The organism is Bradyrhizobium sp. TM233, from assembly GCF_036247965.1.
Lineage (GTDB): Bacteria > Pseudomonadota > Alphaproteobacteria > Rhizobiales > Xanthobacteraceae > Bradyrhizobium > Bradyrhizobium ottawaense.
The window spans coordinates 57,672-114,708 of sequence record NZ_BTIG01000009.1 but is presented as its reverse complement, the minus strand read 5'-3'; the positions used below and the strand labels follow the sequence as shown (position 1 = coordinate 114,708).

Here is a 57,037-nt window from a genome sequence, read left to right as displayed (position 1 = left end):
AGACCCTGGTGACCAGCCCGGGCATCGGCGCGATCTTCTCGGCCTCCGACGCCTACGATCTCGAATGCTCGAACCAATTCCGGTCGCTGTATCTGGAGATTCCGCGCAAGGAATTTTCATCGCGCTTCGCCGAAGGAAAGATGCCGTCGGCGGCGACGATTGCGACGGGGCGGGGTCTGGGCCGGATCGCCGCCGAATTCTGCGCGCTGCTCGCATCGGAGGCCTCGAGCCTGGAGGAGACGGCGCGAGGCCGGCTGGGGCATGAGCTGATGGATGTTCTGGCGCTCGCGCTGGACATGGGCGACAAGGACGAGTTCTCGGAGGACGCGACGGCGCGGAATGCGCGCCTGCGCTCGGTCAAGGGCTGGATCGAGGAGCATCTGACCGATCCGGATCTGTCGCTGGAGAAGATTGCCAGGAACAACGGCGTCTCGCTCCGGCATCTGCACTATCTGTTTCGATCGACCGAGATGTCGGTGTCCGAATGGATCCTGAACCGCCGCCTGCAGCGTTGCTACGACGCGCTGATGCGCCCGGAGCTGCGCGCGCTGTCGGTGACCGAGATCGCCTATCGCCTCGGCTTCAGCAGCTCGTCGCACTTCAGCACGGTGTTTCGCAGGAAGTTCGGCCACAGCCCGTCCGAGCTGCGCCGGCGGCAGACGATGGCGATCGACTAGAGCGGGGATCGCGCGCCGAGCCGACGGCGATGGCGTTCGGCGGCAACTCGCGCGTCCTATTTCTCGACCGCGCCCGTCCAGTCCTTGAAGCCGCCGAGATTGTAGACCTTCTCGTAGCCCAAATCCTTCAGCAACTTGCCGGCCAGCGCCGACCGGCCGCCGGACGCGCAGTAGAGAATGACGCTCTTGCTCTTGTCGAACGCCTTGTCGTGGGAGGGCAATTCCGGATCCGCGCGAAACTCCAGCATCCCGCGCGAGACGTTCACCGCCCCCGCGATCTTGCCACTGGCGGCAACCTCCGGCGCATCGCGAACGTCGACGACCAGCGTGTTGCCGCTTCTGATCATCTCGGCGGCCTCGTCCGACGTGATCTTGGGGACTGCGGAATTGGCGGCTTCGAGCATCTGCTTGACGCTGGTTGGCATTGGGTTTGCTCCGTTGTTGGCCCCGCGCGGAGGATAACATATTGTTTGCGGTTCGCCTCCTTCTGACGAATGAGGGCCGGATGCGAGATCGAAACGACGGCTTCGATCGGCTGCTGCGAAGAAATCCCGCGGCAAGATGCCCGGGAAGAAGAATGTGGTTAGGAGGAAGACAGTCCGCTCCGGAGGGGCTGGCATGGCAGATCGAGCAGGCGACGAGCTGGAGGCCTCGTCGTCGCTTTTTGGGTCGCCGGCGATTAGGATAGCTCTGGCACGGTGGTAGTATTGCGTGGACCGGGAACGATTGCCATCATCTGCCGGTTCTTGGCGGTTCATACCCAGTGACGAAGCGAGGGAGTACATCGTGGCATTGCAGCACGCTCAACCAGGAGAGATCGTCGATTTGCGGCCGCTTGGAAGCAAATTGACGGACGCCAAAACGGCGGCAATCATCAAAACTGAGCATTTCGAAGCAATTCGGCTGATCGTCTTGGCCGGAACGGAAATCCCGCCACACAAGGTGCCCGGCAACATCATGCTCCATTGCCTGGAAGGGCGCATAACGCTTGGCTTGGCGGATTCGTCGACCACGTTGAGTGCCGGCGAGTGGATCTACCTCACGGGCGGCGAGATGCACTCGCTGAAGGGCATCGAAAACTCCTCCCTCCTTTTGACGATTCTCTTCGGGAGCGGATGATCTGGGGCAGTCTCGGAACTCACTGCGCGATCGTAGAGATGTTGTGTCGTTTGCCTGCCAGCGCATAGCTTGTGCTTCTCCCGCCGCCTTTCTCCTTTTCGAGAATGTCCATTTCAATCAGTTCGTTGATATCGCGCAGGGCAGTATCTGGCGACGTCTTCTCGATCTTGGCGTATTTCGATGAAGTCAACTTGTCCTCGAAGCCATCGAGCAGGCGGTTCAGCATGTCACGCTGGCGATCATTGAGTGGCGCAGCTGCGTGCTTCTTCCAGAATTCAGCCTTGCGAAAGACAGCAGCAAGTATCTGTTCAGCGCCCTCGAAGGCGCGGTCGAGACACGCCAGGAACCATTCCAGCCAGGCGGTAACATCGAGGCTGCCCTTGCTCCGTTACTGTTTCCGGGCGGAGGATAGCGTTGGAGGAGCATGCTCTGTTTGATCATGCGCTCATTCTGTCCCCAATATCGTGCGAGCCAGCTCCGACGGATTCTCGACAGCCGAGAAGTGGCCGGTATTCCTGAGCGTCACCACCTGCGAGTTGGGAATGAGAGACCGTGTGCGCTCGCGCTCGTCGGGCCGAGACCAATCGCTGTCGCCATAGATGAGCGTCACCGGAGCCGAGATCTGCCGATAGTAGTCGCGGGCCGTGCTCCAGGATCGCCAGCCCGCCAACACCTTGCGTGCGGCCCGCTTGTATCCCGGGCGGTGGGCCACCTTGTCGAACTCGGCGAGCAGATCGGCCGGCAGCTTGCGCGGGTCGTGGTATCCACCACCCATGATCTTGCCGAGAACGATCTTGTTTTCGAGCGACGCGTTGATCGCCCCGAGCACCGGGATCTGCAGACTTCCGATAATGAAGTTCGCGAGCCAATTGCCCCGTCGAATTCCGTCCCCATAGCGAGTTTCGTAGTCGTAGGGGTTGATTGCATAGACCCACTTTACGCGGTGTGGGAGGGAGGCCGCCACCGTGAGAGCCAATGCGCCCCCGATCGACTCGCCGACGAGCGTTATATCCGAGAGGTCTAGCGCCTCGATGAAGCGGATGACTGCCTGCCTGAAATAGGGCTCGTTGAAGCTCGCACTCGGATCGATCGGTGAGTGTCCGTGGCCGGGCAGATCGATGGCGTACACCGTGTGCGACCGGGCGAGGAGAGGCGCAAGGCGGCGGAAATACTCGAGCTGCGTCCGGATCGTATGGATGAGGAGCAACGGGGGCCCGCTGCCGGTCTTGTGAAAACGCACACTGAGCCTCTCCGATAATTTGAGCAAACTCGGCGCGGCTTCGCTCACGTCAAGCATCCGATCTCTCCATGTTTCGAGGGGGCGGTCATTCAAGTGGCGGCAGCTTCACGGACCAGCGCGGCTGCCGAATCCAGAAGGGCTCGTGCGAGGTCGGTGTCGTTGACCGCGCGCGCCAGCGTCACGGCGCCGACCATCGTCGCGAGAATGGCCATGGCCTTGTCTCTGGACCCCTGGTCGCCGTCCTTGGCGATGAAGCGGCCGAGCACGTCGAGATGGGCCTTGATGCCCGCTTCGAACTCGGCCTTGACGTCGGGACCCTGCCGGGCGGCGTCCGCGCCGAGGGCCACGATCGGACAGCCGTCCATTCTCTCTTCGCGATGATCGGCACTGAGATAGAATCCGATCACTGCGCTGAGCGGATCGTCAGGATTGCGCGCGGCCGCGTCCGACCATCGGCCGGAAGCGCTCTCCAACGCTCGCTTGGACGCCTCGACCGCCAAGTCCTCCTTGGACGCGAACTGCTTGTAGAAGGCGCCCTGGGTGAGCCCGGCCCCCTCCATCAGATCCTTGAGGCCAATGCCGTCAAAGCCGCGATCCCTGAAGAGGCGACTTGCCACATTGATCACGGTTTGGCGGTTCTCCGCGGCTTGAACGCGACTGACGCGCATCGTGCTCCTCCATTTGGATTTCAGTCGAAATCTATGTTGAATATAGATGTCGAATGACATCTATCAAGTGGGCGGCTGCAGCTGGACCGGTGATTTCCCGAGATCACGTTCCCGTCAGGTTACAAATTTAGATTGCGGTCGACCTCTATCTCAATATAGAGTTCGAGCGAAATCTAAATCGCGCAGGAGACCGTCATGAAAAGGGGAATTGCCGTTTTGGCCGGTATTATGATCCCGGCGGGGGTGGCCACATTCGTCAGTCTCGGCATTTTCACCCCAAAAGCCTCTGCCGTGAGCGACCCGAGGCAGGAGCCGCCGATGGTCAACCTGGTGAAGGCCGCGCGGGTGAACGGCTCCGAGCGCGGGTTCACAGGCACCATCGGCGCGCGGGTGGAGAGCAATCTCGGCTTTCGCGTCGCCGGCAAGATCGTCGAGCGGTTGGTGAATGTCGGCGAGCAGGTCAAAGCGGGGCAGCCTCTCATGCGGATCGACGAGACCGACCTCCGCCTTGCGCTTGCGGCGAAGCGTAACGCCGTAGCCGCGGCTCGCGCGGTAGTCGTGCAGACGGATGCCGATGAGCGGCGATATGCCAACCTTGTCAACGACGGATGGACGTCCAAGCAGCGCTACGAACAGGCGAAGGCCGCCTCGGATACAGCCAAGGCGCAGCTCGCCGCGGCCGAAGCCGAGGCAGGCGTCGCCGAGAACCAGGCGACCTATTCCATCCTGGTGGCAGACGCGGACGGCACGGTCACCCAAACGCTTGGCGAGCCCGGCCAAGTGGTCTCGGCCGGCCAGGCGGTCGTTCGGCTTGCGCAGTCCGGGCCTCGTGAAGCCGTGGTGGCGCTTCCCGAAACGATCCGGCCGGCGATCGGCTCGCTCGCCGAGGCCAGCCTGTATGGAAGCGATGGACGCCGCTACGCGGCGCATCTGCGCCAATTGTCGAACTCTGCCGACGCGCAGACCCGGACTTACGAGGCCCGCTACGTGCTCGGCGGCGAGGCGGCGGCAGCACCGCTTGGCGCGACAGTCACGCTTCGGCTTTTAAGCCGGGACAGTCAGCCGGAAGTCCAGGTGCCGCTGGGCGCCGTGCTCGATGACGGCAGGACAACGGGCGTCTGGGTGTTCGACAGCGGCAGCTCGACCGTACACTTTCGCCCCATCAAGCTTCTGCGCGTGAGCAGCGAAGCGGCCATTATCTCTGGATCAAGCTCAGCTGATCCCATTGTTTCGCTCGGCGCTCACCTCCTGCACGAGGGCGCTCGCGTCAGGACCGCCTCCGACGGCGGGAGCAAATGATGAGCTTCAATCTCTCCGCGGTCGCCGTTCGCGAGCGGGCCGTCACCCTGTTCTTTATCATTCTGCTGGCGGCAGCAGGCGCCTACGCCTTCTTTATGCTCGGGCGGGCCGAGGACCCATCCTTCACCATCAAGACCCTGACGGTCACGACGGTGTGGCCGGGGGCGACGGCACGCGAGATGCAGGACCAGGTCGCCGAACCCCTGGAGAAGCGGATTCAGGAGCTGACCTGGTACGACCGGGTGGAGACGACGACGCGGCCGGGTTATGCTTACATGACGGTGACGCTGAAGGACAGCACGCCGCCATCGAGCGTCCAGGAAGAGTTTTATCAGGCTCGCAAGAAGCTCGGAGATGAAGCCCGCAAGCTGCCGGCCGGCGTGCTCGGGCCCTTCGTCAACGATGAATATTCGGACGTGAGCTTCGCGCTCTACGCCCTCAAGGCGAAGGGCATGCCGATGCGTGAGCTCGCCAGGAAGGCGGAGGTGATCCGCCAGGACCTGCTGCATGTGCCCGGCGTCAAGAAGATCAATATCTTCGGCGAACGTCCCGAGCAGATCTTCGTGGAGTTTTCCTATCCCAAGCTGGCAACGCTCGGCGTGTCGGCACAGGATATCGTTGCCGCCTTGCAGCGGCAGAATACGGTGACCCCGGCAGGTTCGATCGACACGAGCGGGCCCCAGGTCTTCATCCGGGTCGACGGTGGTTACGACAGCGTGCAGGCGATCGCCGACACGCCGATCGTCGCTGCGGGACGAACCTTGAAGCTGTCCGACATCGCCGAGGTTCGTCGTGGCTACGAGGATCCTCCCACCTACATCATCCGGCACCAGGGCGAGCCCACGATCATGCTCGCTGCAGTGATGCAGGAGGGCTGGAACGGTCTGGCGCTCGGCAAGGCGTTGGAAGAGAGGTCCGCAGCCCTGGCGCGGACACTGCCGCTCGGGATGACGCTCGACAAGGTGACCGATCAGGCCGTGAACATCACCTCCGCGGTCGACGAGTTCATGATCAAATTCGCAATGGCGCTCGCTGTGGTGCTGCTGGTCAGCCTGCTCAGCCTCGGCTGGCGCGTGGGAATCGTCGTGGCCGCCGCAGTCCCTCTGACGCTGGCCGTCGTGTTTCTCATCATGCTGGAAACGGGCCGATTCTTCGATCGCATCACGCTCGGTGCTCTCATCCTCGCGCTTGGCCTGCTCGTGGACGATGCCATCATCGCCATCGAGGTGATGGTGGTGAAAATGGAAGAGGGGATGGACCGCCTCAGTGCGGCGGCCTACGCATGGAGCCACACTGCGGCGCCGATGCTCTCGGGCACACTCGTGACGATCGCGGGATTCCTGCCGGTGGGGTTCGCGCGCTCGACCGCCGGCGAATATGCCGGCAACATCTTCTGGGTCGTCGGGTTCGCTCTCATCGTCTCCTGGATCGTCGCGGTGATCTTCACGCCTTACCTTGGTGTCAAGATGCTGCCCGCGATCAAGCCTATCGAGGGCGGCCACCACGCGATCTACGACACGCCGAACTACCGGCGCTTGCGGCGGGGCATCACCATGGCCGTACGCCACAAGTTCCTGACCTGCAGCCTCGTCGTGATCGCTTTCGTGCTGTCCGGCCTCGGCATGGGCGCGGTCAAGCAGCAGTTTTTCCCGACGTCGGATCGCCCCGAGGTTCTCGTGGAGGTTCGCCTGCCGGAAGGCACCAGCATCGAGACGACGACCGCCGCCGTCGAGAAGCTCGAACGCTGGCTGCATGATCAACCCGAGGCGAAGATCGTGACCAGCTATGTCGGTCAGGGCGCGCCCCGCTTCTTCTTCGCGATGGCGCCGGAGCTCCCCGATCCGGCCTTTGCCAAGATCGTCGTGCTGACACCAGACGCCGAGGCACGCGAGGCTTTGAAGCAGCGGCTCCGGGAGGCGGTATCACACGGCCTTGCCCGGGAAGCGCGTGTGCGCGTCACCCAGCTCGTCTTCGGACCCTACACGCCGTTCCCGGTGGAGTTTCGGGTGATGGGCCCCGATCCCGCGAAATTGTACGCGCTCTCTGAAAAAGCCGTCGAGGTCATGCGGGGCGTTCCCGACGTGCGACAAGCCAATCGGGATTGGGGCAATCGCACACCCGTGCTCCGCTTCATTCCAGATCAGGATCGGCTGAACCTCATCGGCCTCTCGCCGGCGGAAGTCGGGCGGCAGCTCCAGTTCCTCCTCACTGGCATCGCCGTCACGCAGGTCCGCGAGGACATTCGCAATGTCCCGATCGTAGCGCGCAGCGCCGGCGGCGAGCGGCTGGATCCGACACGGTTGGCCGACTTCTCACTGACGAGCCGAGACGGCCGTCTGATTCCGCTCGACCAGATCGGCCATTCGGAAGTCCAGCTCGAAGAGCCGATCCTGAAGCGCCGCGATCGCACGCCGGTCATCACGATTCGTTCGGACATCAATGAGGCGACGCAGCCTCCCGAGGTCTCCAAGGACATCGTGAAAGCCCTCCAGCCGCTGATCGCATCGCTTCCGGCCGGCTATCGCATCGAGACCGGCGGCTCGATCGAGGAGGCCACGAAGGCCAATGACGCGCTCGCGACCGTCTTTCCCGCCATGATCGCCGCAACGCTGATCGTCATCATGCTTCAGGTCAGATCATTCTCGATGATGGCCCTCGTCATGCTGACCGCACCGCTTGGTCTCGTCGGCGTCGTGCCTGCGTTGCTGATCTTCAACCAGCCCTTCGGCTTCAACGCGATTCTGGGACTGATCGGACTGGCCGGGATACTGATGCGCAATACCCTGATCCTGACCGAACAGATCAAGGAGAACCGCGCGGCGGGCCTCGACGACTACCACGCCGTCATCGAAGCCACGGTGCAACGCACGAGGCCGGTGATCCTGACCGCACTTGCGGCCGTACTCGCGTTCATCCCCCTCACACACTCCGTCTTCTGGGGATCGATGGCCTATACCTTGATCGGCGGCACGGCAGTCGGCACGGTGTTGATCCTGCTCTTCCTTCCTGCGCTGTATGCCGCGTGGTTCCGCATCAAGCCGACTGCGGATGAGATCCCTGTGAGCGCGACGGACAAACCGGAGTTGCGAACAGCAATGGCTGCCGAGTAGGGCTATCTCTGATCAGCTGGCCGCGCGGCAGACTTCACTCGCTTCGCTCTTGATGTGTGGCGCTGGCTTGCCGGGCCGAAGCTCGCGGCCGAAGTCCGTCTTCGCGTCTGCTTTGCTCCAGCTACGCCGGACACGCTTCGCTCCTCGGCCTTGCATGGCTGCGCCACGCGTAGCCCGAAGGGCGAAGCGTGGTGGGCCCGGCAGGACTCGAACCTGCAACCAGACCGTTATGAGCGGCCGGCTCTAACCATTGAGCTACAGGCCCCGCCGCGAGGTGGCTCGCGGGACGCGCGGCCGGCAACGGTGCGCGGTTCGTTTACAGGGATGGGGGCGGGGGTGCAATGCTGGCCCGGCGGATGGGAACGCCGGAGCAGCATCGCCGGCGATTTTCAAATAACCGAAATTGGCGATGATGCCTGTATGCCCCTGTTTTGCCCGACGGAGCAAAACCACCTCGTCAGGCTCGTCTTTCGTTGCCCGTAACCCATTGAAATTACTGGCCTCGTCTACTGTGCATGGGGTTGTTTTGCGATATTTGTGGAGGGGGCCTCCGGGTCCCCTCCGATGTCCTGCCGGCGAGCCGCTAGGCCCGGCGCTAATCCACCGACACCCCGGCGAACTCCACCACCTTGCGCCACTTCTCGGTCTCGTCGGTGACCAGCTTGCCGAACTCGGCCGGCGTCATCGGCTTGGGGATGCCGCCGACTTCAGTGAGGCGCGCGATCAGCTTCGGGTCCTTCAGCGCTTCGCCGACGGCCTTGTTGAGGGTCTCGATCACGTCGCTCGGCGAGCCTTTCGGCGCGGAGATGCCGTAGAAGCCGACCGATTCGAAGCCCGGCACGGTCTCGGCGATCGCGGGCACGTCGGGCACGCTCGGCCAGCGCTGCGGCGAGGTCACGCCCAGCGCGCGGACGTTGCCGCCTTTGGCCTGCTCCAGCGCGGAGGGCAGGTTGTCGAAGATCAGCTGCACCTTGTTGGAGATGATGTCGGGGAAGGCGATGGCTGAGCCGCGATAGGGCACGTGCACCATGTCGCACTTGGTCATCACCTTGAACAGCTCGGCCGACATGTGCACCGAGGTGCCGTTGCCGGACGACGCAAACGAGATCTTGCCGGGATTGGCCTTGCAGTAGTCGACGAACTCCTGAACCGTCTTGGCCGGAAACGCGTTGGAGACGACCAGCATGTTGGTGAGCTGCATGATGCTCGCCACCGGCACGGTGTCGCGCAAGAAGTCGAACGGCAGCTTCTTGTAGAGCGAGGTCGAGATCGCGTTGTTGGGCGCGACGAACAGCAACGTGTAGCCGTCGGCCGGCGAGTTGATCGCGGCGGCGGCAGCGATGTTGCCGCCGGAGCCCGTGCGGTTCTCGACGATGAATTGCTGGCCGAGACGGTCCGACAGCCACTGCGCCATGATCCGCGCCACGATGTCGACCGGGCCGCCGGCGGCAAATCCAATCAGCCAGTGCACGGGGCGGTCGGGATAGGCGGCGGAGGCGGGAGGCGTGGCGCTGAAAAGACCTAAAAGGACTGTGAGCCCAAAAAAACCGCACCGCAAAATTCGCAACATGACGCCTCCCATTGTTCTATTGTCGTTGGGCGACATGCTTTCACAAATTCGGGCCGCTGCCTACATCGCCGCAAGTCGGTGTTGACGCAGGCCCGCCGGGAATGACCATGAGATTCGCGATGATCGCTCTTGCTGCAGTGCTGCTCGCAAGCCCCGCTGCCGCTCAAACCGGAGGCACGGCCATTTCGACCACGGCGATCAGTTTGGGCACAGCGACGCCCGGCGGCGGTTTCCCGCTCTATGGCAACGCCTTTGCCGAAGTGATGAACGCGGCCGATCCGCACATCTCCATTGCGCCCCGCAACACCAAGGGCAGCAACGAGAACATTCCGCTGCTGGAGAAGGGCGAGCTCGATCTCGCGCTGGTCGCGGGCGAGCCGGCCTATGAGGCCTTTGCCGGCATCGGGCGTGCGCCGGTTCGGCTGAAGATTCTCACGGCGATCTATTCAAACCCCGGCATGTTCGTGGTGCGCGCGGACAGTCCCTACAAGACGATCCGCGATCTCGTCGGTCAGCCCGTGGCGTTCGGCGCCAAGGGCTCGGGCCTGCCGATCCTGGCGCGCTATGTGCTGGATGGGCTCGGGTTGAGGCAGGATGAGGACTTCAAGGCCATCTATCTCGATCGCGCCGGCGACGGCCCCGCGATGGTCGAGGACGGCCGTGTCGCCGCGCTGTGGGGCGCCGGCATCGGCTGGCCCGGCTTTGCCGCGGTCGCATCGAGCGCGTCAGGCGCGCGCTTCATCGCGCCGAGCGTTGAAGAGATGACGCGCATCCGCGCCAAGCATGCGTTCCTGAAGCCGCTGCTGGTGCCGGCCAATAGCTATCCGAAGCAGGACGCGCCGATCGCCTCGCTCGGCTCCTGGAGTTTTGTCCTCACGCGCGAGGACCTGTCCGATGACGTCGCCTATCGCTTGGCGAAGACACTGCACGGCGTCGAGGCGGATTTCTGCAAGAAGCTCGCCCAGGCCTGCGAGACCACCGCGTCGAACACGGTGGCGGCGGCGCCGAGGCCGGAGCTGATCCATCCGGGCGTGATGAAGTATTTTCGCGAGATAGGTGTGGTGAAATAGCGAGTGGCGAGTTGCGAATAGCGAATGGAAGCATCCCCATTCGCTACTCCCTATTCGCCACTCGCCAATCTCACTTCTTCACCATCGCACACGCCTGGTCCGGCGGACCGAACGCCTTGTCGCCGGAGATCGTGGTGAGGATCTTGTAATAGTCCCACGGATATTTGCTCTCCTCCGGCGTCTTCACCTGCACCAGCCAGAGATCGTGCACCATCAGATTGTCCTCCCGGAGCTTGCCGTTGCGGGCGAAGAAATCCTCGATCGGCTTCTCGCGCATCTTGGCGGCGACCTTGAGCGGATCGTCGGTGCCGGCTTCCTTGATGGCGTTGAGATAGTGCATCACGGACGAGTAGACGCCGGCCTGCCACATCGACGGCATCTTGTTCATCTTGGCGAAGTAGCGCTTCGACCATTCGCGGGTCTTGTCGTCCATGTCCCAGTAGAACGAGGTGGTCAGCAGCAGGCCTTGCGCCGCCTGCAGGCCGAGGCCGTGGATGTCGGTGATCAGCGCCAGCAGCGCCGCCATCTGCTGGCCGCCCTTGAACACGCCGAACTCCGAGCCGGTCTTGATCTCGTTCATGTTGTTGGGGGGGCCTGCGGCAATGCCGATGATCTTGGCCTTGGAAGCCTGCGCCTGCAGCACGAAGGAGGACAGGTCCGGCGTTGCCAGCGGCGGCCGCACCGAGCCCAGCACCTTGCCGCCATTGGCGGTGACGACCGCCGACGCATCGCGCTCCAGCGAATGGCCGAAGGCGTAATCGTCGGTGATGAAGAACCAGCTGTCGCCGCCGCGCTTGACCACCGCGTCCGCGGTGCCGACCGCGAGCGCGCGGGTGTCGAACACCCATTGGATCGCGTAAGGCGAGCAGAACTTGCCGTGGAAATCGGCGGTGCCGGTGGAGTGGGTGATGAACAGCCGCTTCTTCTCGTTGGCGATGTTCTGCACCGCGAGCCCGACCGCCGAGACCGGCACGTCGACGATCAGATCGACCTGCTCGACGTCGAACCAGCGCCGCGCGAGCGAGGCGCCGATGTCGGCCTTGAGCTGATGGTCGCCGACCACAACGCTGATCGGCTTGCCGAGCACGGTGCCGCCGAAATCGTCGATCGCCATCTGCGCCGCTGTCACCGAGCCCTGACCGGTCGGCGCGGAGGCCGGGCCGTTCATGTCGGTGAGCACGCCGATCTTGACGAGGTCGTCGGAAACCTGCGCCGATGCCGCGCCCGACATCAGCGTCGCCGCCAGGAACGTCGCTGCAAAGCCGGCCGCGACCGGTAGTCCAAATCTCGTTGGGTTCACGCTTGTCCTCCCCTGATCCGGCGCGTTGGCCGGTGTTGCCCCGGGTATGCCCGGCTGAATTGGTTTCTTTTGCAACTATTTTGGGGCGGGCGTCAATGTCAGGCTGCGAAGCGGATCTGTCCTGCGGGTGAGGGATCGTAGCCGGTCAGCTCCTCGGCGCGCTGGCGCAGCCGCCGCTCGTTCAGGAATCCGATCAAGGCCTGCATGGCAGGGCGGAAATAGCTGCGCTGCCGCATTGCGAGGTCAAAATTCTCCCAGACCAGGGGCACGAAATCGAGGCCGGCCGAACGCGCCGCGGCGCGCGTGGCGATGCCGCAATCGGCCTGGCCGGCGCGGACCAGTTCGGCGAGATCCGGCCCCGTCAGGGCCGGCGTCTCGACCCGCCGCAAATCCCGCGTCGTGGCGCCCGCGCGCTTCAGGAGCACATCGAGCAGCATCTGCGCGCCCGTGCCCTGTTGCCGCATCGCCATCCGGGCGCCGAGCGCGAGCACGTCGGTCAGGCCGTGCAGGTGCTTGGGGTTGCCTTGCGGCAGCACGAGCCCCTGCTCGCGGCGCACGAACGCGACCAGCACCGCATCATGCAAATCCGGAGCGGCCCGCAGCGCTTCGACACTGGCATCCCCCGTGAGATCGTCGGAAGCATCCAGGCCGTGGAAGTGTATCGCCGCCGCCATCACCTCGTTGCGCTGCAAGCGCTCGAGCCCGCGCACGCTGCCCTCGCTCATCGATCCCAGGCCCGAGCCGGATTCGCGCAGGCTCCAATCCAGCAGCTCGTCCTGGCTGCCGCCCACGACCGGCGGCGGCTCCGCGATCAGCATGCCGGCCGGACGCGCGAGGCCCGAGAGCACCCAGAGATCGAGCTCGTGTCGCGGGAAGAGCCACTTCCCGGTCACCTTGGTGCAGGGGATCGCGCCGGTGGTGACGAGTTCGTAGAGCTTGCGTTCGCCGAGCCGAAGATAGTCGGCGGCTTCGCTGGTCGTCAGGAATTCCATCCTGCATTCCTATGCAAATTCTTGCTTCTTTTTGACGTTCGACGCAGGTGGAATTCTGCATTTCAAGTTCTCGTCCGCCGGGACCATGCCTGATCATCTCGCTGCTTTGCAACACATCCTCACGCGCGTCGTTTGCTTTGGTGAATGATCCTGCAGCATGCGCTTGGTGCGCTCGTCGCCGGCGATCGCAATCGGATGGCGATCTGCGTTGCCGAAATTTCCCGAGCCGCGCGATTGCCGCCTCGCGGGCGAATCCCGCCGCCGGTAGTGGCTGGATTTGCATTCAATCTGTTGTTGTCCGCATCGCGGACGCCGCAGCGCGCAAACGCGTCACGAGTGCGGCGCAATCGATCATCATCATGATCGCGTCATAGCCAATGGGAACCTGATCATGGGCCGCCTGTCCGTTGCATTCGCGCTGTTCTGCGGCCTCACCGCGGGCGTCGCGGCCTCATCCGCGGAAGACCGCGCCATCGTGCTGGCCTCGACCACATCGACGCAGGATTCCGGCCTGCTCGACTATCTGCTGCCGATCTTCCGCGACAAGACCGGCATCGACGTGACGGTGATCGCGCGGCGCGCCGACGAGGTGCTCGACGGGCCGCGAAGGGGCGAGGCCGACGTCGTGCTGATGCATGCGCGGCCGCAGGAGGAGAAATTCGTCGCCGACGGGTTTGGCGTGAAGCGGTTCGACGTGATGTACAACGACTATGTGCTGATCGGACCGAAGAGCGATCCCGCCGGCGTCAAGGGCAAGGACATCGCGACGGCGCTGAAGGCGATCGAAGCCAAGGGCGCGCCGTTCGTGACGCGTGGCGATCGGTCGGGCACCCACGCTGCGGAACTCGCGCTCTGGATCGTCGCCGGCATCGACATCGCGGCTGCCAAGGGCGCCTGGTACCGAGAGGCCGGCCAGGGCATGGCCTCGGCCCTCGACGCCGCGCGCGCCGCCAATGCCTATGTGCTGTCGGATCGCGGCAGCTGGATCTCTTTCAAGGATCGCGGCGATCTCGACACCGTCGTCGAAGGCGACAAGCGGCTGCTCAATCAGTACGGCGTGATGCTGGTGAACCCCGAGAAGTTTCCGAACGTGAAGAAGGAGCTGGGGCAGACCTTCATCGACTGGCTGATCTCGCCCGAGGGGCAGGCGGCGATCGCCGGCTACAAGGTCGACGGGCAGCAGCTGTTCTTTCCCAATGCGGATCGGTCGGGCGGTTGACGTCGGCATCGCCGGCGGTTGCCAAACCGGGCGATGCATGGTCCACCATGGCGCATGACCCAGCGCCTGCCGCCATCGCTGACGCCGCTCGACACTGCGCTCGCCGCGTTGCTGAGCGGGCTTGAACCGCTTGCACCGGTGGAGTTGCCGCTGAGCGAAGCGGCCGGCTGCATCGCGGCGGGCACGCCGCTGCTTGCGGCCCATCCGCATCACGACATCGCCGCCGCGGACGGCTGGGCGCTCTGCGCCAACGATCTCGTTGGCGCGTCCTCTTACTCGCCGCTGCCTTTGACACAAGCGCCCGTGTGGGTCGAAGCCGGTGACGCGATGCCCGACGGCTGCGACTGTGTACTCGATGCCGACGCGGTCGATGCATCGGGGCCGCTCGTGCAGGTGCTGGCGGAGGGCGTGCCGGGGCAGGGCGTCAGGCGTGGCGGCAGCGACATCGCCGAGCGCACGCCGGCCGGCGCCGAGGGCCATCCGGTCGCCGCAGCCGATCTGCTGCTCGCGCGCGTTGCCGGTTTGGACAAGCTCGGCGTACGGCGGCCCCGGCTGAGCATCGTCAACGTGCCGGGTGCAACGGCAACGATGCATATGATCGCCGGGATCGCGGGCGCTGCGGGACTGGATGTGAAGACGCATGAGGCCGGCGCGCGCGATGCGGCGTCGATTGCCGATGCGCTCGATATATCCTGTTGCGATCTGATCCTGACGGTCGGCGGCAGCGGCGTTGGTCGCGCCGATGCGGCCGTCACGGCGCTGGCTCAGCGCGGTGATGTGATCGCCCACGGTTTTGCGCTTCAGCCCGGGCGGACTGCCGCGGTCGCCAAGCTCGGAAAGGTTCCCGTCGTCGCCTTGCCGGGCTCGCCGGATCATGCACTCGCGGCGTGGCTCGCGCTCGTGCTTCCGCTCATCGACCGATTATCGGGGCGCCGGCCGCGCCGGTGGGTGAGCCTGCCGCTTGCGCGAAAAATCGCATCCAGCGTCGGCATCGCCGAGATCGCTTTGCTGGCCAGGGAACATCACGGCTGGACGCCGCTCGCCGTGGGCGAATGGCCGCTCCAGGCCATTGCCGGTGCGGATGCATGGCTGCTCATTCCTGACAGCCACGAGGGATTTGCGGCAGGCGTGCCGGTCGATGCCTATCTGATGTGGGAATGATATGGGTTTTGGCATGTCGACGAACCCGCAATCGCAAATCCGCAGCGCGCTCGAACAGGAGCAGTTCCTCAAGATCCTCTCGCGCGAGGAGGCCCTGGCGCGCTTCGAGGCTGCGTTGTTCCCGCGCGCCGTTCCGAGCGAAATGCGTAAGCTCGGCGATGCGCTCGGCATGGCGCTCGTTGTAGACATCACCGCGCCGATCGACGTTCCCCCGTTCGATCGCTCCAATGTCGACGGCTTTGCCGTGCGCTCGGCCGACCTTGCGGCGGCTGGCGAAGGCACTCCTCGGCGCCTCACGCTGAACGGCGAGACCATCCACTGCGGCACCGCGCCGACGCTGCAGGTGGCGGCGGGAACCGCAACGCCGATCGCCACCGGCGGTCCGTTGCCGCGTGGTGCCGACGCGGTCGTCATGGTCGAGCACACCCAGCCGGCCGGCCTTGATGCGATCGACGTGCGTCGGGCGGTCTCGCCCGGGCAATTCGTGTCGTACGCCGGATCCGATATTGCACGCGGCGAGGCGCTGCTGCGCGCCGGCACCATCATCGGCTCGCGCGAGATCGGCATGCTGGCCGCGTGCGGCATCGCCGAGGTGATCGTCGCGCGCAGGCCGCGTGTCGCCGTGATCTCCACCGGTGACGAGCTGGTCCAACCCGGCGGGGCTCTTCCGCCCGCCGCGATCTACGACACAAACGGCGCGATCGTCGCGGCTGCGATCGACGAGAACGGTGGCGAGGCAGTCTTCCTCGGCGCCATTCCAGATGATGAGGCGAAACTCGAATCCGCAATGCGCAGCGCGCTCGCCGAGTCCGATATGCTGGTACTGTCGGGCGGTACCTCGAAAGGCGCCGGCGATCTGTCCCATCGCATCATCGGCCGGCTCGGTGAGCCCGGCATCATCGCGCATGGCGTTGCGCTCAAGCCCGGCAAGCCGCTGTGCCTTGCGGTGTGTGACGGCAAGCCGGTGGTGATCCTGCCGGGCTTTCCAACCTCGGCGATGTTCACCTTCCACGACATGATCGTGCCGGTGCTGCGCAAGCTGGCCGGCCTGCCGCCGCGCTCGGATGCCAAGGTGAGCGCGACCGTGCCGGTGCGCATTGCTTCCGAGCTCGGCCGCACCGAATTCATCATGGTCTCGCTGGTCGAAAGCAGGGATGGCCTGATCGCCTATCCCTCCGGCAAGGGGTCTGGCGCGATCACGTCCTTCGCGCAGGCCGATGGCTTTTTGCGGATCGATGCGCTCGCCGACCAGATGCCGGCCGGGACCGAAGCCGAGGTGACGCTGTTCACGCCGCACGTGCGCGTGCCCGATCTCGCCATCGTCGGCAGCCACTGCACCGGCCTCGATCTCGTCACCGCACAGCTCGCACATGCCGGTCTGACGGTGCGCTCGATCGCCGTCGGCAGCCTCGGCGGACTCGCGGCCGCAAAGCGCGGCGAATGTGATTTCGCGCCGATCCATCTGTTCGATGACAAGAGCGAGACCTACAACTCGCCCTATCTCGTCGAGGGCCTCGAGCTCGTGCCGGGCTGGCGGCGGATGCAGGGCATTGTCTTCCGCGAGGGCGACAGGCGTTTCGAGGGCCTCGGTGCGAACGAGGCGGTCGCCGCTGCTCTCGTTGATCCCGCCTGCATCATGGTCAACCGCAACCAGGGCGCCGGCACGCGCATCCTGATCGACCGGCTGCTCGGCGGTGCGCGGCCGGAAGGCTACTGGAACCAGCCGCGGTCGCACAATGCTGTTGCGGCGGCCGTCGCGCAGCACCGCGCTGACTGGGGCATGACCATCGCGCCGGTCGCGCATGCGGCCGGCCTCGGTTTCATCCCGCTCGCGGAAGAGCACTATGACTTTGCGCTGGTAAGCGCGCGCAAAGACCGGCCGGCGGTGCGGGCTTTTCTCGACGCACTTGGCTCGAATGAGGCGCGCGCCGCGCTGGAGCGGGCGGGATTCCGGCCGGCGTAAACGAGCTCGTGAGCGGGCCTTGGCTAAAGCGCGATGAGATCGGGAAGAATCGTCCTAGCGCTTTAGGTTGTCGTTTGAGGATGATCTTTCGGAAAGCCGCTGCGTACTTTTCCGAATCATCCCTTTAGGATGCGTCGTCCAGTGCCGCCAGCCGTTCCGCCTCGGCGATATCCTCGACCGTATTGGCGTTGAAGAACGGATCGAGCGGCTTGGTCGGCCACGTCACCGTCGCGAGCGGATAGCGCGCCGTCCAGCGGTCGATCTTGCGGAGGTCCTCGACGACCAGCGCGTGCCGGAGCTCGTCGCGCAAGGCGACGCGCCACAGGCCGATCACGGGATGCGACTGCTCGCCTGATGCGGCGACCGCGAGCTGCGCGTTCTCTTGGCTCCGCGCCTCATGCAGCCGCGCGACCAGATCGCGCGGCAGGAACGGGCAGTCGCCGGCGGCGCTGAGCACCCATTCGACACCCGGCCGGTTCGCCGCGGTCCAGTCAAGCGCGGCGAGGATGCCGGCGAGCGGACCGGGAAAGCCGGGCACGTCGTCGGCGACGACCTGCAGGCCGAACGCGGCGAAACGCGCGGGATCGCCGTTCGCGTTGAGGATCAGCCCGCTGCACTGGGGCGAGAGGCGCGCGATCACGCGCTCAAGGATGGTGCGGCCGCCGATGGTGCGCATCGGCTTGTCGCCGCCGCCCATGCGGCGGGCGAGGCCACCGGCGAGCAGCACGCCTTGCGTCGGCGGAAATTCAGTCGTCACCAGCTTCACCCTTGCGCTTGTGCTTCGCCGACTCTTCCTCGACGTAAGCGAGGTCCTGGTCGTAGACGATGCGCTCTTCGCCGGCGAGCGCGATGAAGCGCTTGCCGCGGGTGCGTCCGACCAGCGTCAGCCCGACCTGCCTTGCAAGATCGACCCCCCAGGCGGTGAAGCCGGAGCGCGACACCAGGATCGGAATTCCCATGCGGACCGTCTTGATCACCATCTCCGAGGTGAGCCGCCCCGTGGTGTAGAGGATCTTGTCGGAGGCGTCGACGCCGTGGCGGTACATCCAGCCGGCGATCTTGTCGACGGCGTTGTGGCGGCCGACATCCTCGGTATAGCAGAGCGGCGTGCCTTCCTTGCACAGCACGCAGCCGTGGATCGCCCCGGCCTCCAGATAGAGCGAGGGCATGGTGTTGATGGTCTGCGTCATCTGGTACAGCCAGGACGTGCGCAGCTCGGCCTTCGGCAGTGCGACGCTCTCGACGGCTTCGAGCAGATCGCCGAAGGCGGTGCCCTGCGCACAGCCCGAGGTCTGCGTGCGCTTCTTCAGCTTGGCCTCGAAATTGGTGTGATGCTCGGTGCGAACGACGACGACCTGGAGGTCGTCGTCGTATTCGACCTCGGTGACCTCGTCATTATATTTCAGCATGTTCTGGTTCAGCAGGTAGCCGAGCGCCAGATATTCGGGGTAATCGCCGATCGTCATCATGGTGACGATCTCCTGCGAATTCAGGTAGAGCGTCAGCGGCCGCTCCATCGGCACCTTGATCTCGACCTTGGCGCCGGTCTGGTCGGTCCCGGTCACGCTCTGGGTCAGGCGCGGGTCGCCCGGGTTGGGGAGGATCAGGGGCACCGGGGCTTTGTCGATCTTCATCATGGCGGCGAGGTTAGCATGACATTCGGGTCAAGCCGATATAAGCATGCTCACGACGAGGGAGAAGGCGGTTCCGGCCGCATGACACGGCTGGCGGAGATCGAGTTGCGATGAAAGTCATCGGCCTTGCAGGCTGGAGCGGTGCGGGCAAGACCACGCTGTTGACGCGGTTGATCCCGCATTTCAACGCGCAGGGGCTGCGCGTCTCCGTCATCAAGCATGCGCATCACCAGTTCGACGTCGACGTGCCCGGCAAGGATTCCTGGCGCCATCGCGAGGCCGGTGCGGCCGAGGTGCTGGTGGCGTCGTCGAACCGCTGGGCCCTGATGCACGAATTGCGCGGGGCCGCGGAGCCGCGGCTGCCGGAACTCCTGGGCAAGCTGTCCGCGGTCGATCTCGTCGTGGTCGAAGGTTTCAAGCGCGAGCCGCATCGCAAGATCGAGGTGCATCGCGCGGCCAACGGCAAGCCGTTGCTGTTTCCCGACGATCCCGGGATTGCCGGGATCGCGGCGGACACCGCCATTGACACTGGGCTGCCAACTGTCCATCTCGACGATATCGCGGCAGCCGCAGCATTGCTGCTGCGCGCGGCGATGCCGGTCGAGGAAGTGGTCGCTAAAAGCGCTGCGATGCGCTGACGAGGCACCATGGCGCAACTGTCGGACGATTGCTTTGCCTTCGGCGGCCCGATGATGTCGGTCGACGAGGCCGTTGGCCTGATCACGACGCGCGTCAATGCGATCGCCGATCTGGAGACCGTGGCGCTGGTCGAGGCGGACGGGCGCGTGCTGGCGCGCGATGTCGCAGCGCCCCTGCCGCTGCCGCCCTTCACCAACTCGGCCGTCGACGGCTACGCCGTGCGCAACGCCGACATTCCTGAAGGCGCGGAGCGGGCATTCCCGCTCGATGGCCGTATCCAGGCCGGCGGCCTTGCACAGGCGCCGATCAAGCCCGGGCACACTGCGCGCATCTTCACGGGCGCGCCGATGCCGCCGGATGCCGAAACCGTCTTCATGCAGGAGGACGTCCGCATCGACGATTCCGGCAAGATCGTGCTGCCGCCGGGTCTGAAGCCCGGCGCCAATGTCCGCCCCGCGGGCGAAGACATCCCTGAGGGGCACGTCGCGCTGCGCGCCGGCCAGCGCTTGCGGCCGCAGCACGTCGCGCTTGCCGCGGCGTTCGGGCTGACGCGCCTCGATGTCGTCAGGCGAATCCGTGTCGCGGTGTTCTCGACCGGCGATGAGCTGGCTTCGCCCGGCGAGCCGCGCGCGGCCTCGCAGCTGTTCGATTCCAACCGCTTCATGCTGATGGCGATGCTGCGCCGGCTTGGCTGCGAGGTCAGCGATCTCGGCATCTTGCGCGACGAACGGACTTCACTCGCGAATGGCTTGAAGCAGGTGGCCGGTCGTCATGACCTGATCCTCACCACCGGCGGCGTCTCGACCGGCGAGGAGGACCACGTCAAGGCGGCGGTCGAGAGTATCGGCTCGCTGGTGCTGTGGCGGATGGCTATCAAGCCGGGCCGTCCCGTGGCGATGGGCATCATCGACGGCACGCCCCTGATCGGATTGCCCGGCAATCCCGTCGCGAGCTTCGTGACCTTCGTCCATGTGGTGCGGCCGACGGTGCTGGCGCTCGCCGGCGGCGTGCCGGAGCCGCCTCTGCCGATCCCGGTGCGGGCGGCATTCACCTACAAGAAGAAGCCAGGCCGGCGCGAATATGTTCGCGTCTCCGTGCGGCGGGCGCAGGACGGGGCCTTGGAAGTCGTCAAGTTTCCGCGCGAGGGAGCCGGGTTATTGTCCTCGCTGGTCGAGACCGACGGCCTCGTCGAACTCGGCGAGGACATCACGAATGTCGAGCCGGGGCAGGACGTGGGCTTCTTGTCCTATGCCGATCTGCTCTAAAGGCCTCGCGTTGACGTCATCGATCGGTCCCGCCATGTTGTGCCCATGACCAGAACGACGCTCGATCTCACCGGGTTGAAATGCCCTTTGCCCGCCCTGAAGACGCGCAAGGCGCTGAAGCCATTGCGGCCGGGCGATCAGCTCGAAGTGCACTGTACGGATCCCTTGTCGGTGATTGACATTCCGAACCTGATCCGCGAGACCGGCGACAAGGTCGAGATCACCGAGCGCAACGAGGCGCGCATCGTGTTCCTGGTCGAAAAGAGCGACGCCCCGTAGAAAGGCGAATATTCACGGCGGCGACGTTTGACTATGTTGCCTGCACGGGACACGGCCGGAACTTCGCTGCAATGCGAAAGGCGCCGATGGATGATCTCAAACCTAAGACGTCGGGCATGACTTTCTCAACATCGAGGGCAAGCGCTGCCGCAGGTCCTGCGGTGAGCCGCGAGCCTGCCGCCAAGCCCGGCAAGACGGCCGCAGGGCCGGAGTTCGGCGCGCTGGCGCAGGCCTCCATCCTGGTCGTCGACGACGAGCCGGGCATGCGCAATTTCCTGGTGCGCACGCTTGGACCGCGCTGCAAGCTGGTGGACGAGGCGGCCGATACCGATCAGGCTTCGCGCAAGCTCGATTCCAATCGCTACGACGTCGTCATTCTCGACAACATCATGCCAGGCAAGAATGGCGTCGATTGGCTCGCCGAGCAGCGCGCCGTCGGCTTCTTCGCCGACGCCATCCTGATCACCGCCTATGCCGACCTCGACACCGCGATCCAGGCCCTGCGCGCCGGTGCGGCCGATTTCGTGCTCAAGCCGTTCCGCTCCAACCAGATCCTCAACGCGGTGGCACGATGCCTCGACCGTGTCCGCCTCCAGCGCGAGAACTATGTCCTGCGCTACGCCCTGCGTGCCTCGTCCGACCGCACCTTTCTGCGCGACAACCTGATCGGCCAGTCGGCCGCGACGCTGCGCGTGCGTGAGACCATCGCGCGCGTTGCACGCCTGCCGACCTCGGTTCTCCTCACCGGCGCATCCGGCACCGGCAAGGAAGTGGCGGCACGATCGATCCACTCGCTGTCCGACCGCGCCGACAAGCCCTTCGTGCCCGTGAATTGCGCGGCGATCCCGCCCGAGATGATCGAGGCCGAGCTGTTCGGACACATCAAGGGCGCCTTCACCGGCGCCGATTCGGGGCGTGAGGGCTTGTTCCTGTACGCGCACGGCGGCACGCTGTTCCTCGACGAGATCGGGGAGCTTCCGCTGCCGATGCAGAGCAAGCTGCTTCGCGTGCTCGAAGACCGCCGCGTCCGTCCGGTTGGCTCCGAGCGTGAAGTTCCGGTCGACCTGCGTTTCATCTTCGCAACCAATGCCGAGCTTCAGAAAGAGGTCGAGAAGGGCCGTTTCCGAGCCGATCTGTTCTACCGGCTCAACGTGATGCAGATCCACCTGCCGCTCCTGAAGGATCGCGGCGATGACGTCCAGGAGCTTGCCGCCATCTTCATGAGCAAGCTGTCGGCTCAGCTCGGCATGCCGCCGGTGCCGATCGACGCCTCGGTGCGGGCGGCGCTCGCAAGCTATGACTGGCCGGGCAATGTGCGCGAGCTGCGCAATTTGATCGAGCGCACGCTGATCCTCGGCGCCTTCCCCGACGATTTCGCCGGTCCGCGCAACGACGGCCAGTCGGCACCTGCCGACAGTCTCGCGGAGCTCGAGCGCCGTCACATTCTCGGCGTGCTGAAGGAGGTCCATGGCAATCGCGAGGAGGCGGCGCGGCGTCTCGGTATCTCGCGCAAGACCATCGACCGCAAATGCGCGTTATGGGATGTCTGATAGCGCCCGCCGCAGCGGCGAGCTCGTGCGGGGTCGCTCCGTCCGCTTCCGGCTGCTCGCGATCGCTCTGCTGCCGATGCTGGTCATCCTGCCGCTCCTGCTCGGCGTTGCAATCTATCGCTGGAACGCGAAATTCGACGCGGCCCTGATCTCCAAGGTGAACGGCGATCTCACCATCGCCCATCAATATCTCGCCCGCATCCTGGAAAAGACCGGCGTCCAGATCCGGGCGCTCAGCCTGTCGGCCCGCTTCCAGGAGGTGCTGGCGCCTGATGCGCACGGCTCGCTCCGGGACCTGCTCGACGAGACCCGCAAGGAGATCGGTCTCGATTTCCTGTATCTGACCAACGATCGCGGCGACGTCCTCGCCTCATCGCCCCCGCTGCAGCGTCAACCGAGAGGTGACTGGCCGATCATCATGTCGGCGCTGTCGGGCCAGGTCCCCGCGACGGGTGTCGATATTTTCGGCAATGACGAGCTCGCCGCAATTTCGCCGGCCCTGGCCGAGCGTGCGCGATTGGACCTCGTGCCGACCCCGAACGCAGTGCCGACCGACCGCAGCACGGAGACGCGCGGCATGGTCGTGCACGCGGCGAGCCGGGCGATGCTGCCTGACGGGGGCGCCGCTGCGCTGGTCGGCGGCACATTGCTCAACCAGAACCTCGAATTCATCGACACGATCAACGATCTCGTCTACCGCGCGGCGAGCCTGCCGGAGGGCAGCCAGGGCACCGCGACGCTGTTCCTGGACGACGTGCGGATATCGACCAACGTGCGTCTGTTCGAGGGACGGCGCGCGCTCGGCACGCGCGTGTCGGCGGCGGTGCGCTCGGCCGTGCTGGGTGAGGGGCACACCTGGCTCGACAGCGCTTTCGTGGTCAATGACTGGTACATCTCCGCTTACGAGCCGCTGGTCGACAGTTATGGCAAGCGGGTCGGCATGCTCTATGTCGGCTTTCTGGAGAAGCCGTTCAGCGAAGCCAAATACCAGACATTGGTGATCATCATCGCAGCGTTCATCGCGATCACCGCTGCGACCGTACCGATCTTCCTGCGCTGGGCGACCTCCATCTTCATGCCGCTGGAGCGCGTCACGGCGACGATCGGCGAGGTGGAGCGCGGGAACCTCTCCGCCCGCACCAAGATGCCGGTGTTGGGTGACGAGATCGGCCGCGTCGCGGTTCATCTCGACAACCTGCTCGACCAGATCCAGGAACGCGACCGACAGCTCCGGGAATGGAACGAGGAGCTGAACGTCCGCGTGCTGGAGCGCACCCGGGACCTCGAGCACGCCAATCTCAAGCTCGAGGCAACCACCAAGCAGCTCATCATGTCCGAGAAACTGGCTGCGATCGGCGAGATCACCGCCGGCGTTGCGCACGAAATCAACAATCCGATCGCGGTGATGCAGGGCAATCTCGACGTCATCCGCAGCGTGTTCGGGGCCGATGCCGACAAGGCGAAGGTCGAGTTTCGCCTGCTCGACGAGCAGATTCACCGCATCAGCCAGATCGTGACCAAGCTGTTGCAGTTTGCAAGGCCGGAGGAATATGCCGGCTATGTCGAGCGCCATGCGCCGGCGAGCGTCATCTCCGACTCTCTGCCGCTGGTGCAGCATCTTCTGAACAAGACCGAGATCGCCGTGGTCAGGGACGACCGCGCCAGCCGGCTCGTGCTGATGAACCGGAACGAGCTGCAGCAAGTCCTGGTCAATCTCATCGTCAACGCGATCCACGCCATGCCGGAGGGCGGAACCCTGACGCTCCGCTCCTTCGATGCCGAGCGCGACGGCCATCAAGGCGTCGCCATCGAGGTCGCCGACACCGGCATCGGCATGAGCACTGAGGTGATCGAAAAGATATTCGACCCCTTCTACACCACGAAACAGCGGCAAGGCACCGGACTGGGCCTTTCCATCAGCCAGACGCTGATCAAGCGCCAGGGTGGACAGATCACGGCCGAAAGCCACCTCGGTTCCGGGAGCGCCTTCACGATGTGGCTGCCGGAAGCGACCTGATTGGACATTTTGTCCCGGGATTCAGGACATTCTGTCCGGCACGGCACATTGCGCTGCGGGAAGTCGTTGAATCATCACGATGCGACTTCTGGCACGCGCGTTGCTCATCTCAAGACAGGGTGTTGAGGGGGATGAGGGCGCGATAGCGGTCACGGCAACGCTGCTTGCGAGGCGAAGGGACATCGCTCGCGATCAGTTGCTTGCCCGGCGCACAAGACGCGATGCGCACCAGACGATTCCACTTCGGCATGAATGAAGTCCGACCTGTCATGCGCGGCTGCCAAGCACGCACACGACCGGTCGCAAACCGATATGCCGGCAAGGCCGCGCTTGGGAGGGAATGCTTATGACGACTGCCGATACCGTTCTTGCACCGGTTGGTGCTTCCGGCTTCCTCGATCGTGAACGCACGATCGCGAAGGCCGGGTTCAATCGCTGGCTGGTGCCGCCGGCTGCGCTGTGCATCCATCTCTGCATCGGCATGGCCTACGGCTTCTCGGTGTTCTGGCTGCCGCTGTCGCGCGCGATCGGCATCACGCAGAGCAAGGCTTGCCCCGACATCTCGCTGTGGCAGGAGCTGTTCACCACGACGTGCGACTGGAAGGTCGCAAGCCTCGGCTGGATGTACACGCTGTTCTTCGTCCTGCTCGGCGTCTCTGCCGCGATCTGGGGCGGCTGGCTCGAGCGTGCCGGCCCGCGCAAGGCAGGTTTCGTTGCCGCGCTTTGCTGGGGCGGCGGCCTCTTGATCGGCGCTTTCGGCGTCTACGTCCATCAACTCTGGATCATGTGGCTTGGGGCCGGCGTCATCGGCGGTGTCGGGCTCGGCCTCGGCTATATCTCGCCGGTGTCGACGCTGATCAAATGGTTCCCCGATCGCCGCGGCATGGCGACGGGCATGGCCATCATGGGGTTTGGCGGTGGTGCGATGATCGGTGCGCCGCTCGCCAATCTGCTGATCAACTACTTCAAGACCGCAACGGACGTCGGCGTCTGGCAGACCTTCGTCGTGATGGGAGTGATCTATTTCATCTTCATGACGATCGGTGCCTTTTCGTATCGGGTGACACCGCCCGGCTGGCAGCCCGATGGCTGGACGCCGCCGAGCGAGAAGAAGTCGATGATCACCGAGCACCATGTGCACCTCAACAACGCGCACAAGACGCCGCAATTCTGGCTGATCTGGTGGGTGCTCTGCTTGAATGTCTCGGCGGGTATCGGTGTGATCGGCATGGCCTCGCCCATGCTGCAGGAAATTTTCGCCGGCAAGTTGATCGGGCATCCGGAGCTGACGTTCAGCCAGCTTTCGGTCGAGCAGAAGGCATCGATCGCGGCGATCGCCGCCGGCTTCGCCGGCCTGCTGTCGCTGTTCAACATCGGCGGCCGGTTCTTCTGGGCGTCGATGTCGGACCTCATGGGGCGCAAGAACACCTACTACACCTTCTTCATCCTCGGCATCGTGCTCTACGCACTGGCGCCGACCTTTGCCGCGATGGGCTCGAAGCTGCTGTTCGTGCTTGGCTTCGGCATCATCCTGTCGATGTACGGCGGCGGATTCGCGACAGTGCCGGCCTATCTGGCCGACATGTTCGGAACGCAGTTCGTCGGCGCCATCCACGGTCGGCTGCTGACGGCGTGGTCCACTGCCGGCATCATCGGCCCCGTCGTGGTCAACTACATCCGCGAGTTCCAGCTCGCGGCAGGTGTGCCGCGTGACCAGCTCTACAACACGACGATGTACATCCTGTGCGCCATGCTGATCGCCGGTTTGATCTGCAACTATATGATCAAGCCGGTCGATCCGAAGTGGAACATGAGCCACGAGGAGGTGGCCCGCCTGCAGGCGGCCAGTGCGAAGAGCGAGGCGTCGGTCCAGCACGGCTCGTTCGGCATCGGCAAGGGCGGTCTGGACGCCAATGCGGCGCTGTTCTGGGCCTTCGTCGGCGTGCCGCTCGCTTGGGGCGTCTGGAAGACGCTGGAGAGCGCGGTCAAGATTTTCTGATCGCACGTTCATCGCGGCGGGAGCGCACCATGCGCGCTCCCGCCGCTCATTTCGATTGTTTCAAAACTACCCTGGGGGAATTCGATGGTTCGTAAGCTCGTTTGTGCCGCCGCCGTGCTGCTCGTCGCCGGCGCCCTGCAATCCGCATCCGCACAGACCGCCGCGGCACCGGCTGTAACGCCGCCCGCCGCGACCGAGGCCAAGCCTGGCAAGATCAAGCTGACCGCGCAGAAGCTCAAGGACATGAAGGCCAAGTGGAGCGCCAACAAGTCGAAGCTCAAGGACTGCCGCAAGGACGTGAAGGCCAAGGGCCTCGCGGGCGACGATCGCTGGTTCTATATCGAGGAGTGCATGGGCAAAAGCTGACCCGCCAGCACCAGTCATGGCGAGGTCACCTGTCGCCTCGGGGCGGGAACTCGATGCGATTTCGCTATCGCAGCATAAGAAGCCTTTATTGATCTTCAGGCCAATTCAGGCTTCGTTTGATCAGCTGGATGTTGGACGAACGGTAAAGCCGGGTCCGGGCAGCGGTCCAGGGTTGTCCTTGGGCTGCGCTTAACTGCTTCCGCAAGCATGATAATTTGCTTGGCATCTGGCATGCCAGAAGTTAGAAGTAGAGCCGTTCTACAGTCGAGATCGAGACGAATCGATGAGCCACGACGTGCACAAGGTCCGCCCGTTCGAGCATCCCGGTGAGGGACGCAAGCGAGCCAAGGCCACGCCCAAGGGACGGCAGGTCGATCCCACCGCCGCGCACGAGATCGAGCAGCTGCTCGGCGACAGGCCGCGGCGGCGTGATCTCCTGATCGAATATCTGCACCTGATCCAGGACAGATATCATCAGATCTCGGCCGCGCATCTCGCCGCGCTCGCCGACGAGATGAAGCTCGCCTTCGCCGAGGTGTTCGAGACCGCGACCTTCTACGCGCATTTCGATGTGGTGAAAGAGGGCGAGCCTGACATTGCGCCGCTGACGATCCGCGTCTGCGATTCGCTGACCTGCGCGATGCTCGGCGGTGAGAAGCTGCTCGAGGATTTGCAGAGTGCATCGGGTCCCGGCATCCGCGTCGTCCGCGCGCCCTGCGTCGGCCGCTGCGACACCGCGCCGGCCGCGGAAGTCGGCCACAACTTCGTCGATCATGCGACCGTCGCCAATGTGATGGCGGCCGCGAAGGCCGGTGACACCCACGCGCATCTGCCCAAATATGTCGACTACGACGCCTATGTCGCTGATGGCGGCTACAAGCTGCTCAACCGTTTGCGCTCGGGCGAGTTGTCCAAGGACGATCTGCTGAAGGCGCTCGACGACGCTTCGCTGCGTGGCCTCGGCGGCGCTGGCTTCCCGACGGGACGCAAATGGCGCGCGGTGCTCGGTGAACCCGGCCCGCGGCTGATGGCGATCAACGGCGACGAGGGCGAGCCCGGCACGTTCAAGGACCGCGTCTATCTCGAAAGCGATCCGCATCGCTTCATCGAGGGCATGCTGATCGGCGCGCATGTGGTGCAGGCCTCCGATGTCTATATCTACCTGCGCGACGAATATCCGGCCTCACGCGAGATCCTGGAGCGCGAGATCGCAAAGCTTCCTCCGGGCGGCCCGACGCTGCACATGCGCCGCGGCGCCGGCGCCTACATCTGCGGCGAGGAATCCTCGCTGCTGGAGAGCATCGAGGGCAAGCGCGGCCTGCCGCGGCACAAGCCGCCCTATCCGTTCCAGGTCGGCCTGTTCGGCCTGCCGACGCTGATCAACAACATCGAGACGCTGTGGTGGGTGCGCGACATCGTCGAGAAGGGCGCCGACTGGTGGAAGGGCCATGGTCGCCACGAGCGTCACGGCCTGCGCAGCTTCTCGGTCTCGGGCCGCGTGAAAAATCCCGGCATGAAGCTCGCACCCGCGGGCATCACCGTGCGCGAGCTGATCGACGAATATTGCGGCGGCATGGCCGATGGCCATCAATTCTATGCGTACCTGCCGGGCGGCGCGTCCGGCGGCATCCTGCCGGCGTCGATGGACGACATCCCGCTCGATTTCGGCACGCTGGAAAAATACGGCTGCTTCATCGGCTCGGCCGCGATCGTGATCCTGTCGCAGAAGGACAGCGTGCGTGCGGCGGCGCTGAACCTGATGAAGTTCTTCGAGGACGAGAGCTGCGGCCAGTGCACGCCGTGCCGCGTCGGAACCCAGAAGGCGGCGCTGCTGATGCAGAAGCCGGTGTGGAACCGCGCACTTCTGGAAGAATTGAGCCAGGCGATGCGCGATGCCTCGATTTGCGGGCTTGGACAGGCGGCATCGAATCCGCTGGCCACCGTGATCAAATATTTCCCTGACGAGTTCAAGGAAGCGGCCGAATGACCAAGATTACGTTTGAGCTCGACGGCAAGCAGGTCGAAGCCAATCCCGGCGAGACGATCTGGCAAGTCGCAAAACGCCAGGGCCGCGAGATCCCGCATCTGTGCTATTCGCCCGCGCCCGATTATCGGCCTGACGGCAATTGCCGTGCCTGCATGGTCGAGATCGAGGGCGAGCGCGTGCTGGCCGCGTCCTGCAAGCGTACGCCGTCGGTCGGCATGAAGGTGAAGTCCGAATCCGCGCGCGCGGTGTCGGCGCAGAAGATGGTGATGGAGCTGCTGGTCGCCGACCAGCCGGCGCGCGAGACTTCGCACGATCCGGATTCGAAGTTCTGGCACTGGGCCGAGACGACAGGCGTCACCGAGAGCCGCTTCCCGGCCGCCGAGCGCTGGGCAACCGACGCCAGCCATCCGGCGATGCGCGTCAACCTCGACGCCTGCATCCAGTGCGGCCTGTGCGTGCGCGCCTGCCGCGAGGTCCAGGTCAACGACGTCATCGGCATGGCTTATCGCAACCATGGCTCGAAGATCGTGTTCGACTTCGACGATCCCATGGGCGAGTCCACCTGCGTCGCCTGCGGCGAATGCGTTCAGGCCTGCCCGACCGGCGCATTGATGCCGGCCGTGATGCTCGACGAGAAGCAGACCCGCGTGACTTACGCGGACAAGAAGGTGGATTCGCTCTGCCCGTTCTGCGGCGTCGGCTGCCAGGTGACCTACGAGGTCAAGGACGAGAAGGTGATCTATGCCGAGGGCCGCGATGGCCCTGCCAATCGCAACCGCCTCTGTGTGAAGGGCCGCTTCGGCTTCGACTACATCCACCATCCGCACCGCCTGACCAAGCCGCTGGTGCGGCTGCCCAATGCGAAGAAGGATGCCAACGACCAGGTCGATCCCGCCAATCCGTTCACGCATTTCCGCGAAGCGAGCTGGGAAGAGGCGCTCGACATCGCGGCCAAGGGTCTCGTCAAGATCCGCGACACGAACGGCGTGAAGGCGCTCGCCGGCTTCGGCTCGGCCAAGGGCTCGAACGAAGAGGCCTATCTGTTCCAGAAGCTGGTGCGCACCGGTTTCGGCTCCAACAATGTCGACCACTGCACCCGGCTGTGCCACGCCTCGTCGGTGGCGGCGCTGTTCGAAGGTCTCAGCTCGGGCGCCGTGTCGGCGCCGTTCTCCGCGGCGATGGACGCCGAGGTCATCATCGTGATCGGCGCCAACCCGACCGTAAACCATCCGGTCGCCGCGACCTTCATCAAGAACGCGGTCAAGCAGAACGGCGCCAAGCTGTTCGTGATGGACCCGCGCCGGCAGACGCTGTCGCGCCATGCGACCAAGCATCTGCAGTTCAAGCCCGGCTCCGACGTCGCCATGCTGAACGCGATGATCAACACGATCATCACTGAAGGCCTGACCGACGACCAGTACATCGCCGGCTACACCGAGGGTTTTGAGGACCTCAAGGAGAAGATCAAGGAATTCACGCCGGAGAAGATGGAGGCGATCTGCGGCGTCCCGGCGCAAACGCTGCGCGAGGTTGCGCGCGCCTATGCGCGGGCAAAATCGTCGATCATCTTCTGGGGCATGGGCATCAGCCAGCACGTCCACGGCACCGACAATGCGCGCTGCCTGATCGCGCTCGCGCTGATCACCGGCCAGGTTGGCCGCCCCGGCACCGGCCTGCATCCGCTGCGCGGCCAGAACAACGTGCAGGGCGCCTCCGATGCCGGCCTGATCCCGATGTTCCTGCCGGATTACCAGCCGGTCGGCCGCGACGACTTGCGCGGGGCCTTCGAGAAGCTGTGGCAGCAGGATCTCGATCCCGTGCGCGGCCTCACGGTGGTCGAGATCATGAACGCGATCCATGCCGGCGAGATCAAGGGCATGTATATCGAGGGCGAAAACCCCGCGATGTCGGACCCCGATCTCCAGCACGCGCGCCACGCGCTCGCCATGCTCGACCATCTCGTGGTGCAGGACCTCTTCGTGACCGAGACCGCGTTCCACGCCGACGTGATCCTGCCGGCCTCGGCCTTCGCCGAGAAGGAGGGCTCCTTCACCAACACCGATCGCCGCGTGCAACTCGCGCGCCAGGTGATCAAGCCGCCGGGCGATGCGCGACAGGATCTCTGGATCATCCAGGAGATCGGCAAGCGCATGGGCCTGCCGTGGAATTATGCCGGTCCCGGCGACGTCTTCACCGAGATGGCAGAGCTGATGCCGTCGCTGAAGAACATCACCTGGGAGCGGCTGGTGCGCGAAGGCGCGGTGACCTATCCGGTCGACGGTCCGGACCAGCCCGGCAACGAGATCATCTTCACCACGGGCTTCCCGACCGCGAGCGGCCGCGGCAAGATCGTGCCGGCCAAGGTCATCCCGCCCGACGAGATCCCCGACGCCGAATATCCGATGGTGCTGTCGACCGGCCGCGTGCTGGAGCACTGGCACACCGGCTCGATGACCCGCCGCGCGCAGGTGCTGGACCAGATCGAGCCCGAGGCGGTCGCGTTCATGTCGCCGAAGGACATGCACAAGAAGAAGCTGGTGCCGGGCGATTTCATTCGCCTGGAGACTCGCCGCGGCGCCGTCGAGGTCAAGGTCCGCTCCGACCGCGACGTGCCGGAGAACATGGTGTTCATGCCGTTCTGCTACGCAGAGGCGGCGGCGAACCTGTTGACCAACCCGGCGCTCGATCCGTTCGGCAAGATCCCGGAATTCAAGTTCTGCGCGGCCAGAGCCGAACGCGCGGAGATGCGGGACGCGGCGGAGTAGGGAAGACCTCCTCCCAGCGGGGTTTGGCGGCATAGCGCCTCCAAATTCCGCTGTCGTCCTCGCGAATGCGAGGACCCATACCGCGTGATTTCTCGATTGCGGACGGTCTTAGTACCAAACGTCGAGCCTTCGCCAAACTCCTCCCTGGGGTTATGGGTCCCCGCGTGCGCGGGGACGACAGCGGATGTGTGGCGGCAATTACACCCCCCACCGCTTCGCTCCTCGCAATGACGGTGGTAGATGTGACCCATGTCCAAAGCCACCCCAGCCACACGCGCGCTCACGGCCGCCGGTATTGCCTTCACCGTCCATGCCTACGACTACGATCCTGACGCCGAGAGCATCGGGCTGCAGGCGGCCGCTGCGCTGGCTGAGGACCCCGCGCGCGTCCTGAAGACGCTGATGGCGCTGGTCGATGGCAAGCCGGTCTGCGTGATCGTGCCGTCCGACCAGGAGGTCTCGATGAAGAAGCTGGCCGCTGCCGCGGGCGGCAAGTCGGCGCAGATGATGAAGCCGCCCGAGGCTGAGCGCGTCACCGGCTACAAGGTTGGCGGCATCAGCCCGTTCGGCCAGCGCAAGCCCGTGCGCACCGTGATCGAACAGAGCGCGCTCGGGCATGATCAGGTTTATCTCAATGGCGGCCAGCGCGGCTTGCAGGTGCGGCTGAGGCCGGCCGATGTGCGGGACGCGTTGAGGGCGGTCGTTGTCGACGTCGTGGCCTGAGCGTCACGCGCTTACTGCTTCTGCAGCAGCTTCAGCCGGCAGCGCAGCGCCTCGCGGATATGTGCCCTCGCAAGCTGCTCGGCCTTGTCGCCGTCGCGCGCGGCGATCGCCTCGATGATGACCTGGTGCTCGCCGTGACTGGTCGAAGGGCGTCCCGTCACCGTGAAGGTGGTCGGGCCGAGCAGCGCGATCCAGTCCTGCAATTCGCGCGAGGCGTTGTCGAGATAGCGGTTGCGCGCGGCGCGGCAGATGGCCTCGTGGAAGGCGCGGTTGAGCCTTGCCATTTCTCCTGCCATCTCGGCGACGTTGGTCGCGGAGGTCTCGACAAAAGCCTGCTCGATATCCCAGAGTGCATCGACCTCGGGCGCCGAAGCGTGTTCGGCGGCGAGGCGCGCCGCGGCACCTTCCATGATTTCGCGCATGGCGTAGAGCTCGAGCACTTCCGAGATGTCGAGATTGCGCACGATCAGCCCGCGTCCGCCGGCGGGCTCGACGAAACCGCGTGCGGCGAGCCGGCCGAGCGCTTCGCGCACCGGGGTGCGGCTGACCTTGAGCCGCTGCGCGACCTCTTCCTCGCGCAGGCGGTCGCCGGCGCGGTAGCTGCCGGCCTGGAGCGCCTCGCACAGCGAGCGGAATACAGCTTCGCCAAGGGCAACGCCGCCGCCGCGCGCGATCGATCCGCCTGTCTTTGCCGGACGCCTCGCCATGTTCCCTCGTAGCAAGGCGCATCCTGCCCATGCAGAGATGACGCTTGCAGGCTCTCTGTATATCTTTGTATACAAAAGTACGCAATGGTGGTGCCGGTTGACCGGGGCCGCCGGCGGATAGAATGTCTCAACTTCGTCGCATCGGGCGGACGGCATGAGCAGCAAGTACGACGTGCTGGTGATCGGCGGCGGCAACGCGGCGCTGTGCGCGGCGATCGCGGCGCGGCGCCTCGGTGCCTCGGTGCTGGTGCTCGAAGGCGCGCCGAAATTCTATCGCGGCGGCAATACCCGCCACACCCGCAACATGCGTTGCGCTCACGATGCGGCCACCGAAATACTGACCGGCCCTTATACCGAAGAGGAGTTCTGGGAAGACCTGCTGCGCGTCACCGGCGGGCAGACCGACGAGGTGCTCGCGCGCCACATGATCCGCGAGTCCAAGGACATCCTGAACTGGATCGTGGAGCAGGGCGTGCGCTGGCAGCCCTCGCTCGGCGGCACGCTGAGCCTCGGCCGCACCAATTCCTTCTTCCTCGGCGGCGGCCGCGCGATGCTGAATGCGCTCTATCTCACTGCCGAGCGCCTCGGCGTCGACGTCGAATACGACGCCGAAGTCACCGACCTCGTGATGGAGGACGCCATGTTCCTCGCCGCGCGCCTGAAGCGGCCGATCAGGGGCGAGACCGAGATCCGCGCGACCTCGCTGGTCGCCGCCGCCGGAGGGTTCGAGGCCAACATCGACTGGCTCAAGCAATATTGGGGTGAGGCGGCCGACAATTTCCTGATCCGCGGCACGCCCTATAATCGCGGCTCGATCCTGAAGATGCTGCTCGACAAGGGCGTGCAGGAGGTCGGCGACCCCACGCAGTGCCACGCGGTCGCGATCGACGCCCGTGCGCCGAAATTCGACGGCGGCATCATCACCCGCCACGACTCCGTGGTGTTCGGCATCGTCGTGAACAAGCACGCGCAACGTTTCTACGACGAGGGCGAGGATATCTGGCCGAAGCGCTACGCCATTTGGGGCCGGCTGGTCGCGGCGCAGCCCGACCAGATCGCCTACATCATCTTCGACTCGACCGTCGTCACGAGCTTCATGCCGACGCTGTTTCCGCCGATCGCTGGACAGACGGTGGCCGAGCTCGCCGGCAAGCTGGAGCTCGACCCGGCCGCGCTGGAAAAGACCGTCACCGAATTCAACGCCGCGGTGCGGCCCGGCACCTTTGATCACACCATTCTGGACGACTGCCGCACTGAGGGTATCACGCCGCAGAAGACCCACTGGGCGCGCAAGATCGAGACGCCGCCTTATCTCGCTTACCCAGTGCGGCCCGGCATCACCTTCACCTATCTCGGCACGCGCGTGACCAAGGAGGCGCGGATGTTGATGGCTGACGGCAAGCCGTCGGCTAACATGTTCGCGGCGGGCGAGATCATGGCCGGTAACGTGCTCGGCAAGGGCTATGCCGCCGGCATGGGCATGACCATCGGTAGCGTGTTCGGGCGGATCGCGGGACGGGAAGCGGCACGGCATGCGAAGAACTAAAGAAAAGGCTCTGGGAGGAACCATGTCGCGCATTGCCATTGCTTCGATCACGGCGCTGTTGACCGTCGGCCACGCCCACGCCGCCGAGCCGATCACCCTGCGCGACATGGGCTCGTTCCACGTCGGCGGGCGGCTGGTCGAGATCTCCGGCAAGCCGGTGAAGGAGGTCGTGTTCACGCCCGGCGGCGTGCCGGCCAAGGTCGATCCCAACGGCACCTATCAGGTCGAGCAGATGTACGTGCAATATTTCCTGCCGGCCAACGAGAAGGGAGCTTATCCGCTGCTGATGTGGCACGGCGGCGGACTGACCGGCGTCACCTACGAGACCACGCCCGACGGCCGCGAAGGCTGGCTGAACTATTTTCTGCGCAAGGGATGGGCAGTCTACAATTCCGACGCGGTGGAGCGCGGACGCGCCGGCTGGGCGCAATACCCAGACATCTTCAAGAGCGAGCCGGTCTTCCTGACCACGGCCAATCCGTTCGAGCGTTTTCGCATTGGCGATGGACCAAACTCATACGATCCCGATCCCGCCAAGCGGAAGCTGCTGCCGGGCAGCCAGTTTCCGGTCGAAGGCTATGGGAATTTCGTCAAGCAGAACGTGCCGCGCTGGACCACGACGGATGACGCGATCATCGCCGCCTATATCGCCGAAATCGATCGCGTCGGCCCCTCGGTGGTCCTGTTCCACAGCCAGGCCGGCAGCTTCGGCTTCAAGGTCGCGCAGGCCCGGCCTGACAAGGTCAAGGCGTTGATTGCGATCGAGCCGGCCGGTATCGGCGATGCCGCCAAAGCGGATGTGCTGAAGAACATCCCGACCCTCATCATCTATGGCGACTATATCGAGCGCGATTCGCGCTGGCCCAAGATCCGCGCCAACGGCGTTGCCTTTGCGGACGCGATCAAGGCGGCCGGGGGCAGCGTTGACGTCGTCGACCTTCCCCAGGCCGGCATCAAAGGCAATTCGCATATGGTGATGATGGACAAGAACAACCTCGAGGTCGCCGGCCTGATCCAGAAATGGCTCGAGGGAAAAGGTCTGACGAAGTAAAGCCATGCACGGAACCAGAATTTTGGACGAAGCCGACCGTCTGATGACGGTCTGCAATTCCTGCCGCTATTGTGAGGGTCTTTGCGCGGTATTTCCGGCGATGGAAATGCGCCGCGCCTTCTCGGACGGCGACTTGAATTATCTCGCCAATCTCTGCCATTCATGCGGCGCCTGTTACGTCGACTGCCAGTTCTCGCCGCCGCACGAGTTCAACGTCAACGTTCCCAGAACGCTTGCGGTCGCGCGGGCGGAGTCCTATGCCGCCTATGCCTGGCCGGGCGCGCTGTCCGGCGCTTTCGCCCGCAACGGTCTCGTCATCAGCATCGTCGCGGCGCTCAGCATGGCGGCCTTCATCCTCGGCTTTGCCGCCTTGAACGACCGCAGCGTGCTGTTTGGCGTGCACAGCGGTCCCGGCGCGTTCTACAGGCTGATGCCGCATAGCGCGATGGCAGCGCTGTTCAGTGCTGCGTTCCTGCTTGCGATCCTGGCGCTCGTCATGAGCGTACGCGCGTTCTGGCGCGACATCGGCACGCCGATGGACGGCCGGGCCGATGGCGGCTCGATCTTTCAGGCGATCCGTGATGCCGGCGAATTGCGCTATCTCCATGGCGGCGGCGTCGGTTGCTACAACGAGGACGACAAGCCGACCGACCGGCGCAAGCTGTATCACCACCTGACCTTCTACGGCTTCCTGCTGTGCTTCGCCGCCACCTCGGTTGCCACGCTGTATCACTATCTGCTCGGCCGCGAGGCGCCGTATCCGTGGTGGGACCTGCCCGTGGTGCTGGGCACGCTCGGCGGCATCGGTCTGATCATCGGCCCGGTCGGTCTGTTCATGGCCAGGATGCGACGCGATCCGGCGCTGCTCGACGAGAGCCGCTACGGCATGGATGTCGGCTTCATCGCCATGCTGTTCCTGACCGGCCTCACCGGCATGCTGCTTCTGGTCCTGCGGGAGACCGCCGCGATGGGGCCGCTGCTGGCGCTGCATCTCGGCGCGGTATTCGCGCTGTTCGTCACCATGCCCTACGGCAAGTTCGTGCACGGCATCTATCGTTTCGCGGCGCTGGTGCGCTATGCGCAGGAGCGGCGGACGGCAGCGTGACCCGTTACCTCGGCTGAAAGCGGCCCTCGCGCAGGAAGGCGATGGTCTGCGCGATCGCGGCGGCGTGGCGCGGAAGCCCGGTATGCGACGTCTTCACAACGATATGGTCGGCCATACCGGCCAGCAACGCGCTCTGCACCGACACCCGCCCGTCGTTCGGCTTCGGTAGAACGAAGAGACCGGCGACAGGATCGACGAAGCGGCTACCCGCGATTACGCCGACAGGATAGTCCAGACTGGGCAAGGCGTCCGGCCGAAGCTCAGTCGTGAGCTCGAGCCCGGCGGGGCCGTAGAGTGCGCGATAGAGGCGAGATCCGCTCAGGAGATCGGCGACTTCGCTGCCGCCGTTCGGCGTGCCCAGCATCACGACGCTGCCAAGCCGGGCCGGCCGGTGTTTTGCAACATAGGCGCGCGCCACAAGGCCGCCCATCGAATGCGCAACGAAATGCAGCGGCGCGTCACGCTCGGCGAAGCGGCTGATCGCCGGATGGAGATCGTCCGCAAGCGCTACGATCGGCTTCTTGCGGCTGGGATAGTCGATGTTGAGCGTTGCGAAGCCGGCCGCACGGAGCGCCCGCTCGAGCTTTGTCAGGGATGCCGAGGTTCGCGCGATGCCGTGAAGCAGAACCACTCCCGGGCATCGCGCGTCGCCTGATCGAGGCGCCTCGTGCATTTGTGTTACGCCACCTCGCGCTCCGGCGCAGACGCCTGCTCGCGGGCCATCGTCGTTGCGGTGACGTAGTCGGTCTTGCCGGTGCCGAGCAGCGGCACCTTGTCGACCACCATGATCGCCGCGGGAACGGTCAGCTCGGATGCGCCGATCGCCTTGGCCTGGCCCTGCATTGCGCTGCGCTCGGCGGTCTTCTCCGTCGTCAGCAGCACGATGCGCTCGCCCTTGCGCGGATCGGGGATCGAGACGGCGACCGATGCGGCTTGCGGCCACAACGTCGCGGCGATGCTCTCGACTGCCGACAGCGACACCATTTCGCCGGCAATCTTGGCAAAGCGCTTGGCGCGTCCCTTGATGGTGATGAAGCCGGCCGCGTCGATCGCGACGATGTCGCCGGTGTCGTGCCAGCCTTCGGGAAGCCTTTCGAGCACGCCGGGATTTTCGGCCCGCAAGTAACCGAGCATCACGTTCGGGCCGCGCACCGAGAGCCGTCCACCTTCCTCGATGCCGGGGACCGGGTCGAGACGGCTTTCCATCAGCGGCGAGAGACGGCCGACGGTGCCGGGACGGTTGGCCATCGGCGTGTTCATCGCCAGCACCGGCGCAGTCTCGGTGACGCCATAACCTTCGAGGATGCGAATGCCGTAGCGCTCCATGAACACCTGCCGCGTGCGGTCCTTGACTGCCTCGGCGCCGGCGATCACGAGCCGCAGGGTGCGGAAGTCGTAGGCGTGTGCCGAACGCGCATAGCCGGTGAGGAACGTATCGGTGCCGAACAGGATCGTCGCGCCGGTCTGGTAGATCAGCTCCGGCACGATCCGGTAGTGCAGCGGCGAGGGATACATGTAGATCGGAATGCCCGCGAGCATCGGCATCATCATCCCACCTGTGAGTCCAAAGGAGTGGAACACCGGCAGCACGTTGAACACCTTGTCATTGGCGTTGGCATCGACCCGCGCCAGCGCCTGCGCCGCGTTGGCGAGGATGTTGCGGTGGGACAGCACCACGCCCTTGGGCGTGCCTTCCGAGCCCGACGTGAACAGCACCACGGCGGGGTCGCCGGCCTGGCGGACGACGCGCGGCGTGGTGCCGGCGAGCAGGCCCTTGATCTTGTCGGCCGTGCCGATCGAGGCGCGGACGTCTTCGAGATAAACGACCCGGGCCTCCGCGGAGATCGCAGCCATCAGCTTGTCGAGCTTGCCCTTCTCAATGAAGGCCTTCGAGGTCAGCACGGTCTTGACCTCTGCGGCCTTCATGGCGGCGAGGACGTTGACGGGGCCGGCCGAGAAGTTGAGCATCGCCGGCACCCGGCCGATGTTCTGCAGCGCCATGAAGACCACGGCGACGCCCGCGGAATTCGGCAGCAGCACGCCGACATTCTCGCCGACGGCCGTGCCGGCCTCCAGCTTCCGGCTCAGGACCTGTGCGCCGAGGATCAGCTTGCGATAGGTCAGCTTGGTACCGAGCGCGTCCTCGATGATGACCTTGCCGGTGTCGCGATCGCGATAGGCGTGTCCGAGCGCCTCGAACAGCGAGTGATCGAGCATGGCGTTCTTGACGAGGGCGTCGATCATCACGTCCTGAAGGGCGGCGCCGGCGGCATTGCGGCGTGCCTTGCCCTTCAGCGCCGGGTCGACCGGAAGCTTGACCGGCGGCAGGATGGTGACCGTCACCCGCGGGAACCACGAGCGCTTGATCTGGCTGGAGTTGAGATAGCTGAGATGCGAGCGCTGCGCGCCTTCGATGCGAACGGGCACGACCACGGCGTCGGCCTTGTCCGCGATCATCGCGGTGCCGTCATAGACCTTCATCAGCGAGCCGGAGACGGTGATGCGTCCTTCGGGGAAGATCACCACCGGTTCGCCGGCGGCGACCAGCTTGATCAGGTCGCGCGCGGCCAGCGGCTTGGTCGGGTCCATGGTGTAGTGCTTGACGACGCGCAGGAACGGCTTGGCCCACCAGGCCTTGGCGATGCCGGTGTCGACCGCGAAGCTCGCGTCGATCGGCAGCACGGCGTGCAGCAGCGGACCGTCGATCAGGCTGACATGGTTCGGTGCGATCAGCATCCGCGTGCCCGGAGGCGGCAGGTTTTCGAGCCCGCGGATCTCGGTGCGGAAGAGAGCACGGAACAAGAGGCCGCCGAAGTCGCGCACGCCTTCCTTGCCCCACTTGGTCAGCACGAACCACACCGCGCCGAAGCTGGCGACGCCGAGCCCGAAGAAGATCCAGCCGATATGGAGGCCAGCCGCCTGCAATAGCGCGACGAACAGCGAGCCGACCACCATGAAGGCGGCCTGCAGCACGTTGCCGGCGGCGATGATCCGGGCGCGCTCGGATGGTGCCGACCAGGCCTGGACCGCGGCAAAGGAGGGAACGACGAACAGGCCGCCGCCGAATGCGAAGGCGACGAAGTCGACCAGCATGCGCAGGCCCGCGAACGAGGTCGCGAAACCGGCCGCGGTGATGTCCTGACCCTTGGCGGTCACGCCGATGGCCCAGGCGAGATCGAGGCCGGCAAACCCCATGATGATGGCGCCGATCGGCACCAGCGCGAGGTTGGGCCGAACGTGGCTGAGGCTCGCGGCGAACAGCGAACCAATGGCGATGCCGATTGCGAAGATCGCAAGGCATAGCGTCACCACGCCCTCGGTGCCGCCGACGACTTCCTTGACCAGCGCCGGCAGCAGCGACAGCACGATCGCGCCGACCAGCCAGAACCAGGAAACGATCACGGTGCCGTCCCACAGCCGGTGGTCGGCATGCAACGTCCTAAGCAGGCTCACCGTCGAGGTCCAGGGATTGGCGTCGACAGGCAGATCGGGCGCCGACGGCGTCGTCTGCGGAATGCGGGAGGCGAAGGCCCAGGACAGCAGGGCCAGCACGACCACGGCCGATGCGACCCAGCCCATATGCGCGGATCCCGCCACGAACTGGCCGCCGGCGACGGTGCCGAGCAGGATCGCCATGAAGGTCGCGCCTTCGACCAGCGCGTTGCCGGTCGCAAGCTCACCGAGCTCGAGCTGATCCGGCAGCATGGAATATTTCACGGGTCCGAACAGCGCGGCGATGATGCCGAACAGGGCGAGCGCTGCGAACAGCAGGGGCACCGAGTGCAGAAAGAAGCCGGCGGCGGCAAAGGCCGCGGCGAAGATCTCGGCGAATTTGAGCCGCCTTGCGACGACGGATTTGACGTATTTGTCGGCGAGCTGGCCGCCGAGCCCGGACAGGATGAAATAGGGGAAGATGAAGACGGCGCCTGCCACCGTCACCAGCGCATCGCCGTGGCCGGTTGCGGCACTGTAAAGCAGGATGATGACGAGTGCGTTCTTGAGCACGTTGTCATTGAGCGCCGAGAAGAATTGCGCCCAGAACAGCGGCGCGAAACGGCGTGACGACATCAATTCCCTGATCATGACTAGTCCTGTTTTGGAAAGGCAGAATGAGGTTCGTTACGTTGTCTTTGAAGCGTCACGACCGGAAGGGGAGGGGACGAACGATTGCGGGCGCTGATCGCCGGCCTGCCTTGTCCCCTCGATCCCTCTGATCCTGTTGGTCTCCAAGCGGTGTCGTTAGGTTCGCAAATATCTGGGCGCGCCTTACCCGGTATGCGCCGAGCGATGAGGAAAAGCTGAACCGCATCACTGAAGTCTGGCGAGATCGGCCGCGAACGTCGGGACATGGTGAGTCCTTCCTTGCAACCAGTTCTTGCATTCGAGCCGACCCGCGTGTGCAGGTCGCGTGCGCCTCAGGTGAGATGGGCGAGGTGACGAAAGGGCGAGAGGCGGCGGAGCAGGCTGAATCGGCGGCCCTCTTGACGGGCGCGCGCGCGGCTCGCCTGCCACATCCGGAAAGTCGCCCGGCGTTCTGCCAGCACGCCGGCAATGTCGCAGGCATTGGCGATGCGATCGATCGGCGTCATGGCGAACCGGAGAACGGCCCGGCCAAAGCCGGTCACGAGGGCTGCGGCGTCATCGACGAAGGTGGTGGCAATATCAACAGCGAGGGTTTGCATTTTGGTCGTCTCCAGGTTAAATTGAACAATGTTCACATGAGTAGCTTTAAAATGAACAATGTTCAAGAAGAATCGCTGCGGGATCAGAAAAAAAATCGGCGGCGGCTCCAGATCCTGGAGATCGCCCGCGGTATCATCGCATCTAAGGGATTGAGATCGTTGAAGGTTCGGGATGTTGCCGAGGCCGCCGGCTGCTCTGTCGGCAGCGTCTATAACGAGTTCGGCGACTTCGACGGGGTGATCCTAACCGTCAATCGGGAGACCGTTCAGGCCCTCACGGCCCGGCTTCGCGGGGTTCCGGCCGATCACCCCGTGCGCCAGCTCTATGGGCTCGCCGAGACCTATCTGGAATTCTTCGCGGAGCACGCCAATCTGCTGCGCTCGCTGTTCGAGCATCGGATGGAGGACGACCGTCCTTATCCCGACGACATCCTGCAGATGGTGATGGATGCTTTCGCGCTGATGCACCCACCCCTGGTCCGGCTGCTACCGGATGCGGATGACGTGAAGATCGCGCTGTTGTCGCGCACCTTGTTTTCTGCCGTGCACGGCATCATCTCGCTCGGTCTCGAGGAGCGGATGGTGGCCGTGCCGCCCCAGATGCTGCGTCAGCAGGTCGAGCAATTCCTCGATGCGCATCTGGTGGGTCTCGGGATCGTGCCGCCGCGGTGACGGCGGAGAGCGTCAGGCCCGCGCGGCCTCGCGCGGCCGGGCCGCAACGACGACGACATCAGGTCTTCCGCCGTCGACCTGAACGCGGTTGCGTCCCTTTTCCTTGGCGCGATAGCAGGCGGCATCCGCGCGCCGCATTGCGCCTTCGAGCGTGGTGTTGGCGTCGGCGATGCAGGTGACGCCGATGCTGGCGGACACCGCAAAGCAGCGATCGTCCCAGGCGAAGTTGAACAGCTCGAGCGATCGCCGCAGCCGTTCGGCGATGTCGACTGTGTTCGCGGGTGAGCACTGCGGCAGGATCAGGCCGAATTCGTCGCCGCCGAGCCGGGCTACCAGGTCATGCGGTTGCCGGTCCTGTTGCAGGAGGCGCGACACCTGGCAGAGCAGGCGGTCGCCGGCAAGGTGCCCGCAGCTGTCATTGACGTTCTTGAACTGGTCGAGGTCGAGCAGGATCAGGCCCAGCGAACCCGCCGCGGCAACGTCCAGTTCGCTTTGCAGGCGCGCCTCGAAGGCGCGGCGGTTGGACAGGCCGGTCAGCCAGTCGTGCGATGCCTGCCACGCCAGGCGTTCCTTCTCGGCATGCAGGGCATCTTCGAAGGCCTGCCGCTGCAGCACCAATCGCCTGGTGTGCCAGATCAGGAGCAGGATCAGCGTCACGGCGGTGACGATGTTGATGCCGGTCAGCGTCAGCTTGATGGCGCGGGAGCCTTCGCCAAGCACAGTGGAGAACCGGTTGGCATGCACCGTGAACTGGGCGTTGAGCTCGGAGAGCCGCGAAGACAGGAATTGCAGCCGGCTTGCGTCTTGAACAGGACCGTTCTCCAACTCGGACCGGATGACTTCGCCGAAGACGCTCAGCTCTAGCAGCATGGGGTCGGTGGCGGCCCACTCGCGGATCGCTTCCTGAAGGAAACTGACGCGATTGAAGTAGCGAAACAGCCAGATCAATCCCGCGACGTCATCGGGATGGTTGCCGCCTTGCAGGAAGCCGATGCGGGCGGCCTCGACGTCGATCGGATCGCGCTCGAGCGCCCAGCGCGCGAACTCGTCACCGATGGGAACGGCAAGCGAGGCCTGGTATTGCGTGAACTGGCTGGCTTCGCCCGAATGCAGGTAGAGATTGAGGAAATAGACGGCGTTCTTCTGCGAGCGCGACCACATCGCTTCGCCCGCGACATAGGCGCGGACCGACGACATCACCTCGAGACTGAATCCCGCGATCGTCGCCTGGAGCACGACGACCATCACGAAAGGCGAGACGAGCTTGATGACATGAAGGAAGCTGTGTCCCTTCGTCGACGTCGCTGTTCTGCGAAACACCCTGCGTTCCCCAAATCGCGCAATGACCCCCAGCGGAGCGCTGCGCCTGCAACGCGAAGTAGAGAATATGGTTGCTTAACTCGGGCTGAAAGGCGCGGGAGACCGCATCGCAGGGTGAAGGCGCTGTGAAGCCGATATGCGCAGATCGCTTCAAATGCAGGCAAATCGGAAAAGGCGCGGTATCGACGAAGCAATGCCTCGCATTCGTCGTGCGCGGTTTACCCGATGGAGAGAATCTCGTCGCGCCGTTAGACCAGCACGGGCTTGCGGACGCGGCCGGCGTCGCCGAACACGCGTAGATAGCGCTCAATCTCCGAGGGCATGCCGGTCGCCTTCTCCGGATTGTCGGAGAGCTTGACGGCCGGATGGCCGTCGACCGACGACACCTTGCAGACCAGCGAGATCGGATCGAGGTTGAACGAGCCGTCCGGCGGGCAGCCGACGAAGTCGTTGGTGAGGTTGGTGCCCCAGCCGAAGGAGAGCCGCACCCGGCCGGCGAAGTGGTGATAGGTCTCCTCGATCGAGCCGACATCCATGGCATCGGAAAAGACGAGCAGCTTGTCCTTGGGATTGCGACCCTTCTTTTCCCACCAGGCGACGATCTCCTCGCCGGCCTGGATCGGCGGCGCGCTGTCGGGCCGGAAGCCGGTCCAGTCCGCGACCCATTCCGGCGCATCGCGCAGGAAGGCCTTGGTGCCGAAGGCGTCGGGCAGCGCGATCAGCAAATTGCCGCCATAGGTCTGGCGCCACTGGTCGAGAATGCGATAGGGCGCCCAGCGCAATTCCTCGTCGTCCCTGGCGAGTGCGGCTGCGACCATCGGCAGCTCATGCGCGTTGGTGCCGATGGCTTCGAGATCATTGTCCATCGCGAGCAGCACGTTGGAGGTGCCGATGAAGGACGGGCCCAGGCCTTCCTTCACCGCCTCCACGCACCAGCGCTGCCAGAGGAAGCCGTGACGGCGGCGGGTGCCGAAGTCGGACAGGCGCAGATTCTCCAGCTTGCGCAGCCGCTCCACCTTGGTCCACAGCTTGGCCTTGGCGCGGGCATAGAGCACGTCGAGCTCGAAGCGGCCGCGGCCCTTCATCGCCGCGCGGGAGCGCAGCTCGTTGAGGATCGCGAGCGCCGGAATCTCCCACATCGTGGTGTGGGTCCAGGGCCCGTGGAAATGCAATTCGTACTGGCCCTCGACCTTGCGCAGCTCATACTCGGGGAGGCGGAATTCGGCCAGCCAGCGGATGAAGTCCGCCGAGAACATGTGGGTCTTGCCGTAGAAGGTGTTACCGGCCAGCCAGATCAGCTCCTTCTTGGTGAAGCGGATGGTGCGGGCATGGTCGAGCTGGGCGCGCAGCTCGCCCTCGTCGATGATCTCGGCGAGCCGCACATGGCGCGAGCGGTTGATGACCGAGAAGGTCACCTGCTGCGTCGGGTAGGACTCCCGAATCATTTGCAACATCAATAGCTTGTAGAAGTCGGTATCAAGCAGGCTGCGGATGATGGGGTCCAGCCGCCAGCTGTGATTGTAGGTTCGGCTCGCAATATCGGTCACTGTCATGGGGGGATTTTAGCGCGACGGCCCGCGCGCAACCAGTGGGTTTGGCGAGGGGTGGTCTTCCGAAAGGCGGTAACGGCGATCAGGCCTTGGCAGCCGTCGCTGCGACCGTCTCGAGCTGGCTCCTGACCCAACGATGAGCCGGATCTTTCTGATAGCGCTGGTGCCAGACCATGAACATCGGCAGCTCGGCCAGCGTCTGCGTGCGGGACGCCAGCGGTATGCGCGTTTGCGCGAAGCCGCGCATGACCCCGGATGCGAGCAGGCTCGGCATGCTCGCCAGCATCTGCGAGCCGCGCAGGAACGACGGCACGCCGGAAAAGCTCGGCACCGAGATCGCGATGTCGCGGTGAAGACCGTTGGCCGCCAGCCGGCGGTCGAAGTCGAGCCGCTCATTGTCGGTATAGACGACGGTGATGTGGCGCGCGGCGAGATAGGCGCTACGGCTGGCCGGCGCGGTGCGTGCCTTCCCATCGAAGTAACAGACGTAATGGTCCTGGAGCAGGCGCTTCTGCACGATGTCGATGCCGGACGGCGGCAGCGGCGTGATCAGGAGATCGCAGCGGTTCTCGCGCAGCATCGCGGGCGAGGGCGACTGCGAGGGGATCACGCGCAGGTTCAGGCTCTTCACCTGGCCGGCGACATGTTCGAAGAATCGGGGCAGCAGCAGATCGCGCTGGAAGTCATTGGCGGCGACCGTCAGCGAGAGCTGCGCGCGTGGCGGCTCGAAGCTGACGCCGCCGGCAAAGCTCCGCATCTCGTCGATCAGTGCGCGCGCCTTCGCGGCCAATCCTTGCGCATGCGCGGTTGCGACGATGCCACGGCCGGATTTGGCGAACAGCGGATCGCCCGCGATCCGCCGCAGCTTGTTCAGGGCGTGGCTGACGGCGGACTGCGTCAGGCCGAGCCGCGTCGCGGCCGCCGTGACCGAGCCTTCCTCCAGCACGGCGAGGAACAGTTCGAGGGCGTGGCCGTCGAGGGCCAAATGATCGATTTCTTTCATGCAATATATTATAATCGATCTATTTATCTGTGGAATAGACCGGCCCATGATCTCCCGATAAGCCGCGCGTCCGGACCCGGGCGCCCCAGGGAGAGACACGATGAATGCCCAGGCGCCAGTCTTGCGGGATCCCCGCCTCAACCGCCCCGAGCCCTTGACGCCGCCGCTCGGCGACGGGGGCTTCTTTCAGCGGGATCGTTCGATTCATCCGCCGGCGTATGCGCCGGGCTACAAATCCTCGGTGCTGCGCTCGCCGCGCCAGTCGCTGCTGTCGCTGGAGGGTTCGGTCTCGGAGATCACGGGGCCGGTGTTCGGCCACAACGATCTCGGGCCGCTCGACAATGATCTGATCCGCAACTACGCCAAGGACGGCGATCCCGTCGGCGAGCGCATCATCGTCCACGGCCGCGTGCTGGACGAGACCGGCCGGGGCGTTCCGAACACGCTGGTCGAGTTCTGGCAGGCCAATGCCGGCGGTCGCTACCGGCACAAGAAGGACACCTATCTGGCGCCGATCGATCCGAATTTCGGCGGCTGCGGCCGCGCGCTGACCGACGACACCGGCTACTATTATTTCCGCACCGTGAAGCCGGGGCCCTATCCCTGGCGCAACTACGTCAACAGCTGGCGTCCCGCCCACATCCATTTCTCCGTGTTCGGTTCGGGCTTTGCGCAGCGGCTGATCACGCAGATGTATTTCGAGGGCGATCCCCTGATCCCGGTCTGTCCGATCCTGACGACGATTCCGGACAAGGATGCGCTCGACCGTCTCGTGGCGCCGCTCGATCTCAACGCCTCGACGCCGTTCGACTCGCTGGCCTACCGCTTCGACATCGTCCTGCGCGGCCAGCGCTCCACCTATTTTGAAAACCGCACCGCGGGGAACTGAGCCATGCCGCAGCCGCTCAACTATCTCAAGGAAACCGCCTCGCAGACGGCCGGGCCTTACGTCCATATCGGCTTGATCCCCGCGATGGCCGGCTTCGACATCTTCGAGAAGAACTTCTCGAATGTCCTGACAACGCCGAATACGGAAGGCGAGCGCATCACGCTGGAAGGCAAGGTGCTCGACGGCACCGGTACGCCGCTGCGCGACGTGCTGCTGGAGATCTGGCAAGCCAACGCGGCCGGTCGCTACAACCACCCGGCCGACCGCTCGGCCGGCGCGCTGGAGCAGGAGTTTCGCGGCTGGGGCCGCGCCGGCTCCGACTTCGAGAGCGGTCTCGTCACCTTCGAGACCATCAAGCCGGGCGCGATCACCGACAAGGCCGGCCGGACATGCGCGCCGCACATCAATGTCTGGATCGTCGCGCGCGGCATCAACATCGGTCTCAACACGCGGCTTTATTTCTCGGATGATGAGGCCGCCAACGCCGCCGACCCCGTGCTCAACCTGATCGAACAGCCGGCCCGGCGCTCGACGCTGATCGCAAAGCGCAGCGAGCGCGCCGGCAAGGTCGTGTATTCCTTCACGATCAATCTGCAGGGGCCGGAGGAGACGGTGTTCTTCGACGTGTGAGGATCCGGACGCCGTCCGGCAGGATCACCCCACCGGATCGCCGCGATTGATCGCTCCGCGCGCGAGGAATTGCGGTGACTGACGCATTTCGCGCGATCCCGGCCGGTCGGCCGGATCGCGCCCCACTTTCTGTCTCAGTTCTGCCAGGTCAATGAATATGTCGGCCTGTCGGCGCAGGTCGTCGGCGACCATGGGTGGCTGAGTGGAGAGCGTGGAGACGACCGTCACGCGGACGCCGCGGCGTTGCAGGGCTTCCACCAGCGAACGAAAATCCCCGTCGCCCGAGAACAGCACGATCTGATCGACGTGCTTGGCGAGCTCCATCGCGCTTACGGCGAGTTCGACATCCATGCTGCCCTTCACCTTGCGGCGGCCCGTGGTGGCGTCGACGAACTCCTTGGTGAGCTTGGTGACGACGGTGTAGCCGTTATAGCCGAGCCAATCGATCAACGGGCGGATCGACGAATACTCCTGATCCTCGATGACGGTCGTGTAGTAGAAGGCCCGCAACAGCACGCCCCGGCTTTGGAATTCGCCGAGCAGACGCCTGTAATCGATGTCGATGCCGAGCGCCTTGGAGGTGGCATGGAAATTGGAGCCGTCGATAAAGAGTGCGATCTTCTCAATCGAAGACATTGTGTTCAAATCTCCAGTTCCACACCAAAGCTGGCCGATCAGCTGTCAGGGTACGGTATGTCGGCCGGAAAATACTGAAGGCGCCGATGGCTTGCTAAAAAAAAGCGGCGCAGACGACCGGACAGGGGGTGGCCGTCTTGCGCCAAGGTCAAGGAGGTCGATGCCACCAGCGCCAGGGCGCCGAACGCAGTCACGCTAAGGCGCGAGTACGCCCTGCTCAATTGTACGGAGGTAAGGAGCTTCTATTCAAAGGATAGGACCCGATATACGAAGGTAAGTGGTCGCGCCGGCAACAAAGGCCATTGCGGCAAAACAGCCTTCAACCATGGGCGCGCTCAGTCTTCGTCCGACGTGTCAGCCTTCATCGCCATGCAGCTGCGCGCGAAAGGCGCGCGGTGAGACCCCGGTGGCTGCGGTGTAGACCCGGCTGAAATAGGCGGGGTCCTCGAAGCCGAGCGCGTAGGCGATCGTGGAGACCGGCAGATTGGTGTAGACGAGGTTGCGCCGCGCCTCGCGGATCAGCCGGTTGAGGATGAGGTGCGAGGCGGTATCACCAGTCGCCGCCCGTGTGATCCGGTTGAGATGTGTCGGCGTTACCGCCAGCGCCTCGGCATAGTCCGCGACGCTCCAGCGTTCCAGGTGATGCTGCTCCAGCAGCGCCTCGAAGCGGCGGAACAGGCTGGATTCGACCGTGCCGTTGCCGCCGCTTTCGCTCGTGAGCGCGCGGGCCACCAGCCCGATCATGGCCGCCGACAACGCCCGCAGCACATGCGCGCGGCCGAAATCGCGCGCGGCATGTTCGGCGAAGATCTGCTTCATGGTGGTGCGGATCTGCGGCGTTCCGCGCACCACGGCTGAGCGGGCCAGCGCGCTGCGCAGGCCCTCGGCGGCGAGCAGCGCCTCGTCGAGAATTTCCGCGGCGATGGTCAGCACCCAGCCTTGGGTATCGGGCACGAAGCGGAAGCCGTGGACGTGGCCGACCGGCACGTTGACGATCTGCATCGGCTTCAGCTGCACCACGCGCCCGTCAAGCGTTGCCTCGCCGCCGCCGCGCTCGATCAGCAGCACCTGGTGCAGCCGGGCATGGCGGTGCACCGCCAGGGTCCAGTCGTGCAGCACCGAGCGGGACGCGATGGTCTCGCAATGCACGACGTCAGGCAGATCGCCGGACTCGCCGAACAAATTGTAGACCCGGATGGTCGGGGCGGGGACCGCGGTGATCATGTTCGAATAGTACAAGACAAAGACGAAACCCTCCATCGGTTTGCGACATTGAATCTGCAAAAAAGTGCAGACGGGAGGACGCAAAAATGAAAGTTCAGGTCTGTATCATCGGCGGCGGGCCGTCCGGGCTGCTGTTGTCCCAGCTGCTGCACCTGAAGGGGATCGACGCGGTCGTGCTGGAGAAATACAGCCGCGACCATGTGCTCGCCCGCATCCGCGCCGGCGTGCTCGAGCATGGCTTCGCCGAGTTGATGCGCGAGGCCCAGTGCGGCGAACGGATGGACCGCGAAGGCGAGATCCATACCGGTTTCGAAATTGCCCATGACGGCGTGCTGTCCAAGATCGATCTGCACAAGCATTCCGGCGGCAGTTCGGTGCTGGTCTACGGCCAGACCGAGCTGACGCGCGATCTGTATGAGGCGCGGGACCGCCTCGGCGGCAAGGTCGTCCACAATGCGCAGGACGTGACGCCGCATGATCTGACCTCGGACCGGCCCTACGTGACCTATCGATCGAACGGCGAGACTATCCGCGTCGATTGCGACTACGTCGTCGGCGCAGACGGTTTTCACGGCGTCAGCCGCAAGTCGATCCCGAAGGACGTGCTGCGCGAATATGAGAAGGTTTATCCGTTCGGCTGGCTGGGGGTGCTGTCGCGCACGAAGCCGGTGTCGCCCGAGCTGATCTATGTGAAGCACGAGCGCGGCTTTGCGCTCTGTTCGCTGCGCTCGCAGGTGCTGAGCCGCTACTACATCCAGGTGCCGCTGACCGACAAGGTCGAGGATTGGAGCGATGATGCGTTCTGGGCCGAGCTGAAGCGCCGCCTGCCGGGAGAGGTCGCCGGCAACCTGATCACGGGGCCGTCGATCGAGAAGAGCATCGCGCCGCTGCGCAGCTTCGTTGCCGAGCCGATGAGCTATGGCCGGCTGTTCCTCGCCGGCGATGCCGCTCACATCGTGCCGCCGACAGGGGCGCGCGGGCTGAACAGCGCCGCTTCCGACATCTACTATCTCTATCACGCCTTGCTCGCGCATTATCAAAGCGGTGATGATTCCGGCCTCAAGGGCTACTCCGCCAAGGCACTGGCGCGGATCTGGAAGGCGCAGCGCTTCTCCTGGTGGATGACGATGCTCTTGCACCGCTTCCCGGATCGCCTCGAATACGAGGACCGGCTTCAGCAGACGGAATTGGACTACCTGCTCTCGTCCGAGACGGCGCAGCGCCTGCTCGCGGAGAATTACGTGGGACTGCCGTTCTAGGCAGTCGCCACTTTCACCCTCGCTCCTGGGGAGGGTGAGCCATCGCTATTTCCCTTCCAGGATATTGACCGGCGCCCAATCCGACGTTGGGGGATTTGCCGCAAGCGCGCTCGCGCGCTTGGCGAACAGCGCCGACGCCGGATCGGTCTTTGCCGTCTGCCCGAACGCATCGGCCGCCTTCGCAAACTCCCTTGCCCGCCAGCACGCCAGTCCTTCAGCATAAGCTGCGGTCAGCTTCGCCTGTTCGGCACTCTCCGCGCCCTTCTCCGCCAGCGGTTCGAACACCTTGATGGCTTCGCCGCGCCCCAGGACCCTGATCGCATCCAGCTCGCGCCAGGCAAAGGCGTCGCCGCTCTGCGTCATGGTCGTCTCCGAGGCCATGATCGCGGTGCCGTAATATTTGTTGGCGCCCTCGAGCCGCGAGGCGACATTCACGGTGTCGCTCATCACGGTGTAATTGAAGCGGCGGCGCGAGCCGATATTGCCGACCACGGCTTCGCCGCTGTTCAGTCCGATGCGATGCGACAGGCCGTGACCGGCGAAAGCGGGATTGCCGTCATTGAGCTCCGCAAGCTTCTCATGGCACTTCAGCGCGGCGCGAACCGCGTTGCACGCGTGGGCGGGATCGTCGGCCGGCGCGCCGAACATCGCGACGATGGAATCGCCGATATATTTGTCGACGTAACCGCCGTGGCCTTCGATGATATCCGTCATGGCGGACAGATATTCGTTCATCAGCGTCACCAGTTCTCCCGGCGTCATGGTCTCGGCAATGGACGAGAAACCGCTGAGGTCGGAGAAGAACATGGTGACGTTGCGCATCTCGCCGCCGAGCGCCGGCATCTTGCCGGAGGTAACCATGGTCTCGATGACCTCGGGCGCGAGGTAAAAGGCAAAGCTCTTGCGCAGGAAGCGCTCGTCGCGATCGGCCAGCATGAATCGGTAGCCGATCATGATCGCAAGCGCGGCAAGGCTGGCGAGTGCCGGCTCCGTCAGCGGCAGCGCCAAGCCATGGACGAACGCGCTGACGGCTATGGCCGCATAGGCGACCGTGAGGCCGAACCAGGCCATCAGTGCGCCGCTCGGCGCGAGCATGCAGGCCGCGCAGGCGATGATCGCTGCGAACGCGATCGCAAGAATGGTCCGCATCGGGAAGCCGAGCTCGGTCACGGCATCGCGCTCGATCAGATTTCGGACCGCGGTGGCGTGCACGAACACGCCGGCGATGTCGCTCCGGGACTTCTGCACGGTGCCTGCCGGCGCGGGCAGGGCACATCGCGCCGCCGGCGTGCCGTCATACCCGCCGGCCAGGCGCATCGAGGTGAGCTTGCGGTCCTCGAAATTCAGGACCGTACCAAGCAGCACGACCTTGCCGTCGAAGGCGCGGCGAAAGAAGTCGCGGTCACCCTTTTCGACGCAGGCGCGCAGATCGACGAAAGAGTAGGTCGGGATGTCGCGTCCCAGCCCCCGGAAGTTGAGCGCCATTGTATTCGGCACGGCACTCGGGATCGCGTAGCCGGACAATTCGGTCGCGCCGGAGGGTGCAATTTCGGGCTTTGCGCCGGTCGCGCGCGCAGCGAGCTCGACCGCCATCGCGGGGACCGGCCGCCCCTCGATGGCAAAGCTCAGCGGCATTCGTCGGATGACGTCGTCGTGGTCGGTGTGAACATTGAGCGCCCGCACGGTGTTGCGCACGGCCACTTGCTGGGCGCGATAGGGCACTTCCGGATGGTCGTTGCTCAGGATTTCGCCGAGCACCAGTTTGCCGCTGTCGGAGATCTGCCGCAGCGCGATCAGGTAATCCCGATCGAAACCCTTCACGCGGGCGCCAAGGGCGGTGTCGCCAAAGGGAATTTCAGACTGCTCGATCGAATTCTTGAAGATGACGTCGAAGCCGATCACCTTGGCGCCACCCTCGGTGATGCTGCCGAGCACCCGGCCGATCTCGCGCGTCCAGGTTTGTGTCGGCGATCCCTGGAAGGGTGGGCTCTCGTACGTTTCCCCGTCGATCGCCACGACAACGACCGGCGATGTCGCGGTGTCGCGGCTGTCGCCGAGAAGCCTTCCGCGCATCGCCGTGAGGATGTCGAGCGAAAGGCCTTGCAGGGTTTGCAGCGGCGGCGACGTGAAGATCGCGCCCGTGAGGAGCGCAATCAGGATCGCCGCAACGATGTCCCGTCCCCCGATCCGCCGCATCGCTCCGTCGCAGGCTCTTATTCGAGCCGCAACAGGCGGCCGATGATCGGGGTCGGCGACGAGGTGGCGCTGGCATCGACCTGGAAGGTGTACCGCTTGGCCCCGAGGCTCGCGAGATAGCTGCCGCCCGGGGTCAGCGACTTCCCGGCCTTGGCAAAGTCATAGAATTTGCCGCGGATCATGATGTCGTTCTTGAGCGGCACGCTGATCGTGGGTTCCTTGCCGTCGGTGCGCTCGATCACCAGCGTGCTGCCGCTCTTGGCCTGGATCAGCGGCGCTGTGCCGTAGATCGTCGGCAGCTTGGACGGAGCGCCCTTGGCGTCGGACCGCATGGTCCGGAACGTGGTCGCCGCACTCTGGTTCGCCTCGCGTTCGGAGAGCTGCGCCGCCTTGGTGTCACATGGCACCTTGGCGCGCTGCACGTCGCCGAGCTGCACGGTGCTCTGCTCGGCGCCGACCAGCACGACGCCCTCGCTGATGGTCTCGCGCAGGCAGGATTTGAGATAGCTGAGCGTAATGCTGGCCTTGGGCCCGAGCTTGATGATCTTGCCCGCGGCGACATAGTCCATGAACTCGACGCCATCGACCTTGCCTTGCAGATCCTCGACGATCGCGGCTGGCGTCTCTGCCAAGGCAGGGGCCGCAGTACAGAATGCGCCGACAACAGCGCCGATCAGGCTTCTCATGGCTATTCTCATTCAATTCGACCGATAATTGCTGGTCCCCGTCCCGGTGCGATTTTTAGCATCGGAGGCGCCCAGGCAAGTGTGACCAGAATCACTCTTTGATTATTGGTGCACTCTAGCAGGAAGTGGTTCAAGCCGGCCATCGCCGACAAAGGAGGGGGCCAAGCTGTTGGCCGGACGGCGAAATCAGGTGGCCGTGGCAGCCTCAGGCGAACGGCGCTCGGCCGGAGACGCCATGATCGGAGTGAGCGGAGCCTCGGCCTTGTGAAATGGCGTCGCCCGCTCACTGGCGATCTCGACCACCTCGTCCCAGCGCAACAAGAAGGCCTCGACGCAGGCCGGATCGAACTGCCGGCCCATGTTCTCGACCAAATAGCCGCGAGCCATCTCGATCGGCATCGGCTCTTTATATGGTCGTCGTGTCGTCAGCGCGTCGAAGACGTCGGCGACCGCGACCACGCGCGCCGCCACCGGAATCGCGTCTGCCTTCAGGCCGTTTGGATAGCCCGCACCGTCCCAGCGTTCGTGATGGCCTGCGGCAATTTGCGCACCGAGCTGGATCAGCTCGCAACCGGAGTCCGCCAGGATCCGCTCGCCGATCGTCGCATGGGTGCGGATCACCGCCATCTCGTCGTCGGTCAGCCTGCCGGGCTTGAGCAGAATGTTGTCGGGAATGGCGACCTTGCCGACGTCATGCAGGGGCGCGGCCAGATAAATGTCGCGGCAAAGCCGGGCCGGCAGTCCGAGCTGCTCGGCGATGATGCGGCTGTACCTGGCAACCCGCAGCGTGTGCTCGCCGGTGTCGTTGTCACGGTATTCCACCGCGAGCGCGAGTCGCAGGATGATCTCCTCCTCGCGTTCGCCGAGCTTTCGTGTCGCGGCCGCGACTTCGCTGGCCAGATGCGCGGCACGGTCGTTGAGCTTGCGCACGGCTGCACCAAGCTGAATTAAATTCCGCAGGCGCACCGTCATCTCGACGCTCTGCGGCTGCTTGGGCAGGAAATCGGTTGCACCGGCCTGCAGGGCTTCCATCTTGACGTCATCGGTCTGTCGCGACGTGATCATCGCGATCGGGATGTCGGCGCAGCCGGGCAGGGCACGGAAGGTGCGGATGAAGCTGATGCCGTCCATGTGCGGCATCTCGTAGTCGACCAGCACGAGATCGAAGCCGCGTTCGCGCGCGCAGGTCAGCGCTTCCACGGGATCGAGGAAGGTGGTGGCCTCGACCAGGCCTTCGGCCTCGATGTGACGTTTCAGGAAGTTGAGGACGGAGCGGCTGTCGTCAACCAGAAGCGCTTGGGTCAGCATCGGCGGCCGGGGCTCTCTTCGCTGGCAAAGACACGAACTCAAGCCATAGCCCGAGTGAATTTAACGCGAAGCAAATGCGCCGTACGGGAGCGCACGCGCCGCGGATATGCGCGCCGCGCATGAAGGATGTCAGCAGGCTGTGCACGTCTGCATGCAGTTGCGCGAATTCCGCGGGAATGTGACCCGTAGTTGTACGGATGCTCGCGTTAGGGGTTTGCTCATTCGATTCACGTCAAACGAGTATCGGATTTAAGCAAAAGGCGGGCAGCGATGGCGCTCAATCCCACGGAGCCGAAGTGGTCGTTGCGGTTGCCCGCCGATTGCAGCATCGCGGCCATTCGCAATGTCTATGAGCTCATTCGCGAAGCCTTCGGCCGCCAGGAGCGGCTCGAGATCGACTGCTCGAGCGTCGACAAGGCCGACGTGACCTCGATCCAGCTTCTGCTGTCGACAGCCAAGACGGGGCAGGCCCAGGGCCGTCCGGTGGTGCTGACCTCCTTCTCACAGTCTCTTCGCAACACCCTTCGCCGCGCCGGCTTCACCAGCGAGGCGATGATCGATCAGCATTTCCCGCAAAAGAAAGATGGCACCTAATGGCCACGATTCTGACCGTCGACGATTCCCCCAGCATCCGGCAAATGATCAAGGTGGTGCTCGAGCCGGCCGGTCACAGCGTGATCGAGGCCGGCGACGGTGCGCAAGGGCTCGCCAAGGCACAGGCCGGCAAGCTCGATCTCGTGATCACCGACCTCAACATGCCCGTCATGAACGGGCTGGAGCTGATCCGGGCGCTGCGCAAGCTGCCGAGCGCGGTCGGCATGCCCATCGTGTTCCTGACGACCGAATCCAACGACACGGTGAAGCAGGAGGCCAAGAGCGCCGGCGCCACCGGCTGGATCACCAAACCGTTCAAGCCCGAGCAGCTGCTCGCCGTGGTCGGCAAGCTGGTGCGCGCATGAGCGCAATGGACCCGACCGAGGTCTTTCGTCAGGAAGCCAGCGAGCTCTTCGAAGTTCTTGAAGGGGCCCTGCTCGATCTCGGCCAGCGTCCCGACGACCGCGAACTGGTCGATTCCGCCTTCCGCGCCCTGCATACGATCAAGGGTTCGGGCGCCATGTTCGGCTTCGACAAGGTCGCCTCCTTCACCCACGAATTCGAGACCGCCTTCGACCGCGTCCGCAAGGGCGAGATCAAGCCGACCCAGGAGCTGATCTCGGTCGCGCTCGCCGCCAAGGACTACATCCGCGCGTTGATCGAAGATCCCCAGTCGACCGACGACATCATCGGCGAGGCCATCCTCGACGACCTCAAGCGCTTCGTCTCGGCCGACCAGCCCGTTGCAGCGGTCGCGGAGATTGCCGAAGCCCCGCCGCTGGCTCCCGCCGGGAGCAAGCAGGCCGGCTGGCACCTCTATCTGGAATTCGAAACCCATATCCTGCGCAACGGCTCGAACCCGCTCGACCTGCTGGAAGACCTCTGCAAGCTCGGCCCCTGCTTCGTCGTGCCTGTCACCGACGGCGTCCCGTTCCTCGACGAGATGGAGCCGGAAGACTGTTATCTGAAGTGGGACGTCAAGCTGCACGCGGCCTGCGACAAGGACGCGATCGACGACGTCTTCATGTTCGTCCAGGACGAGATGAAGCTGACGCTCTCGCCCCTGGAGCATGTCGAAGCGCCTGCGCCGGCACCGCTGTTCCAGTTGCTCGACGAGGAGCTGGCCCCGGTGGTCGACATGCCTGCGCCGCTGGTCGAGGCTGCTGTCGCGCCCGTCGCCGAGCAGCCCGTCGCAAAGGCGGAGCCGAAATCCGAATCAAAGCCCGAACCGAAGCTCGAGGCCAAGCGCGACGATCGCGGCATCGCCACCGTCCGCGTCCAGGCCGAGCGTCTCGACGAGCTGATGGACCGCGTTGGCGAGCTCGTCATCGCCCAGGCGCGGCTGACCCAGCTCGCCGCCTCCGGCT

Annotated in this window: 49 protein-coding genes and 1 tRNA gene (2 of these 50 only partly in view); 28 read left to right on the top strand and 22 right to left on the bottom strand. The window is 64.8% G+C overall.

Annotated elements, in window-relative coordinates; translation table 11 throughout:
- On the top strand, positions 1-677 hold the 3' portion of the coding sequence (locus tag AABA86_RS21330) for a helix-turn-helix domain-containing protein (RefSeq protein ID WP_338308308.1). 286 nt of this gene lie to the left of the window's left edge; the window shows 677 of its 963 coding nt (coding positions 287-963); the start codon falls outside the window, past its left edge; the stop codon is at positions 675-677.
- A 56-nt stretch (positions 678-733) separates the two neighbouring features.
- On the opposite strand, the gene AABA86_RS21325 is transcribed toward AABA86_RS21330, so the two are convergent.
- Positions 734-1,102 (bottom strand): rhodanese-like domain-containing protein, encoded by a 369-nt coding sequence (locus AABA86_RS21325; RefSeq protein WP_338308307.1) that lies wholly within the window; start codon positions 1,100-1,102, stop codon positions 734-736.
- Positions 1,103-1,463: 361 nt separating this feature from the next.
- Between AABA86_RS21325 and AABA86_RS21320 the strand changes: the two genes are divergently transcribed.
- Positions 1,464-1,796, top strand: a complete 333-nt coding sequence (locus AABA86_RS21320) for a cupin domain-containing protein (protein WP_212251104.1) — start codon at positions 1,464-1,466, stop codon at positions 1,794-1,796.
- A 19-nt stretch (positions 1,797-1,815) separates the two neighbouring features.
- Here AABA86_RS21320 and AABA86_RS21315 read toward each other — a convergent pair whose 3' ends face one another.
- From AABA86_RS21315 to AABA86_RS21305, 3 genes are all read right to left on the bottom strand, one after another.
- A complete protein-coding gene (locus tag AABA86_RS21315; protein WP_338308306.1) occupies positions 1,816-2,022 on the bottom strand; it encodes a hypothetical protein in 207 nt (68 codons plus the stop codon).
- Between the two features lie 219 nt (positions 2,023-2,241).
- Positions 2,242-3,093 carry an alpha/beta fold hydrolase gene (locus AABA86_RS21310; RefSeq protein ID WP_338308305.1) on the bottom strand — a complete coding sequence of 284 codons (852 nt, stop codon included), beginning with the start codon at positions 3,091-3,093 and terminating at the stop codon, positions 2,242-2,244.
- 32 nt (positions 3,094-3,125) lie between these two features.
- Positions 3,126-3,704, bottom strand: coding sequence for a TetR/AcrR family transcriptional regulator (locus AABA86_RS21305; protein WP_212251107.1), 579 nt, complete (start codon positions 3,702-3,704; stop codon positions 3,126-3,128).
- Positions 3,705-3,899: 195 nt separating this feature from the next.
- Here AABA86_RS21305 and AABA86_RS21300 point away from each other — a divergent pair, with 195 nt between their 5' ends.
- Both AABA86_RS21300 and AABA86_RS21295 read left to right on the top strand, forming a co-directional pair.
- Positions 3,900-5,003 carry an efflux RND transporter periplasmic adaptor subunit gene (locus AABA86_RS21300; RefSeq protein WP_338308302.1) on the top strand — a complete coding sequence of 368 codons (1,104 nt, stop codon included), beginning with the start codon at positions 3,900-3,902 and terminating at the stop codon, positions 5,001-5,003.
- Positions 5,003-8,113 carry an efflux RND transporter permease subunit gene (locus AABA86_RS21295; RefSeq protein WP_212251111.1) on the top strand — a complete coding sequence of 1,037 codons (3,111 nt, stop codon included), beginning with the start codon at positions 5,003-5,005 and terminating at the stop codon, positions 8,111-8,113. Before AABA86_RS21300 ends, AABA86_RS21295 begins: the two co-directional genes overlap by 1 nt.
- Positions 8,114-8,302: 189 nt before the next feature.
- Here the strand turns inward: AABA86_RS21295 and AABA86_RS21290 are convergent.
- A tRNA-Ile gene (locus AABA86_RS21290) sits at positions 8,303-8,378 on the bottom strand.
- Positions 8,379-8,708: 330 nt separating this feature from the next.
- Complete coding sequence (locus AABA86_RS21285; RefSeq protein ID WP_338308300.1) at positions 8,709-9,683, bottom strand: Bug family tripartite tricarboxylate transporter substrate binding protein; 975 nt, start codon at positions 9,681-9,683, stop codon at positions 8,709-8,711.
- Positions 9,684-9,790: 107 nt separating this feature from the next.
- Between AABA86_RS21285 and AABA86_RS21280 the strand changes: the two genes are divergently transcribed.
- Positions 9,791-10,753 carry a TAXI family TRAP transporter solute-binding subunit gene (locus AABA86_RS21280; RefSeq protein ID WP_338308298.1) on the top strand — a complete coding sequence of 321 codons (963 nt, stop codon included), beginning with the start codon at positions 9,791-9,793 and terminating at the stop codon, positions 10,751-10,753.
- Between the two features lie 70 nt (positions 10,754-10,823).
- On the opposite strand, the gene AABA86_RS21275 is transcribed toward AABA86_RS21280, so the two are convergent.
- A complete protein-coding gene (locus tag AABA86_RS21275; protein ID WP_212251117.1) occupies positions 10,824-12,053 on the bottom strand; it encodes an ABC transporter substrate-binding protein in 1,230 nt (409 codons plus the stop codon).
- Between the two features lie 98 nt (positions 12,054-12,151).
- Positions 12,152-13,045 carry a helix-turn-helix transcriptional regulator gene (locus AABA86_RS21270; protein ID WP_028142263.1) on the bottom strand — a complete coding sequence of 298 codons (894 nt, stop codon included), beginning with the start codon at positions 13,043-13,045 and terminating at the stop codon, positions 12,152-12,154.
- 391 nt (positions 13,046-13,436) lie between these two features.
- On the opposite strand from AABA86_RS21270, the gene AABA86_RS21265 reads away from it, so the two are divergent.
- From AABA86_RS21265 to AABA86_RS21255, 3 genes are read left to right on the top strand one after another with little or no spacing between them, the layout of a single operon-like run.
- On the top strand, positions 13,437-14,264 hold the full coding sequence (locus AABA86_RS21265) for a substrate-binding domain-containing protein (protein WP_338308296.1): 828 nt from the start codon (positions 13,437-13,439) through the stop codon (positions 14,262-14,264).
- Between the two features lie 54 nt (positions 14,265-14,318).
- Complete coding sequence (locus AABA86_RS21260; protein WP_338308294.1) at positions 14,319-15,425, top strand: molybdopterin-binding protein; 1,107 nt, start codon at positions 14,319-14,321, stop codon at positions 15,423-15,425.
- A gap of 13 nt (positions 15,426-15,438) precedes the next feature.
- The gene (locus AABA86_RS21255; RefSeq protein ID WP_338308293.1) at positions 15,439-17,388 is read left to right on the top strand and encodes a molybdopterin biosynthesis protein; all 1,950 of its coding nucleotides are present in this window, start codon (positions 15,439-15,441) and stop codon (positions 17,386-17,388) included.
- Between the two features lie 124 nt (positions 17,389-17,512).
- Here AABA86_RS21255 and mobA read toward each other — a convergent pair whose 3' ends face one another.
- Both mobA and fdhD read right to left on the bottom strand, forming a co-directional pair.
- Entirely contained in the window at positions 17,513-18,154 is a 642-nt protein-coding gene (gene mobA, locus AABA86_RS21250) for a molybdenum cofactor guanylyltransferase MobA (protein ID WP_338308291.1), read from the bottom strand.
- The gene (gene fdhD, locus AABA86_RS21245) at positions 18,135-19,025 is read right to left on the bottom strand and encodes a formate dehydrogenase accessory sulfurtransferase FdhD (protein ID WP_338308289.1); all 891 of its coding nucleotides are present in this window, start codon (positions 19,023-19,025) and stop codon (positions 18,135-18,137) included. Before fdhD ends, mobA begins: the two co-directional genes overlap by 20 nt.
- 107 nt (positions 19,026-19,132) lie before the next feature.
- Here fdhD and mobB point away from each other — a divergent pair, with 107 nt between their 5' ends.
- From mobB to ybaK, 10 genes are all read left to right on the top strand, one after another.
- Positions 19,133-19,660 carry a molybdopterin-guanine dinucleotide biosynthesis protein B gene (mobB, locus tag AABA86_RS21240; protein ID WP_212251129.1) on the top strand — a complete coding sequence of 176 codons (528 nt, stop codon included), beginning with the start codon at positions 19,133-19,135 and terminating at the stop codon, positions 19,658-19,660.
- Positions 19,661-19,669: 9 nt separating this feature from the next.
- Entirely contained in the window at positions 19,670-20,926 is a 1,257-nt protein-coding gene (locus AABA86_RS21235) for a molybdopterin molybdotransferase MoeA (RefSeq protein WP_212251131.1), read from the top strand.
- Between the two features lie 45 nt (positions 20,927-20,971).
- Positions 20,972-21,205: a sulfurtransferase TusA family protein gene (locus tag AABA86_RS21230; protein ID WP_183710984.1), complete on the top strand. Its 234-nt coding sequence runs from the start codon at positions 20,972-20,974 to the stop codon at positions 21,203-21,205.
- Positions 21,206-21,321: 116 nt separating this feature from the next.
- Positions 21,322-22,755, top strand: a complete 1,434-nt coding sequence (locus AABA86_RS21225) for a sigma-54-dependent transcriptional regulator (RefSeq protein WP_212251133.1) — start codon at positions 21,322-21,324, stop codon at positions 22,753-22,755.
- Complete coding sequence (locus tag AABA86_RS21220; protein WP_338308285.1) at positions 22,748-24,772, top strand: sensor histidine kinase; 2,025 nt, start codon at positions 22,748-22,750, stop codon at positions 24,770-24,772. The genes AABA86_RS21225 and AABA86_RS21220 overlap by 8 nt, the downstream gene beginning before the upstream one ends.
- Before the next feature lie 346 nt (positions 24,773-25,118).
- Complete coding sequence (locus AABA86_RS21215) at positions 25,119-26,771, top strand: OFA family MFS transporter (RefSeq protein ID WP_338308284.1); 1,653 nt, start codon at positions 25,119-25,121, stop codon at positions 26,769-26,771.
- A gap of 84 nt (positions 26,772-26,855) precedes the next feature.
- Positions 26,856-27,137 (top strand): hypothetical protein, encoded by a 282-nt coding sequence (locus AABA86_RS21210; RefSeq protein ID WP_212251139.1) that lies wholly within the window; start codon positions 26,856-26,858, stop codon positions 27,135-27,137.
- A 283-nt stretch (positions 27,138-27,420) separates the two neighbouring features.
- Positions 27,421-29,124, top strand: coding sequence for an NADH-ubiquinone oxidoreductase-F iron-sulfur binding region domain-containing protein (locus AABA86_RS21205; protein ID WP_338308282.1), 1,704 nt, complete (start codon positions 27,421-27,423; stop codon positions 29,122-29,124).
- A complete protein-coding gene (gene fdhF, locus AABA86_RS21200; protein WP_338308280.1) occupies positions 29,121-31,889 on the top strand; it encodes a formate dehydrogenase subunit alpha in 2,769 nt (922 codons plus the stop codon). The genes AABA86_RS21205 and fdhF overlap by 4 nt, the downstream gene beginning before the upstream one ends.
- Before the next feature lie 249 nt (positions 31,890-32,138).
- Positions 32,139-32,612 carry a Cys-tRNA(Pro) deacylase gene (gene ybaK, locus AABA86_RS21195; RefSeq protein ID WP_338308278.1) on the top strand — a complete coding sequence of 158 codons (474 nt, stop codon included), beginning with the start codon at positions 32,139-32,141 and terminating at the stop codon, positions 32,610-32,612.
- Between the two features lie 11 nt (positions 32,613-32,623).
- Here the strand turns inward: ybaK and AABA86_RS21190 are convergent, their stop codons facing one another.
- Entirely contained in the window at positions 32,624-33,319 is a 696-nt protein-coding gene (locus tag AABA86_RS21190) for a GntR family transcriptional regulator (RefSeq protein WP_338308276.1), read from the bottom strand.
- 154 nt (positions 33,320-33,473) lie between these two features.
- Here AABA86_RS21190 and tcuA point away from each other — a divergent pair, with 154 nt between their 5' ends.
- From tcuA to tcuB, 3 genes are read left to right on the top strand one after another with little or no spacing between them, the layout of a single operon-like run.
- The gene (gene tcuA, locus AABA86_RS21185; RefSeq protein WP_338308274.1) at positions 33,474-34,865 is read left to right on the top strand and encodes an FAD-dependent tricarballylate dehydrogenase TcuA; all 1,392 of its coding nucleotides are present in this window, start codon (positions 33,474-33,476) and stop codon (positions 34,863-34,865) included.
- A gap of 22 nt (positions 34,866-34,887) precedes the next feature.
- On the top strand, positions 34,888-35,916 hold the full coding sequence (locus AABA86_RS21180; RefSeq protein WP_338308272.1) for an esterase: 1,029 nt from the start codon (positions 34,888-34,890) through the stop codon (positions 35,914-35,916).
- A 4-nt stretch (positions 35,917-35,920) separates the two neighbouring features.
- Entirely contained in the window at positions 35,921-37,021 is a 1,101-nt protein-coding gene (gene tcuB / locus AABA86_RS21175) for a tricarballylate utilization 4Fe-4S protein TcuB (protein ID WP_338308270.1), read from the top strand.
- Between the two features lie 4 nt (positions 37,022-37,025).
- Here tcuB and AABA86_RS21170 read toward each other — a convergent pair whose 3' ends face one another.
- The 3 genes from AABA86_RS21170 to AABA86_RS21160 all read right to left on the bottom strand — a co-directional run bounded on the left by AABA86_RS21170 (position 37,026) and on the right by AABA86_RS21160 (position 41,703).
- Positions 37,026-37,694, bottom strand: a complete 669-nt coding sequence (locus AABA86_RS21170; protein WP_338308268.1) for an alpha/beta hydrolase family protein — start codon at positions 37,692-37,694, stop codon at positions 37,026-37,028.
- A gap of 5 nt (positions 37,695-37,699) precedes the next feature.
- Positions 37,700-41,104 carry an acyl-[ACP]--phospholipid O-acyltransferase gene (locus AABA86_RS21165; protein WP_338308267.1) on the bottom strand — a complete coding sequence of 1,135 codons (3,405 nt, stop codon included), beginning with the start codon at positions 41,102-41,104 and terminating at the stop codon, positions 37,700-37,702.
- Positions 41,105-41,436: 332 nt separating this feature from the next.
- Positions 41,437-41,703 carry a hypothetical protein gene (locus AABA86_RS21160; RefSeq protein WP_338308388.1) on the bottom strand — a complete coding sequence of 89 codons (267 nt, stop codon included), beginning with the start codon at positions 41,701-41,703 and terminating at the stop codon, positions 41,437-41,439.
- Positions 41,704-41,754: 51 nt separating this feature from the next.
- Between AABA86_RS21160 and AABA86_RS21155 the strand changes: the two genes are divergently transcribed.
- On the top strand, positions 41,755-42,375 hold the full coding sequence (locus tag AABA86_RS21155) for a TetR/AcrR family transcriptional regulator (protein WP_212251248.1): 621 nt from the start codon (positions 41,755-41,757) through the stop codon (positions 42,373-42,375).
- 12 nt (positions 42,376-42,387) lie between these two features.
- Here the strand turns inward: AABA86_RS21155 and AABA86_RS21150 are convergent, their stop codons facing one another.
- The 3 genes from AABA86_RS21150 to AABA86_RS21140 all read right to left on the bottom strand — a co-directional run bounded on the left by AABA86_RS21150 (position 42,388) and on the right by AABA86_RS21140 (position 46,248).
- Positions 42,388-43,695 (bottom strand): GGDEF domain-containing protein, encoded by a 1,308-nt coding sequence (locus AABA86_RS21150; protein ID WP_338308266.1) that lies wholly within the window; start codon positions 43,693-43,695, stop codon positions 42,388-42,390.
- Between the two features lie 248 nt (positions 43,696-43,943).
- The gene (gene pncB, locus AABA86_RS21145) at positions 43,944-45,248 is read right to left on the bottom strand and encodes a nicotinate phosphoribosyltransferase (RefSeq protein ID WP_338308264.1); all 1,305 of its coding nucleotides are present in this window, start codon (positions 45,246-45,248) and stop codon (positions 43,944-43,946) included.
- Positions 45,249-45,327: 79 nt separating this feature from the next.
- Positions 45,328-46,248, bottom strand: a complete 921-nt coding sequence (locus tag AABA86_RS21140; protein WP_338308263.1) for a LysR family transcriptional regulator — start codon at positions 46,246-46,248, stop codon at positions 45,328-45,330.
- A gap of 100 nt (positions 46,249-46,348) precedes the next feature.
- Here AABA86_RS21140 and pcaH point away from each other — a divergent pair, with 100 nt between their 5' ends.
- Positions 46,349-47,137, top strand: coding sequence for a protocatechuate 3,4-dioxygenase subunit beta (gene pcaH, locus AABA86_RS21135; protein ID WP_338308262.1), 789 nt, complete (start codon positions 46,349-46,351; stop codon positions 47,135-47,137).
- A gap of 3 nt (positions 47,138-47,140) precedes the next feature.
- A complete protein-coding gene (gene pcaG, locus AABA86_RS21130; RefSeq protein WP_212251159.1) occupies positions 47,141-47,767 on the top strand; it encodes a protocatechuate 3,4-dioxygenase subunit alpha in 627 nt (208 codons plus the stop codon).
- A 24-nt stretch (positions 47,768-47,791) separates the two neighbouring features.
- On the opposite strand, the gene AABA86_RS21125 is transcribed toward pcaG, so the two are convergent.
- Both AABA86_RS21125 and AABA86_RS21120 read right to left on the bottom strand, forming a co-directional pair.
- Complete coding sequence (locus AABA86_RS21125) at positions 47,792-48,403, bottom strand: LabA-like NYN domain-containing protein (RefSeq protein ID WP_212251161.1); 612 nt, start codon at positions 48,401-48,403, stop codon at positions 47,792-47,794.
- Positions 48,404-48,757: 354 nt separating this feature from the next.
- Entirely contained in the window at positions 48,758-49,663 is a 906-nt protein-coding gene (locus AABA86_RS21120; RefSeq protein WP_338308259.1) for a helix-turn-helix domain-containing protein, read from the bottom strand.
- A gap of 50 nt (positions 49,664-49,713) precedes the next feature.
- Between AABA86_RS21120 and pobA the strand changes: the two genes are divergently transcribed.
- Positions 49,714-50,886 (top strand): 4-hydroxybenzoate 3-monooxygenase, encoded by a 1,173-nt coding sequence (gene pobA, locus AABA86_RS21115; RefSeq protein ID WP_212251165.1) that lies wholly within the window; start codon positions 49,714-49,716, stop codon positions 50,884-50,886.
- A 45-nt stretch (positions 50,887-50,931) separates the two neighbouring features.
- On the opposite strand, the gene AABA86_RS21110 is transcribed toward pobA, so the two are convergent.
- The 3 genes from AABA86_RS21110 to AABA86_RS21100 all read right to left on the bottom strand — a co-directional run bounded on the left by AABA86_RS21110 (position 50,932) and on the right by AABA86_RS21100 (position 55,076).
- On the bottom strand, positions 50,932-53,082 hold the full coding sequence (locus AABA86_RS21110) for an adenylate/guanylate cyclase domain-containing protein (protein WP_338308258.1): 2,151 nt from the start codon (positions 53,080-53,082) through the stop codon (positions 50,932-50,934).
- 17 nt (positions 53,083-53,099) lie between these two features.
- Positions 53,100-53,768 (bottom strand): hypothetical protein, encoded by a 669-nt coding sequence (locus tag AABA86_RS21105; RefSeq protein ID WP_338308257.1) that lies wholly within the window; start codon positions 53,766-53,768, stop codon positions 53,100-53,102.
- 186 nt (positions 53,769-53,954) lie between these two features.
- Complete coding sequence (locus tag AABA86_RS21100) at positions 53,955-55,076, bottom strand: HD domain-containing phosphohydrolase (RefSeq protein ID WP_338308255.1); 1,122 nt, start codon at positions 55,074-55,076, stop codon at positions 53,955-53,957.
- Positions 55,077-55,346: 270 nt separating this feature from the next.
- On the opposite strand from AABA86_RS21100, the gene AABA86_RS21095 reads away from it, so the two are divergent.
- The 3 genes in view from AABA86_RS21095 to AABA86_RS21085 are tightly spaced (each overlapping or abutting the next) and all read left to right on the top strand, a layout consistent with a single transcriptional unit that may run on beyond the window.
- Positions 55,347-55,670, top strand: coding sequence for an STAS domain-containing protein (locus AABA86_RS21095; RefSeq protein WP_018317042.1), 324 nt, complete (start codon positions 55,347-55,349; stop codon positions 55,668-55,670).
- A complete protein-coding gene (locus AABA86_RS21090; RefSeq protein ID WP_018317043.1) occupies positions 55,670-56,035 on the top strand; it encodes a response regulator in 366 nt (121 codons plus the stop codon). The genes AABA86_RS21095 and AABA86_RS21090 overlap by 1 nt, the downstream gene beginning before the upstream one ends.
- A protein-coding gene (locus AABA86_RS21085) for a chemotaxis protein CheA (protein ID WP_338308253.1) crosses the window boundary here: on the top strand, positions 56,032-57,037 show its 5' portion. It continues 1,070 nt past the right edge of the window; the window shows 1,006 of its 2,076 coding nt (coding positions 1-1,006); its start codon is at positions 56,032-56,034; its stop codon lies off the right edge, out of view. The genes AABA86_RS21090 and AABA86_RS21085 overlap by 4 nt, the downstream gene beginning before the upstream one ends.

Bases quoted from the DNA above. Each gene is read 5' to 3' on its own strand.
- pncB (WP_338308264.1), bottom strand. From the start codon at position 45,248: ATGACAGTGACCGATATTGCGAGCCGAACCTACAATCACAGCTGGCGG.
- AABA86_RS21280 (WP_338308298.1), top strand. From the start codon at position 9,791: ATGAGATTCGCGATGATCGCTCTTGCTGCAGTGCTGCTCGCAAGCCCC.
- ybaK (WP_338308278.1), top strand. From the start codon at position 32,139: ATGTCCAAAGCCACCCCAGCCACACGCGCGCTCACGGCCGCCGGTATT.
- AABA86_RS21265 (WP_338308296.1), top strand. From the start codon at position 13,437: ATGGGCCGCCTGTCCGTTGCATTCGCGCTGTTCTGCGGCCTCACCGCG.
- AABA86_RS21235 (WP_212251131.1), top strand. From the start codon at position 19,670: ATGGCGCAACTGTCGGACGATTGCTTTGCCTTCGGCGGCCCGATGATG.
- AABA86_RS21160 (WP_338308388.1), bottom strand. From the start codon at position 41,703: ATGCAAACCCTCGCTGTTGATATTGCCACCACCTTCGTCGATGACGCC.
- AABA86_RS21120 (WP_338308259.1), bottom strand. From the start codon at position 49,663: ATGGAGGGTTTCGTCTTTGTCTTGTACTATTCGAACATGATCACCGCG.
- AABA86_RS21295 (WP_212251111.1), top strand. From the start codon at position 5,003: ATGAGCTTCAATCTCTCCGCGGTCGCCGTTCGCGAGCGGGCCGTCACC.
- AABA86_RS21210 (WP_212251139.1), top strand. From the start codon at position 26,856: ATGGTTCGTAAGCTCGTTTGTGCCGCCGCCGTGCTGCTCGTCGCCGGC.
- AABA86_RS21285 (WP_338308300.1), bottom strand. From the start codon at position 9,683: ATGTTGCGAATTTTGCGGTGCGGTTTTTTTGGGCTCACAGTCCTTTTA.
- AABA86_RS21230 (WP_183710984.1), top strand. From the start codon at position 20,972: ATGACCAGAACGACGCTCGATCTCACCGGGTTGAAATGCCCTTTGCCC.
- AABA86_RS21170 (WP_338308268.1), bottom strand. From the start codon at position 37,694: ATGCACGAGGCGCCTCGATCAGGCGACGCGCGATGCCCGGGAGTGGTT.
- AABA86_RS21155 (WP_212251248.1), top strand. From the start codon at position 41,755: ATGAACAATGTTCAAGAAGAATCGCTGCGGGATCAGAAAAAAAATCGG.
- AABA86_RS21100 (WP_338308255.1), bottom strand. From the start codon at position 55,076: ATGCTGACCCAAGCGCTTCTGGTTGACGACAGCCGCTCCGTCCTCAAC.
- AABA86_RS21310 (WP_338308305.1), bottom strand. From the start codon at position 3,093: ATGCTTGACGTGAGCGAAGCCGCGCCGAGTTTGCTCAAATTATCGGAG.
- fdhD (WP_338308289.1), bottom strand. From the start codon at position 19,025: ATGATGAAGATCGACAAAGCCCCGGTGCCCCTGATCCTCCCCAACCCG.
- AABA86_RS21270 (WP_028142263.1), bottom strand. From the start codon at position 13,045: ATGGAATTCCTGACGACCAGCGAAGCCGCCGACTATCTTCGGCTCGGC.
- pobA (WP_212251165.1), top strand. From the start codon at position 49,714: ATGAAAGTTCAGGTCTGTATCATCGGCGGCGGGCCGTCCGGGCTGCTG.
- AABA86_RS21225 (WP_212251133.1), top strand. From the start codon at position 21,322: ATGACTTTCTCAACATCGAGGGCAAGCGCTGCCGCAGGTCCTGCGGTG.
- AABA86_RS21205 (WP_338308282.1), top strand. From the start codon at position 27,421: ATGAGCCACGACGTGCACAAGGTCCGCCCGTTCGAGCATCCCGGTGAG.
- AABA86_RS21255 (WP_338308293.1), top strand. From the start codon at position 15,439: ATGTCGACGAACCCGCAATCGCAAATCCGCAGCGCGCTCGAACAGGAG.
- AABA86_RS21110 (WP_338308258.1), bottom strand. From the start codon at position 53,082: ATGCGGCGGATCGGGGGACGGGACATCGTTGCGGCGATCCTGATTGCG.
- AABA86_RS21165 (WP_338308267.1), bottom strand. From the start codon at position 41,104: ATGATCAGGGAATTGATGTCGTCACGCCGTTTCGCGCCGCTGTTCTGG.
- AABA86_RS21300 (WP_338308302.1), top strand. From the start codon at position 3,900: ATGAAAAGGGGAATTGCCGTTTTGGCCGGTATTATGATCCCGGCGGGG.
- pcaG (WP_212251159.1), top strand. From the start codon at position 47,141: ATGCCGCAGCCGCTCAACTATCTCAAGGAAACCGCCTCGCAGACGGCC.
- AABA86_RS21125 (WP_212251161.1), bottom strand. From the start codon at position 48,403: ATGTCTTCGATTGAGAAGATCGCACTCTTTATCGACGGCTCCAATTTC.
- AABA86_RS21325 (WP_338308307.1), bottom strand. From the start codon at position 1,102: ATGCCAACCAGCGTCAAGCAGATGCTCGAAGCCGCCAATTCCGCAGTC.
- tcuA (WP_338308274.1), top strand. From the start codon at position 33,474: ATGAGCAGCAAGTACGACGTGCTGGTGATCGGCGGCGGCAACGCGGCG.
- AABA86_RS21180 (WP_338308272.1), top strand. From the start codon at position 34,888: ATGTCGCGCATTGCCATTGCTTCGATCACGGCGCTGTTGACCGTCGGC.
- mobB (WP_212251129.1), top strand. From the start codon at position 19,133: ATGAAAGTCATCGGCCTTGCAGGCTGGAGCGGTGCGGGCAAGACCACG.
- AABA86_RS21215 (WP_338308284.1), top strand. From the start codon at position 25,119: ATGACGACTGCCGATACCGTTCTTGCACCGGTTGGTGCTTCCGGCTTC.
- AABA86_RS21095 (WP_018317042.1), top strand. From the start codon at position 55,347: ATGGCGCTCAATCCCACGGAGCCGAAGTGGTCGTTGCGGTTGCCCGCC.
- AABA86_RS21260 (WP_338308294.1), top strand. From the start codon at position 14,319: ATGACCCAGCGCCTGCCGCCATCGCTGACGCCGCTCGACACTGCGCTC.
- AABA86_RS21105 (WP_338308257.1), bottom strand. From the start codon at position 53,768: ATGAGAAGCCTGATCGGCGCTGTTGTCGGCGCATTCTGTACTGCGGCC.
- fdhF (WP_338308280.1), top strand. From the start codon at position 29,121: ATGACCAAGATTACGTTTGAGCTCGACGGCAAGCAGGTCGAAGCCAAT.
- AABA86_RS21305 (WP_212251107.1), bottom strand. From the start codon at position 3,704: ATGCGCGTCAGTCGCGTTCAAGCCGCGGAGAACCGCCAAACCGTGATC.
- AABA86_RS21090 (WP_018317043.1), top strand. From the start codon at position 55,670: ATGGCCACGATTCTGACCGTCGACGATTCCCCCAGCATCCGGCAAATG.
- pcaH (WP_338308262.1), top strand. From the start codon at position 46,349: ATGAATGCCCAGGCGCCAGTCTTGCGGGATCCCCGCCTCAACCGCCCC.
- AABA86_RS21315 (WP_338308306.1), bottom strand. From the start codon at position 2,022: ATGCTGAACCGCCTGCTCGATGGCTTCGAGGACAAGTTGACTTCATCG.
- tcuB (WP_338308270.1), top strand. From the start codon at position 35,921: ATGCACGGAACCAGAATTTTGGACGAAGCCGACCGTCTGATGACGGTC.
- AABA86_RS21220 (WP_338308285.1), top strand. From the start codon at position 22,748: ATGTCTGATAGCGCCCGCCGCAGCGGCGAGCTCGTGCGGGGTCGCTCC.
- AABA86_RS21190 (WP_338308276.1), bottom strand. From the start codon at position 33,319: ATGGCGAGGCGTCCGGCAAAGACAGGCGGATCGATCGCGCGCGGCGGC.
- AABA86_RS21140 (WP_338308263.1), bottom strand. From the start codon at position 46,248: ATGAAAGAAATCGATCATTTGGCCCTCGACGGCCACGCCCTCGAACTG.